Origin of the sequence: Arthrobacter sp. zg-Y916, from assembly GCF_020907385.1 — a bacterium.
In the GTDB taxonomy this organism is placed as follows: domain Bacteria; phylum Actinomycetota; class Actinomycetes; order Actinomycetales; family Micrococcaceae; genus Arthrobacter_B; species Arthrobacter_B caoxuetaonis.
In genome coordinates this window covers 1,018,196-1,075,339 of sequence record NZ_JAJJOD010000001.1, presented here as the reverse complement: position 1 = coordinate 1,075,339, position 57,144 = coordinate 1,018,196, and the positions used below count along the sequence as shown (strand labels likewise).

The following is a 57,144-nucleotide window of genomic DNA, read 5'->3' as shown; positions in this document are numbered from 1 at the left end:
GCGAAGGACTTCATCCCGAAATACTTGGCGATCAGCGCCGGGCCCAGGGCCGACTCCACGCCCGCGATGATGCCGAGCAGTCCCATAGAGAGATAGACAAGCACCAGGGAACCACCGTTACCGAGTGCGAGCAGGAGACCTACCGGTGCGCCGAGGAGAAGCAGGGCTACGACCCAGGGGCGACGTGTGCGGTCAAGAGTGGTGCCCCCGGCAAGCAGTCCAATGATTGACGTGCTGGCGAGTACTGAAAGCGAGACCGAGACGGCGGCGGGATTGACACCGGACTGGCCGAAGAAATCCACTGCGTTCTGACGCATCGCGATCGGCCCGGTCCCAGCGAGGACAAGGAAGAGGATGAGCAGAATCCACGGTCGCGTCAAAATCGCCTTCCGGAACGGCACCCCCGGAAGAGAAGCGTCGACTGCCTTGGGCAGAGGAACGTGGGCAGTGACCTTGGGCTCGGAGATGAGCCAGAGCACGGTGGGGATTCCGATGACGGCGACCGCGATGGCGGTAACGAGGTAGGTGCCGTCCCAGCCAAGCCCCGCGAAGACCCCGGGGTCGACGGTGGGAAGAGGCGCACCGCCCGCTTCACCGGGTGGAATCAGACCAGCACTCCCGGCATCGGCAGGGGGTTCGGCACCCGCGGGCATCTCCCCTGCCGCCGGCGGAGCGGAGGTCGCCGCGTTTCCGTTAATAAGCCATTGAAACAGAGGCGACGAAATTGCCGCGATCATACCGGATGTCACGCCAATGAGGCCGAAACCAATGCCGCGATGCGCCGGGAACCACCCGGAGATGACTTTGAACACCACACCCAGGCTCGCACTGAAGCCACAGATTGCCGTGAGGGTAAGCAGCACACCGAGCAGCCATGTGGTGGTGCCGGCGACCGGAACCAGGGCCATAAAAACCGCATAGAGAATGATGGACGGCAAAGCGACCGTCCGGGCGCCGTGGCGGTCGACCCAGCGTCCGAGGAAGGGAAGGAACAATGGTCCGACGAGCAGCGGAATGCTGACGAACAGAAGGATCCCGTCCTGCGGCCGCGTACCTGTGCTCATCGCGTAGGCCGGAACAATAAAGGGGGTCATCGCAGCCAGGGCCGCAGGACTCACGGCGACCAGCAGGAGACTGCCGATAAGCGCCGCCTTAGCCCGGCCAGGGGCCTTCATGAACTCGAGTGCGTATTGTCTAAAGCTGATTTTTGCTGCACCGTCGAGCAACGGTGCAGGAGGCGGAAAGCTCGCCGCCGGCACAACAGGATTGTCTTTTTGCATCGGAGCTCCTTGTGGTCGGTACTCGCCTACGTCGACGTTGACGTTGGCGCCTTTCGGTTCTGGGGGGCCCGGCGGGCGAACACGCGGGCACGGCCTTACGGGTGCGGCGGGGCTGCCGGAGGACGCACGTTCTCCGGAGCAGTGACGGGCGAACTGATAGCCGCCATCATCGGAAACGGGGAAAGGCCGAACATCGCCCGGCCATTGATCTCAGCCATCGGATCGATGCGGAATGCCCCATGAGTCGCCAGGACGTGGATGTCCCGGACCGCGCGCTGGATCGGATTGGAGAGGGAAACCGCCGACGATCCCAGAGCGAGGAGGAGCCCGTCCACTGTGTGGAGGCACTGGTGGATCAGGTGGACGAGATCCATCGTGATTTCGGGTTCTTCAGACGGGAGATAGTCCTCGCCTGCGAGCGCCCGCCGATCGGCCTCGTCCATGTGCCGGGCGAGGACCGCCTCCGCTGCATTGATGACCGCACGCGCTTTACCGGCGACCACCTGGATCGAGGCCATCTCCGACATCGCCGGGTAGGGCAGGTTGAAGGGCGGACGCTTGGCAGCCTGAGCCAGGAACGAGTCAAGTGCCCCCTGTGCGATTCCGATGGCCAACGCCGCGAATGCGCCGCTGCTGCCGATCATCATGCCGAACGCGCCGTGTTTGAAGCCCAGCCCCGAGTAGGCGCCTCGAAGAGAATCGCTCAGACGCGGAAGGTCCGCGGTGTGGACGACGCGGTAGTCGGGGACGAAGGTCTCCTCGTCCGCCCGGATACTGTTCGAGTTTGTCGCCTGGAGGCCCATGACATGCCAGTCGTCTACGATCGCGTACTGGTCCCTGGACAGGACCCCCATTGCACGTCGCCGCTCGCCGCTCGCCGGGTCTTCATACTCGAAACCGACCGAGCCCCAGGCAGCGTGCTTGCTGCCGCTGCCGAACGACCACTTCCCCTTCACCTGGTAGCCTCCCGCCACCTTGCGCCCGTCGCCGACTTTTGGAGCAAAGACCGTCGCACCGAACACGAGCGGACCGACCCAGTCATCGATTCCCGCAAATACTTCGTCACGGACCTTCACATCGAATCCAAGGATGTTCCGGGTGGCGCTGGAGACGATTACCAGCCAGGCGGCTGCTGCATCGCCTTGGCCGAGTGTTCGCACGACCTCCGCAGTATCGCGGGCCCCGAGTGCGTAGCCGCCCAACTCCGTGGGGATTGTGATCTTGAAGGCACCGACGCCATTCACCGCCTCCAGAGTCGCGGGAGTGAGTGCGCCGAGCGCTTCCCCCTCGGCGGCCTGTTCGCGCAGCGACGGGAGGAGCTGGACGATCTCGTCCCGCATTCGGCGTCCCTCATCACTGAGGTACGGCGATTCGGGAAACTTCGCCCGGGCGGCAGGAAGACCGTCCCGCAGGATCGGTTCTCCGTTGGGGATGCCTGCGGGCGGGATTGTGTGTGATGTCATTGCGGGATCCAGTTTCTTCTGTGAGGTTTCCGTGATCAGGAGCGAGGCGCCGGGGGTCCCGGAGGCAGCGTGGGCGGCGGCGGACCTTCGGCACGCAGCGGGCCCAGCACCTGCGTCCACCGCAGCAGTTCCGCGAGCATCGGTGCGACGGCCCTCTGAGCGGAAGGCGGCGGCACGAACTCGCCGGCCTCAAAGTTCTGCATAACGAGCGGCAGCGCGACGCCGTCCGGCAGGGGCATCATCCGAACAGTCGTGACAATCTGTTTCATGACCTGGACTGCCCGGAGGCCTCCTGCGATGCCGCCGTAGCTGACGAACGCCACTGGGGCATACATCCATTCGCGCCCGAGATAGTCGAACGCATTCAGCAGGGCAGCGGATGGCCCGTAGTTGTATTCCGGTGAGACGAAGATGAACGCGTCCGCTTCCTGGATCTTGGCGGCCCAGCGCTGAGTGTGCTCATTCTCGTAGCGTCCGAGGACGGGGTGGTGCCGTTCGTCGAGGACGGGCAGACCGTACTCCGCGATGTCGACGAGCTCGACGTCGAACCGCCCATCCGCGGCTGTCTTCTCGAAGACCCACTTGGCAATGGGCCCGGCGAGGCGGCCGGGGCGGGTGCTGCCGACAATGATCTGCAGTTTCGGCACGGTCAGTCCCCCAGCGGATCCCGGCCGGGGACCGCTTTGCGGAACGTGCTCCAGTGCTCCGCCAGCTTTCCGTTGTGCACCCGGAAAACGGTGAGGATGTTCCACTCGTAGGTCGTGTCCGGCACGACTGGATCCGGGACAGGTTTTCGCATCATGAGGCACGCGACCTCGCCGTCAAGGATGACGCTCACTACCGGCGGCGAAACCTCGCCGACGACCGGCACATTCCGGAAGTGTTCAATGAGCTTCTCAAGGCCGTTACCGGCTGCGTTCGGATCGTGCTGAACGTAATCCCAGGCAGCGTACTTCGTCATCACCTCAACCACCTGTTCCTGCACCCGGTCGTCACGGACCATGCGGGCCAGGTCGGCTTCGAAGTCTATGAGCAGGCGCTTGACCGCGTTGCGTTCCGGCGAGGAATCAGCAGCTACCGCCGCTTTGAACTCCTCATTGTCGAGCCAGTTCTCATAGATCGCAGGATCGGTAATTTCTGCGATCCCGTTGACGATCGAAAATCCACTCATGCGCTGTCTCCTTGTTCGAGGTGAGCTGAGGACGCGGACATCGCGGACGAAGCAATGAAGGGCCGCCCATTATCGAAACGACATCGTTTCGTTCACCTAGAAGTGAGACTAACGCCACATTCAGCCATGCACAACCCTTTTCCGCGCGTCGAATTTTCGTGGCACATACGCGGGCCCTGCGCGGACACCGGGACGAGTTCTCCGCGAACACCGGGGCCAACCCATCAACCCCAAAAAAGAGGGACCAGCTCAGTTTGAACTGGTCCCTCTTCACTTCGCGGCTTTTCAGATTGCCTGCAGGAAATGCCTTCTCTCCGGACAGCTAGCGGAGCCCTCCGCGGGGCGCAAGCACAGGAAGCAGGATCGTCTCCACAAATCCCTTCAAATACGCGGGATCAGGGAACGAGCCCTCGACCAGATGCCGGGCGAGCGGGATTGAAAGGAAGACGTGGTGGCAATACCGGCGCGTCACCTCGTCAACGGTGATCTCGCCTCGAACAACGGCGCGGTCGATCGCCCGGTCCAGCGGCGATCCTGCAGGAGCGGAGAGCTGTTTGCGCATCGTCTCAGCGAGCATCGGGTCCTTCATGGACGCGTGAGCGAGGGCTGCCAGGAGCGCCATCTCCGACTCCGCGACCTGCCCGAGGTCGTCCATGATGGCAGCAAGATCACCAGAGAGTGTACCCGTGTCCTTGTCGGCAGGCTGGGCGATCGAGGAATAAGACCGAAGCGCGGCCATAACCAGGCCGGGTTTGCCCTGCCACTGGCGATATATGGTCGCCGTGCTGCATCTGGCGCGCTTGGCCACCGCGGCCATCGTCAGATTCTCGTATCCAACCTCTTCAAGCAGCTCAACGGCCGCGGCCAGGATCTCTGTCTGCCGCGCAGCCGAGAGTCTGGTGCGCCGCCCGGGCTCATCCTGCGCCTTGACCACCGCAGTCCTCCTAAATCGGGAATCGACACAACCCTATCCTTCCAGGCCGTGCCTTTCGCACCTCGGAAGTCAGGCCAATGCAGGGCCCCAGGGATAGTCGTACCCTGGAGGCAAAGCCACGGCAGGCTCGCTGGCCGTCGGCCGGAGGCCTCGCAGGAACACTCGCGTGATGTATTCCACGTGCGACTCAAGCAGCTCGTCCGAAAGCTGAAAATCCGAGATCAGCTGATCGAACTCAATGCCGGATGCTGTCATGCGCAGGAGCATGGCGGCGTGGGCATCTGGCCGATCGAGAGTGAAGCCGCACTCCGAACCGTAATCAACGAGCAGGTCCGCGATGATGCTGACGATGTCCGATACCTCCGGCATCTCCGCCGCAAAAGTACCGAATGCGTCTAGGATTTCCCGACGCCGGTTTGCTTCGGCGATCATCACCCGGAAATAGGCGATGGCCTGGGACCCTGACCCGGCCTGGCTGGCGGCGATCAACGCGGACACCAGACGGTCCTCCGCCGACCCCTCAGATAAAGCATCGCGCTCTTTCAGCTCAGACAGGTGCTGCCCCAACTCCCTGGCACCGTAATGCAATACAGCTTTGAACAGCTCGAGTTTGTCTGCAAAGTGCGCGTAAACGGTCGTCTTGGACACCCCCGCGAGCGCGGCAACCGCATCCATGGACGTACCGTCATATCCGTTGACCAACAGCAGCTCAACGGCTGCATCCAGGACTATGTCGCGCTTGCTGCGACCACTTCGTTTTTTCCGGGGCATTCACGCTTCCTTTGCTCGAACTTCAACTGCCGCCAATGCGCACTGTTGAAGGCATTGAGGAATCTACCCACCTTATCGCCTGGATCGAGAAGTCCAGTGTACCGGCCTTACCCGTCTGGTACTGTGCGGTACAGTACAGCAACTTACCAGAACATCGACGGAGATGACCATGACTGACACGATCAACCCTGCTGGTACTGGCCTCCACGAGGGGCGTATGCCTGGTCCCCCCGTCGACCGGATGACACCGTTGGATGCGGCGGCCTCCAGGTACCTCAGCCCGGAAGGGAGGCGGATCGCGGCCGGCGTACAGGGTCTGCAGCAGCGTATTCGCGATCTGGCCCCGGAAGCAGAGAAGCGTGGCCGGCTGGACAGCGGGATCATCGAAGCGTTTACGGATCTCGGTCTATACCGCGCGTGCGCCCCGCTTGAGTACGGCGGCTATGCGCTGGGTGCCCGCGACATCGCGGAGATCGCGGGCGCGCTCGGCAAGGGTGACGCCTCCGCAAGCTGGACATTCTTTGTTGGCACCAGCCTTCGTATGGTGAGCACACTCCCCGAGCGTTTAGTCAATGAACTGTACAGCCGGCTGGACGGTCACTCCGGACCACTCGCAGCCGGCGGTTCCACCTTCGCGGCGGTAACCGGCACTGCCACTCGGGCTGAGGGAGGGTGGATGGTCGAAGGCAAGTGGACCTATGTATCAGGGAACCATGACGCCGCCTGGCTGTTCGGCGGTGCTGCCTGGGTTGACGGTGACAAGAGCGGGCATGCCCTGATCATGATGGATCCGGCCGACATAAAGCGGCTTGATGATTGGCAGGTGGCGGGAATGGCGGCCTCTGATTCGAATTCGATTGTGACAATTGAGCCGGTGTTCGTGCCTGACCACCGGTTCGTTGACATGGCCGAGCTCCCGATGCACATGGATAGCGCCGCTGCCCGGTTCAGCGGCCTTGCGTACCAGGCGAAGACCCGCGCCTCCATGATGACAGCCACGGTTGTGAACATGGCCGCTCTCGTTGGTATGGCGGAGGGCGCGTTGGATGTGTTTCGCCAGCTAGCCCCCGCGCGGAAGCCGTTCAGCCCGCCCTACGCCAGCATTGCCGAGATGGCCTCGAGCCAGGTTGCCGCCGGCAAGGCCAGAGCACTCATTGACGCGGCAAAGGCGACGGTGCTGCAGTACGCGGACGAAATCGACCACCTCGCGGTACGCGGCGAGGACTATACCGGTGATGAGGAAGCACAAGGATGCACCAGCCTGGCTTTCGCGGGCCAGCTCGCGAAGGACGCAATAGACCTCATCCTGCGCATTACGGGCTCCTCCGGAATGGCACTCTCCAGCCCGCTTCAGCGATACTCCCGTGACGCCGCCGTGATCCTCTCCCACGGCGCAATGCGCCTGGAGTCCCTCGCCGAGATCAGCGGCCGGCGCCTCCTCGGCCAGCCACCGTTCAGCATGTTCGCCGGCGGACTGCAGGACAAGGCTGCTCAAAAGTAGCGAAAACAAACCTTGACGGTCCGGGACTGATCAATCCCGGACCGTCAAGGTGCAGTCCTGCTGGAAAAACGGAAGGCGGGGCCGGGCCAAGTGGCCCTGCCCCACCTTCTGCGGCTGGCGGTGTTCAGTGTTGGAGCACACCCGCTTGAACGCTGGCGCCGGTGATCCACCCCACCACGGTGTCCTTATCGGTCTCCCCCGTCGGCACATCCGCTACTTTCCGACCGCGGTTCAGGACGACGATACGGTCTGAGACTGCGGAAGCGAGCGGAAGGTTGTGGGTGACGACCACGATCGAGACGCCCCGTGCGGCGAGGGTTCGGATGAGCGACTCAACGAGCTCAGTCTGCTCGTGGCCGAGCGCCGCAGTGGGCTCGTCCATAAGCAGAACCCCATGTTCCGGCAACCGGGCACTCGAACGAGCAATCGCGATGACCTGCCGCTGGCCACCGGAGAGCATCTCCACTGACCTTGTCACCGGCGCTGTTCGCACTCCCAGCGCATCGAGCTCACGCTGTGATTCTCTGCGCATGGCCTTTCGGTCCAAGAAGCCGAGCCAGCCCAGCGGTCCATGCATCAGACGCTCGCGCCCCAACATCAGATTTCCGGCAATGTCCATCGCTTCTACCAACGCCAGGTCCTGGTACACCATCTGGACACCGGAGGCGGAGGCATCGCGCGGGGATTTGAAATGCACCCGCTCACCGGACACAAACAGTTCCCCCGCGGTGGGCACGTGTGCTCCGGACATGACCTTGAGCAACGTTGATTTACCTGCCCCATTGTCCCCCAGGAGCGCGACGACCTCTCCGGGGCGGACCACAAGTGAGACCTGCTCAAGCGCCCGTGCGTAGCCGTAGTGGACATTAATATTCTTCAGTTCAAACGCCGCACCGCTCATCTGAGCCCACCTTTCATGCCTTCGCCGTTGTTGGCTACAAGGAGCTTTGACGTGGTGTTTGTTGTCCACATGTTGAGCCCGAGTCCCCCGACGAGCAATATGCCCGTGGCGACAGAGGACCAGTCGGCGGGAACCTTCGCGAGCAGGAGCCCAGCCGATATCGTGGCTACCACGACGGCACCGAGCCCCACCCGGGGCAGGCTTCCCCGCCCACCGACAAAGGGAACCCCGGCGAGAGCGACAGCGGTCATCGCTGTGAAGACCGTGCCGACGCTCGCGCTCGGAACCGCCGTCGTGATGTATGCAGCGGTCACGATTCCTCCAAGCGCTGCGCACACTCCCGAGATGACAAACCCCAGAATGCGGTACTGGTTTACTGCGATTCCGACGCGACGGGCCGCTTCGGCGCCGCCGCCCACTGCCAACAGCCGAACGCCGCCCCGGGTGTACTTGAGAAAGACAGTGAGCACCACAAAGACGCCGACCGAAATGTACACCGGGGCAGGAATGCCGAAGTAGGTCTGCGTCCCCATGAACACGAGCTGGGTCAGCCCGGAGATATTGGAGCCGTTCGCCAGGAGCAGCGCAGCACCACTTAGGACGCTGAGCATGGCGATCGTTACGATCAGTGGATTAAACCCACGCAGTACGACCAGCGCGTTGACTACACCGACGACGAGCCCCGCCAACAGCCCGGCCGCAACCGCCAGCCAGGTCGGTGATCCCTGCGTCAAGAGGGTACCGGTGACGACGCCGGCAAATGCGGCCGTACCCGGAACGGAAAGGTCCAGCACTCCGGTCATCACTCCCACGGCAACACCCGCAGCATAAATCCCGGCGATTGCAGCAGCGTTGAGTACCGAAACGGCTGTTGGAAGCGACAGGAAGTGAGGGGCACCCCAGAAACTGAAGATGACTATAATCCCGACCCAGAGTGCAATGAGCCCTTGGTCACGGACCAAAAGCAGCCCGCGGACCTTCCACGGCAAGCTCGTACTGGGGGAAACCTGATGAACGGTTTCCGTGCCGATAACGCGCGCCATTCTCAGTTGCCGCCCGAAGCCTTGACAGGAGTCTCGATGATCCCGCCTACAGAGGTGGGGTCGGACATCAGCCTGATGAGGTCCTCTGCTGCCTCGGCGATGGCGGAGGTGTAGTCCCAACTGATGATTGCAGTGATGTCACCAGCCTCATATGCAGCCATGCCGCCTTCGCCGCCTCCACCGGCGACGATGCACGCGGGCGTCTTGTTCGCGGCCTTAAAGGCACCAACCGCGCCGAGTGCAGTCTCGTCACTCGCCGCGATAATGACGTCCGCGTCGGGATGAGCGATGAGAAGCTGTGAGACCGCGGTCTGCGCACTGGCAAGGTCCGCTCCCTCCGCAGTTCCGACGATCTCCACGTCGGGGGCACCAGCGGCAAATGAAGCATAGATTGCCTCGTTCACGGCAGCAGACCCGCCAGCGGAATCAGGCGGCGACAGGAACAAGGCTTCGTGTCCATCCTGGACTGCGCAGCTCGCCGCTGCCTCACCGATCGCAGTACCGTACTTAACGAAGCTAGGGGTGTCAAAGGCTATGCCTGGCTGCGGACCTTCGAAGCCGAGTGACATCGGCGGCCCTTCGATGACCGCGGGGATGCCGGCGCTTTGAAGCGCCTCCACGCTTTGAGCCGCAGCTTCAGGGGCTACTGGAAAAACCCACGCACCGACTATGCTTCGAGTGTCGAGCGCCTGCTGGATTTGCTGCGCCTGCTTAACGGGGTCGAAGTTCGCGTCATGAACAACTACCGTGTACCCCTGCGCCTCCATTTCCTCAGTTACTCCTGCGGCGAGCGCGCTAACCACGTCGATCTGAGCCGACGGCGAAAAGAACGCAATCTCCCCCTTCGCGTCCGCGGACTCAGAGGGCGCATCGGCCGTCGAGGCAGCTCCGGCGCAACCAGAAAGGGCGAACAGTCCGACGGTGAACACCGCGCCAGCGAAAACGATACTACGAGGCTTCTTCATTGAAACTCCTTGTACGAGGGCTGCTCCGCCCAGGGAAGGCACTTTATCGATGCTGTACTGGACTGTACAGGCCAGTTCTATCGATTCGCAATGATTAGGCGCAGATGATCTGAATTCGCTTCGGCCGCGTCACAAGTGACCCGCAGGCCTCCCGCCCATGGAACATGTAAGAGGCATCCGGGCAGCTGCAAGGTACTAACGGGATGCGAGGCCATTTTGTCAGGCGCCTTACGCGGCGCTTTCCGGAGCTCATACATAGCGGCGGCTCGCCCCAGCGCGCAGCCGCGGGCACTGGATGCCCGTCACCATCGATTGGGTGTGGGCCATGGTCAGACTTTGCGGCACTCGGTTTCCTGGGGACCGCCGTATACAGCGGGAGCATTCTGCCACCCGGGCAGCCGGAGATGGCCGTGCCGAACGACTGCTCTCGCCGTGCGCAGGCCTTCCTGCCGCAAAGGCCCAGGAAAGCAAAAAGGTCCGGAATCCCTGTATCATCAGGGCTTTCCGGACCTCGCTGGTGCACCCCCCGGGACTTGAACCCGGAACCCATTGATTAAGAGTCAATTGCTCTGCCAATTGAGCTAGAGGTGCTTGGCGGTGTGCATCCCTGCCTGGGTCATGTTTCCCCCGGCCGATCAGCAACGACAAGTTACTCTACCAGCTTTTTCGCCCCGCCACGAACAGCCCGCAAGGGATGCAAAAAAGGCCCGCTGCTCCCGGACGGTAGCAGCGGACCTTGTCTGTGCACCCCCCGGGACTTGAACCCGGAACCCATTGATTAAGAGTCAATTGCTCTGCCAATTGAGCTAGAGGTGCTGGCAGTCTTGGAGGTTTCGACGGCCGGAATTTCGGCGTTTGAAGCGTCCGCAACGACATGAAACTCTACCAGCTGTTTTCGGCAAAAGCGAAATCCGGGCCGCTTTGAGAGGCGTCTCACACTGCGTCAGGTCCGGGCCTGCGGCGCGGGTCATCGGCAGGTACCACCAGCTCCCCCGGCAGGCCCCGCCATTCAGGCCCGTCATGCACTACCCACGTTCTTGGCGAACTACTCACACCCGCGTCCAGTGTGATCACCTCGACCGTTTCCCTGCCTCCGCCTGCGGGCCCGTCCTTCCACCCTGGAAGCGCTTCTCCTTCCGCCTCCTTGACAGCAGTGACGGCTTCCGCAGAACTGCTGGATCCTTTTGCCGGATCTGCGGGGCGCCGGACCCTGCTGATCACCGGGTGGCGGAGCATCCTTCGGACCAATGCACCTGCTCCGGCTGCAGCTGCGCCCAGGATCGCTCCCGCAGCCAGCGCGAGGGCAGGCGCGGTTCCCGCCGGGCGGTGTGCAAATGGAGACGGACTCACCTTTCGAAGCTACGGCGGCCGTGCCCCCTATGTCCATCGATTCACTTCGGAGTGCCCGGCCGCGCACGTAACCGAATTGTGACCGGGCCCAGCATGCTTAGCGTCCCAAAGCATGCGCGGTGTGCCAGTAGGCTCTGACCATGGTTTTGTGTTGCACGACACAAACGTGCGCTGCGGTCCGACCGGCCGCAGCGATACTCACCGCCCCAGAGGAGATAGAACAATGACCCTTGCTGGCAGATTCACTCTCAGCCGGTCTGCCCGGCGACGGGCAGCCGCCCTGACTGCCGGCCTGGCCATGAGCGCTCTTGTGCTCTCCGGCTGCGCCGAAAGCAACCGCGATGCCGCAGACGACGGCGCCACTGCCTCTGAGGTGGACGGCACGTTCGTCTTCGCCGCATCCTCGGACCCCAAGACCCTGGATCCGGCCTTCGCCTCCGACGGCGAATCCTTCCGCGTCAGCCGCCAGATCTTCGAAGGCCTTGTCGGCGTCGAACCCGGAACCGCCGATCCGGCGCCGCTGCTCGCCAAGTCCTGGGAGACCTCCGAGGACGCCCTGACCTACACCTTCGCCCTCGAAGAAGGCGTCACCTTCCACGACGGCACTCCGTTCAACGGCGAGGCCGTCTGCGCGAACTTCGACCGCTGGTACAACTTCACGGGCATCCAGCAGGCCGAAAGCCAGGCCTACTACTACAGCAAGCTGTTCAAGGGCTTCGCTGACACCCCTGAAAACGCCACGTACGAGTCCTGCGAAGCTACCGGCGAGAACGAAGCCGTCGTGACCCTGGCGAAGCCGTTCGCCGGCTTCATAGCGGCACTGTCCCTTCCGGCCTTCTCCATGCAGAGCCCCGCCGCCATGGAAGAGTTCGCCGCTAACGATGCCTCCGGCACCGCTGAGGCACCGGAACTGACCGAATACGCCAAGTCGCACCCGACCGGCACCGGCCCCTTCAAGTTCGAGGGCTGGGAAGTCGGCAACCAGATCAAGCTTTCCGCCAACGAGGATTACTGGGGCGAGCAGGGACAGGTCACGGACATCATCTTCCGCGTCATCGATGATCCCAACTCCCGCCGCCAGTCCCTGCAGTCCGGTGACATTGACGGTTATGACCTGGTGGCCCCGGCAGATACCCAGGCGCTGGCCGACGCCGGCTTCAAGGTCATTCCGCGTGATCCCTTCACCATCCTCTACCTGGGCATGAACCAGAAGGTCGAGCAGCTTGCCGACCCGCTGGTCCGGCAGGCGATCGCCCACGCGATCGACAAGGAAGCGCTGGTCAACCAGACCCTTCCCGAAGGCACCAAGGTTGCAACGCAGTTCATTCCCGACGTCGTCAACGGCTACAACGAAGACGTCACCACGTACGAGTACGACCCCGAGAAGGCCAAGGAACTGCTCGCCGAAGCCGGTTACCCGGACGGCTTCACGGTGGACTTCAACTACCCCACCGGTGTCTCCCGCCCGTACATGCCGACTCCCGAGCAGGTGTTCTCCAACATTTCCGCACAGCTGGAGGAAGTGGGCATCACCGTCAACCCGCAGCCGAGCAAGTGGTCCCCGGACTACCTTGACCGTGTGCAGGCCACTGAAGATCACGGCATCCACCTGCTGGGCTGGACCGGCGACTACAACGACACCGACAACTTCGTGGGAGTGTTCTTCGGCCAGGAGAAGCCCGAATTCGGCTTCTCCAACCCGGAGATCTTCGAACAGCTCGAGGCAGCACGCCAGGTGAGCAGCCTCGAGGAGCAGACCCCGATGTACGAGAAGATCAACGACGACATCGCCAAGTTCGTCCCGGCGGTACCGCTGGCACACCCGGCGCCGTCGCTCGCCTTCTCGGACCGCGTGGATTCCTACCCCGCCTCCCCCGTCAACGACGAAGTGTTCAACCAGATCAAGCTCAACAAGTAGCGGGCGAACCGGGCCGGGATCCAGCGCCGCTGGGTCCCGGCCCGTTCTGTCCTTACCTTTTCAGCAGCCGCACAACCGGCTGAGAAAGGACACTCGTGCTGCGAGTTATAGGCAAGCGCCTGTTAATGCTGATCCCGACCCTGATCGGCTTGTCCATCCTTTTGTTCATCTGGGTCCGCAGCCTTCCCGGCGGCCCGGCCACCGCCCTCCTGGGCGACAAGGCCACACCTGAGGCCATCGCCAGGATCAATGAGGCCTACGGCTTCGACCGGCCCCTCATTGAGCAGTACTTCACCTACGTCGGCAAACTCCTGCAGGGCGACTTCGGCACCTCCACCGTGACCGGCCGTCCCGTCCTGGAAGAGTTCGCCACCCGTTTCCCGGCCACCTTGGAACTCGCCGCCGTGGCCCTGATCTTCGCGATCGGCATCGGGATTCCGCTGGGCTACCTGGCTGCCAGGCACTACGGCAGGTTCTGGGACCACTCCTCCGTGGTGCTCTCCCTGATCGGCATCACGGTGCCGGTCTTCTTCCTCGCCTTCATCCTCAAGTGGCTCCTGGCCATCCAAATCCCGCTGTTCCCCACGGATGGCCGGCAGGATCCGCGCATCAACGCCACGCATGTCACGGACTTCTATGTCCTGGACGGGCTCTTAACAAGGGAGTGGGACGCCTCCTGGGATGCGCTGATGCACCTGGTGCTGCCAGGCATTGCGCTCGGAACGATTCCGCTGGCGATCATCGTGCGCATTACCCGCGCGTCCGTCCTTGAAGTGCAGGGCGCGGACTATGTCCGCACGGCCCGGGCCAAGGGGCTGATGGAAAAGACCATCCGCAGCCGGTTCGTGCTGCGCAACGCGATGCTCCCTGTCACCACGACCATTGGCCTGCAGACAGGGTTGCTCATCTCCGGTGCCGTCCTGACCGAAACGGTCTTCGCCTTCAGCGGAGTGGGAAGGTTCCTGCGGGACGCCATCTTCAACCTGGACTATCCCGTGCTGCAGGGCTTCATCATCTTTATCGCCGTGGCGTATTCCCTGATCAACCTGCTGGTTGATGTCTCCTACGGCTTCATCGACCCGAGGGTGAGGGTGCAATGAGTACAGTTCTTCCGCCGCCGGCAGGCGGCGCTGTCCGCCCCGACGAACCGGCCGCCCCTGATGTACGCGGCAGCGGAATGTGGAGTGACGCCTTCCGCAGGCTGCGCCGCAACCCCGCGGCGATCGCGGGCGCCGTGATCGTGGGCCTGTTTATCCTGGTCGCCGTCTTCGCACCCATCCTTGCGCCATACGGCGGCGAGGAACTGCCGGGCCGCACCGAAATCACGCCGACGTCGATCCCCGGCCCCGGTGACATCGAAGGCTTTCCGCTCGGGCTGGACCGCTTTGGCGGCGACGTCCTGTCCAAGCTCATCTGGGGAGCCCGCGCGTCCCTGCTGATCGGCGTTATCTCCACCGCGCTTGGACTGGCCGGAGGCATGCTGCTCGGCGTCATTGCCGGCGGCGTAGGCGGCTGGGTGGACAACGTCATCATGCGGTTCGTGGACATCCTGCTCTCCGTCCCGAACCTGCTGCTGGCCGTGAGCATCGCGGCCGTGCTGGGACAGACGCCGTCGGCGGTGATGATCGCCATCGGGGTATCCCAGGTGCCGATCTTCGCCAGGCTCCTGCGGTCGTCCATGATCAGCCAGCGGGGCGCGGACTATATCCTGTCCGCGCAGGCCCTGGGACTAAGCACCCGGACCATCACCATGAGCCATCTGCTGCCGAACAGTGTTGGCCCGGTGATCGTCCAGGCGACCCTGACCCTGGCCACCGCCGTGATCGACGCCGCGGCCCTGTCCTTCCTGGGACTCGGCGGCGGACGGCCTGAGAGCGCGGAATGGGGGCGGATGCTGACCTACGCACAGAACGAACTTGCCGTGGCACCGCAGCTCGCGTTCCTGCCCGGCATCTGCATTGCCATCACGGCCCTCGGCTTCACCCTGCTGGGTGAGTCGCTGCGTGAATCACTGGATCCCAAGACGCGGCGCAAGTAACTCCGTCAGCGGACACAAAAACAGGGCCTGCTCCCATGGAGCAGGCCCTGTCTTTTTCTGCCGGTGTGCCGTGAGGTTGCTGCAGGCTATGAAGCCAGCTCGCCTTCGATGTTGAGTTCGTTGCCGGGAATGGAGGCAAGCAGCTTACGGGTGTACGGGTGCCGCGGATTCTGGAAGACCTCTTCGGAGGTCGCCGCTTCCACCAGCTCACCGTCCTTCATGACGCAGACGTAGTCCGAGATCAGCCGGACCACGGCCAGGTCGTGGGAAATGAAGAGGTAGCTCAACCCGAGCTCGCGCTGCAGGTCCCCCAGCAGTCTCAGGATCTGCGCCTGCACCAGGACATCCAGTGCCGAGACAGGCTCATCGCAGACGATCAGCTCGGGCTTGAGTGCCAGGGCACGGGCAATGGCCACACGCTGGCGCTGCCCGCCCGAGAGCTCCGCCGGATAGCGGCGCAGCATGGACACAGGCAGGGCAACCTGTTCCATGAGTTCGCGTACCCGGGCAGCACGCTCTGCACGATCGCCCCGCTTGTAGGTCTTGAGCGGTTCGTCCAGGATCCGTTCAATGGTGAACATCGGGTCCAGTGAGGAGTAAGGGTCCTGGAAGATCGGCTGCACCCGCTGGCGGAAACTGCTCAGCTCGCGCTTCTGCAGCGAAGCAACGTCAACGCCGTCGAACGTCATGGTGCCCGACGTCGGCTCGATCAGCTTGAGCAGCATCCTCGCGGTCGTCGTTTTGCCCGATCCGGACTCCCCCACGATGGCTACTGTCTTGCCGCGCGGGATCTCAAGGCTCACGTTCCGCACTGCATGGAAGTCTCCGGCCTTGCCGCGGATGGAGAAGACTTTGTTCAGGTCCCGGATTTCCACGATGTTATCCACCGCAGCCGGAGTTCCAGCTGTGTCAGTGCCGGTGCCGGCGCTTTCTCCGCCGCCGACTGCATGCAGCCGTTCAGAGGCCGGCGCGGCAAACGCGCCGGGTGCAAGGCGCACGGCCGCCACGCTGGGCGCAGCACGCACCAGGGACTGCGTATAGGGATGCTGGGGGTCCTCCAGCAGTTGGCGTGCAGGCCCGGTCTCGACGACCTCGCCCCGGTGCATCACCACCAAATCGGAGGCACGTTCGGCGGCCAGACCAAGGTCGTGGGTGATCAGCAGGACGCTGGTGCCCAGTTCTTCGGTCATCCTCTCGATCTGGTCCAGGATGGTCCGCTGCACCGTGACGTCCAGCGCGCTGGTGGGCTCGTCGGCAATGAGCAGGCGGGGCCTGCAGGCAAGCCCAATGGCGATCAGCGCGCGCTGGCGCATACCGCCGGAGAATTCGTGCGGATACTGCTTGGCCCGTTCGGCGGCATCGGGAAGGCCGGCTGCGGTGAGCACCTCCACGACCTTGCGGTCCACGTCCTTGCCGGTGGCCATGCCGTGGACCAGGAGCGTCTCTGCTACCTGGGTGCCGATCTTGGTCACCGGGTTCAGGTTGGACATCGGATCCTGCGGAACGAGTCCAATGGACCGCCCCCGGACGGCGCGCATCTTGGATTCCGGGAGCCCGACCAGCTCCCGCCCGTCAAAGCGGATACTGCCCGAAGTGACTTTGCCGTTCCCTGGAAGCAGCCCAATGACCGCCATGGCGGTGGTGGATTTGCCGGATCCGGATTCGCCCACAATGGCCAGGGTTTTCCCGGCACCGAGGCTGAATCCGGCCTTGCGGACCGCCTGCACGGGGCCTTCCATGGTCCGGAAGCCGACGGCGAGATCGGTCACTTCTAGCAGCGGAGATTCAGGGCTGGTTTCAGTCATTTCCATATCCTGCCTTACCAACGGGCACTTGTGAGGCAACTCTCACCCGCCTTTACCGGTTTTTTATCATTTAGACTAAGAAATCGACCGATCAGGCAGGGATGGTGCGTCCCGGAGGAGAACCCAGAAGCTGTGACAACATCCGCCACCAGGCGCTCCATTATTAAGGCTTCTGCCGCTGCCGCCGCACTCGTCCTCACCGGCTGCACTGCCGCCCGCCCCGACGACGACGCGCCCAGCACCTCGGCCTCGCCGTCGGCGTCCGGCGGGCCTTCGGCTTCGTTCACCTTCGCCACAGCCGCCCGTCCGGCCGGCCTTGATGCTTTCCTGGCAGTGGACACCGAGTCTCACCGGGTGACCCGCCAGGTCCTGGAAACGCTGGTGGGCGTTGACCCGCTGACCTCAGCTCCCGTGCCCCTGCTGGCCCAGGAATGGTCGGTATCTGAGGACGGACGCATCTATGACTTCACCCTTCAGCGCGGCATCACCTTCCACGATGGGGAGCCGCTGACAGCTGAAGCGGTCTGCGCGAACTTTGACCGCTGGTACAACCTCCCCGTCTCAGCGCGGGGCACCGAGGTCCTGGCCTTCCGGTCAGTCTTCAAGGGCTTCTCCGACACCCCCGACCTGTCCGCCTACAAGTCCTGTACGGCCACGGGCGAAAACACCTTCCGGCTGGAACTCAATACCCGGCTGACCGGCCTCATCCCTGCACTGGCCTCGCCCGAGTTCGGCATCGCTTCGCCGCGTGCCCTGGCTGAAGGACGTGCGGACGAGCTGACCGAAGACCGGAACGGCACCCGGCTCTCGGTCTACGCGCAGCATCCGGTCGGAACCGGACCGTTCGTCTTTTCCAGCTGGGCTGAGGACGAGGTCCAGCTGGTGTCCAATCCGGACTACTGGGGCGACCGCGGACAGATCCAGAACGTCACCTTCCGGACCATCACCAGCCCGGAAAGCCGGCTGCGCGCCTTGCAGAACGGCGAAGTGGACGGCTACGACCTGGTGACTGTCTCCGACGTCGGCGAACTGGCCCGCGCCGGCATGCAGATCCTGCAGCGTGATCCCTACTCCATCCTCTATTTGGGGATCAACCAGAACTTCCCAGGCCTGGATGAGCCCAAAATGCGCCAGGCCATTGCCCACGCCGTGGACAAGCCTGCCCTGCTGGAGGGACTGTTCCTGAACGGCAGCAAGTCGGCGAACCAGTTCCTGCCCGAAAAGCTGGGACTGCGCTCGGACAACGTCACCAATTACGGACACAACCCGGACCGCGCCAAGGAACTGCTCGAAGAAGCCGGGTATGCCGGGGAGGAACTCCCCTTCTACTACCCCCGCCGGGTCACCCGGGCCTATCTTCCCAATCCGGAAAAGGTCTATGCGGAGCTAAGCCGCCAGCTCACCGCTGCCGGCCTGAATATCCGGCCCGTTCCCGTGGAATGGTCTGACGGTTACCTGGAGCAGGTCTCGAAGAACGGGGACCGCGCCCTGCATCTCTCCGGACTCAGCGGAAGCTACATGGATGCGGACAACTTCGTCGGCACGTTGTTCGGCGCCTACAGCGAAGAGTTCGGTTATGAGGATGCGCAGCTTTTCACGAAGATCGACCGTGCCCGGACGCTGCCGGCGGACGATGATCGGGCCGACGCCTACCGCTCCATTTCGGACCGGATCTCCACCCGGGTTCCCGCCGTTCCGCTGGCTTTCCCGATTTCCACGCTGACCGTCTCGCCCCGCGTGTCCCAGTACCCGACGTCGCCGCTCCTCAACGAGGTCTTCAACAAGATCCGCCTCACCGACTAGCGTGGAAGCATCTGCCGATCCGCCGTCCTCCTGCACGCGGGCTGCGGCGGACCACGCACACAATTTTAGTAAGCGCGGCACTGAGGGATACGCTTCTTAGGCTAGCGTCCACGTGACTGGAGATATGAAGTTGACTGCTGAGAGCCCGGCGGAGAAGTCCGCAAACAGAACTGATGTACTGCTGATCGGCGGCGGCATCATGAGCGCGACCCTCGGGGCGTTCCTGAAGCAGCTGGCACCGGACTGGGACATTTCCCTCTATGAGCGGATGGACCGCGCCGGGACCGAAAGCTCCGATCCCTGGAACAACGCAGGCACCGGCCACGCGGCGCTGTGCGAGCTGAACTACAGCCCCGCCGGCCCGGACGGCACCGTCGACCCGGCCAAGGCCATCGGCATCAACGAACAGTTCCAGGTTTCACGCCAGTTCTGGTCCCACCTTGTGGACCAGGGCCACATCTCCGGCGGCTTCATCAACCCGCTGCCCCATATGAGCTTCGTCTGGGGAGATGCCCACTCGGACTACCTGCGCAAGCGCTATGAATCCCTGAGCGCCCAGCCGCTGTTCAAAACCATGGAGTTCTCCGAGGATCACGGCAAGATCGCCGAATGGGCCCCGCTGCTGATGCAGGGCCGCGACTCCGGCCAGCGCGTTGCCGCGTCCCGCGTCGCAGGCGGCACCGACGTCGACTTCGGTGCCCTCACCCGCGAACTGGTCAACTACCTCGGAGCCAACGGCGCCGAGCTCAACTTCGGCCACGAAGTCACCAACCTCACCCGGAACTCCGGCGGCGGCTGGGATGTCACTGTCCGCAACCGCGCTACGAAGGCTTCCCGTACCGTTTCAGCCCGTTTCGTCTTCATCGGCGGCGGCGGAGGCGCCCTGCACCTGCTGCAGCGTTCGGGCATTCCGGAAGGCAAGGGCTTTGGCGGCTTCCCCGTCTCCGGCCAGTTCCTGCGCTCCACTGATGAGTCGATCATCTCTGCCCACAACGCCAAGGTCTACGGCCAGGCTTCGGTAGGCGCACCGCCAATGTCCGTTCCGCATCTGGACACCCGGTTCGTCGACGGCAAGAAGTCCCTGCTGTTCGGCCCGTATGGCGGGTTCTCCCCCAAGTTCCTGAAGAACGGTGCCCTGACGGACCTGCCGTTCTCCGTCCGCCCGCACAACCTGGTGCCGATGCTGGCCGTCGCCAAGGACAACATGTCCCTGGTGAAGTACCTCGTCACGGAGGTCCTGAAGTCCCGCGAAGGCAAGACCAAGGCGCTGCGCGAGTTCTATCCCGAAGCGGCCACCGAAGGTTGGGACCTGATCACCGCCGGACAGCGTGTCCAGGTCATCAAGAAGGATCCCAAGAGCGGCGGCGTGCTGCAGTTCGGCACCGAGCTCATCACCTCCGCGGACGGTACGGTCGGCGCCCTGCTGGGCGCTTCCCCCGGAGCCTCCACTGCCCCGCCCATCATGATCAACCTGATGAAGCGCTGCTTCCCGGCCGAGTTCGCCGGATGGGAAGCCAAGATCAAGGAAATGATCCCCGGCTACGGTGTAAAACTGAACGAAAACGAATCCCTGGCCGATGAAATCACGGCAGAGACCAACCGCGTCCTGAAGCTGGGCTAAGTCCAGGACGCTGCACGCTGGTGCCCCGGTTCCGTCATGGGACCGGGGCACCGCTGCGTTAACCTGCCCCGTTCGCGCCGGCCCCGGTGCCGGGCAACGCTGCGCACGTATGATGATTTCGTCTACGTAAAAAGGCAGGTAAATGGACCGTCTGGCCAAGCTTTCGCTCTCCAACCGGGCACTCATCGCCCTCATCACAGTTTTTGTAGCGGTTTTCGGCGTGATTTCGCTGAACTCCCTCAAGCAGGAACTCATACCCGCACTGGAATTCCCACAGATCAGCGTTATCACCGCTCTTCCGGGTGCATCTCCCGAAGTCGTGGACAAGCAGATCAGCGAACCGCTCGAAGCTGCCCTCACCGCGGTCGAAGGCCTGGAGTCTTCCTCGGCTACGTCGCGCTCCTCGATTTCCGCCATTACCCTGACCTTCGCCTACGGGACCGATCTGGACCGGGCACGGGGTCAGGTGGACCGGGCGATCTCCAACGCCCGCCAGTCGCTGCCGGAGGACACGAATCCGCAGTCCCTGGCCGGCAGTATCAGCGATTTCCCGATCGTCTACCTTGCTGTCTCCAGTGATGAGGAGCTGAGCGAACTCAGCTCCGACCTGCAGCGGCTGACCGTCCCGCGGCTGCAGAAGATCGAGGGCGTGCGCACCGCAGAGGTGACCGGCGGTTCCGAGCGGCACATCGCGATCCAGCCCGACCAGGCAGCACTGGCCGCCCTGGGCGCGACGCCGTCGGACATTTCCGCTGCCCTTGAGAACAGCGGCGCGCTAATCCCCGCCGGCACTGTCGACGAGGACAGCCGCACGCTTTCCATCCAGGTGGGCAGCCCGCTCGATTCGCTGGAGAAGATTTCCGCACTGCCCATCCAGGCCGAGGCAGCGGCGACGGGCTCCGCACCGCCGACCATAGGCGACGTCGCCACCGTGGAAATCACGGAGGATGAACAGACGTCGATCACCCGCACCAACGGCGAGGCAACCCTGGCCATCTCCATCACCAAGACACCGGCCGGGGACACCGTGGGCATTTCCCACGAGGTACTGGATCTGCTGCCCTCGCTGCAGGACGAACTGGGGAACGGCGCAAAGTTCACGGTGATCTTCGACCAGGCACCGTTTATTGAGAAGTCCATCTCCGACCTCACCACCGAGGGCCTGCTTGGCCTGGGCTTCGCCGTGCTGGTGATCCTGGTCTTCCTGCTCTCGGTCCGGTCCACGCTGGTGACGGCCGTTTCCATTCCGCTGTCCCTGCTGGTGACCTTCATCGGCCTGCTGGCGTTTGGCTACTCGCTGAACATCCTGACCCTGGGCGCCCTGACCATCGCGATCGGCCGGGTGGTGGACGACTCCATTGTGGTCATCGAGAACATCAAACGGCACCTGGGCTACGGGGAAGCGAAACGGACGGCGATCCTCACTGCCGTCCGCGAAGTTGCCGGCGCCATCACGGCCTCCACCCTGACCACCGTGGCGGTCTTCGCTCCGATCGCCTTGGTTGGCGGCCTGGCCGGGGAACTGTTCCGGCCTTTCGCGGTGACCACGTCGCTGGCACTGCTGGCCTCGCTGCTGGTCTCCCTGACCATCGTGCCGGTGCTGGCGTACTGGTTCCTGAAGTCACCCAAGCCGGTCAGCGATCCCGCTGCCTACCGTGCGGAAGCGGAACAGCGTGAACAGTCCACGTTCCTGCAGCGCGGGTACCTGCCCATCCTCCGCGGCACCCAGCGCCATCCTGTCTACACCCTGCTGGCCGGTGTGCTGATCCTCGGCGGAACGGCGGCGCTCACCCCGCTGCTGCAGACCAACCTTCTCGGGGACACCGGACAGAACACGTTCAGCGTCCGCCAGGAGCTTCCACCGGGCAGTTCGCTTCAGACCACCTCCGAAGCCGCTGCCGGCGTCGAAGAGATCCTCTCCGGCACCGAGGGCGTGAAGGACGTCCAGGTGACCATGGGCACCTCCACCTCCGGCATCGCTGCGTTCAGTGCCGGCGGCGCCTCGGTAGCGAACTTCACCGTAATCACCGAACAGGGCGCGGACCAGGTAGAACTGCGCGAGACGGTCCGAAAGGAGCTCGAAGACCTCGGGGACGACGCCGGTACGGTGACCCTGGGCACCCAGGGCGGCGGCTTCGGCACGTCCAACACTGTGGACATCGAAATCTCGGCCGGAGATCCGGCAGAGCTGCAGCCGGCAACCGACGCACTGGTCAAGGCCATGTCCGATCTCCCGGGGGTATCCGAGGCAACGTCGAACCTGGCGTCTTCGGAACCTGTCGTACAGGTTTCCATTGACCGGGCCAAGGCTGTGTCCGCCGGGCTGGATGAGCAGCAGGTCGCCGGGATCCTGGCCTCTACCCTGAGCCCGCTCCCGGCAGGCACCGTCCGCCTGGGCACTGACGATTTCCCGGTCCTGATCGGCGAAGGCACCGAAGTCGCCACCGTCGAACAGCTGGCGGCTATCCCGGTTCCGACGGCGGCCGGTCCCGTGCCGCTCAGCGAACTCGCGGTCGTGGAAGAAGTCGCCGTCCCCACCTCGGTGTCCTCTTCCGGCGGAGAACGCACCGCCGTCGTCTCGGTGACTCCTGCCGGGGACAACCTCGGCGGAGCGATTACCGAAGTCCAGGCAGAACTGGCCACTGTGGACCTGCCAACCTCCGTGACCGCAACCCTCAGCGGTGCAGCCACTCAGCAGAACGAATCCTTTACCCAGCTGGGCTGGGCACTGCTGGCTGCCATCGCAATCGTTTACGTGATCATGGTCGCGACGTTCAAGTCCCTGATCCAGCCGCTGATCCTCCTGGTCTCCGTTCCGTTCGCGGCAACAGGCGCGATCGTGCTGCTGCTCGTGGCCAACGTGCCGCTGGGGCTTCCGTCCCTGGTCGGGATGCTGATGCTGGTAGGCATTGTGGTCACCAACGCCATCGTGCTGGTGGACCTGATCAACCAGTACCGGCGCCCGGACGGCAGCCGCCCCGGCATGAGGGTGCAGGATGCGATTGTCCGCGGTGCCCGGCAGCGGCTGCGGCCGATCCTGATGACGGCACTGGCCACGATCTTCGCGCTGACGCCTATGGCATTGGGCGTCACCGGCGAAGGCGGGTTCATCTCGCGGCCGCTGGCGATCGTGGTGGTTGGCGGGCTGGTCAGTTCCACCCTGCTCACCCTGGTGCTGGTACCTGTGCTGTACCAGCTCGTTGAGGGCCCGCGGGAACGCCGTGCATTGGCCAGGGAGGAAGCCGCCGGGCAGGCCACGGCCTGATCCGAGCCTGCAGAAGACCCGCGCGCCTTCCCGGCGGGCGGGTCTTTTGCTGTGCGGAATGAAATGTCAGGACCGCCTGTTGTATCCTGACATTAGATGCAAATGCATATACCCCCAGGGAGGCACACCATGCAGATCGGCGTATTCAGCGTCAGCGACATCACCCGTGATCCGGTAACCGGCCGGATGCCCACGGAGGGTGAGCGCATCAAGGCCGCCGTCGCCATCGCCCGGAAGGTCGAAGAGATCGGCATGGATGTCTACGCGACCGGCGAGCACCACAACCCGCCGTTCTACGCGTCATCCCCCACCACACTCCTGGGCTACATTGCGGCGCAGACGGAACGGATCATCCTCTCCACGGCAACCACCCTGATCACCACCAATGACCCGGTGAAGATCGCCGAGGACTTCGCCATGCTCCAGCACCTCTCCGACGGCCGCACGGACCTGGTCCTCGGCCGGGGAAACACGGCCCCGGTCTATCCGTGGTTTGGCAAGAACGCGCAGGACTCGGTCGACCTGACGGTGGAGAACTACAACCTGCTGCGCCAGCTCTGGGACAAGGAGAGCGTGAACTGGGAGGGCAAGTTCCGCACGCCGCTGCACAACTTCACCGCCACGCCGCGCCCGCTCGACGGCGTCGCACCGTTTGTCTGGCACGGTTCGATCCGTACGCCCCAGGTGGCGGAAATCGCCGCCTACTTCGGTGACGGATTCTTCGCCAACAATATTTTCTGGCCGAAGGAACATTACATGCAGCTCATCGGCCTCTACCGTGAGCGCTACGAGCACTACGGCCACGGCTCGGCGGACCAGGCGATTGTTGGCCTGGGCGGACAGTTCTTCATGCGCAGGAACTCGCAGGACGCCGTGAACGAGTTCCGGCCGTACTTCGACAACGCGCCGGTCTACGGCCACGGCCCGTCCATGGAGGATTTCACCGCGCAGACACCCCTCACTGTGGGCAGCCCCCAGGAGGTATTGGAGAAGACACTGACTTTCCAGGAGTACTTCGGCGATTACCAGCGCCAGCTCTTCCTCATAGACCATGCCGGCCTGCCGCTGAAGACCGTCCTGGAACAGCTGGACCTCTTCGGTGAGCATGTCCTGCCCGAGCTGCGCCGGGAACTGGATTCCAGGCGCCCGGCGCACGTACCCGACGGACCCACCCACGCTGCGCGGGCGGCGGCACGCGCGCAGGCCGCGTCCGGCACCACGCCGGCTGCATCTTCAGTAGGCTAATGGAATGAGTTCCGAGACCAGCGGGGTGTCCCCCCTCAAACAGACAGCCGAAACCTGGGAATCCCTCTTCCGTGCCCAGGTGAGTGTCATGCGCCGGCTGCAGCGGGACCCCGAGTTCAAGGAACTCACCATGCGGGAATACGACGTGCTGTTCAACCTCAGCCGCTGCCCCACCGGCTGGACCAGGCTGAACGAGCTGAACGAGCACCTGCTCATCAGCCAGCCGAGCCTGAGCAGGATGATGGACCGGCTGGAGGGCAAGGGCCTGGTGCAGCGGCGCCCGGCCCTGAACGACCAGCGCGGCGTGGAACTTTCCCTGACGGATGAGGGCCGGGCAGTGCAGAAACGGCTCGGCAGGATCCACGTCCGCGGAATCCATGAACTGCTCGCTCCTTCGCTGAGCCCGGAGGAACTCGTACAGCTGAAGGCGCTGACGGACAAACTGCTGGCGGGCCTGCAGCCGGAGGCGAAGTCGAACCAGGCCTGAGACGGCCCTGGACGGCGGGGCTTGCCTTCGGAGGCCCAGCCGACCGCTCCGCGGCTAGCGCGGATTCTCTCCCGGGGCAGGCAGAGTGCCTTCGGCCAGTCCCGGAACCAGCGGCGCGTCGGCAAAGGCGAGCCGGGGCACCAGCAACAGGGCTGCGGCAGCAGCGAATGCCGTCACGGAACAGACCGTCCATACCGTCAGATAGCCCGACAAGGGAGCTGCCGTCGCGACACCCGTGACCCCGCCCAGCGACTCCCCCGCCGCACTGAGCAGCGCGATGCCGAAGACGGCGGAGGCGAAGGACCCGCCGATCGTCTTGGTGGTGTTCGTCAACCCAGTGGCCATACCCGTGCGGTTCAGCGGTGCTGCGGCTGCAGCGGCAGACGGCAGCGCCGCAACCAGTGCGCCGGAGCCAAGTCCGGCGATGACCATGTTGGCCAGGGTCTGGGGAAGGGAATCGTGGAAGGGCACTTGCAACCCGTAGCCGACGCCGACCACCGCAGCAGCACCGCTGAGTGTGATCCGCGGCGTCGTCAGCCGTGCCGCCAGCGGAAAGAGCAGGGCCCCGCTCAGCACAGCGAGCACGTAGGCCCCGATGATCAGGGACACCGAGCCTGCCTCGAGCCCCAGCCCGTAGCCGTGCACTTCCCGGTCGGTCCGGGCGAAGGTTGACATGGGTGCCTGTGCCCCCAGCACCGAGATGCCGAAGAGTCCTGCGGTGAGCTGCACCGGCCACATGGACGGGGAACGGAGCATCCGGATATCCACCAGCGGTTCGTCGATCCGCAGCTGGTAGCGCACAAACGGCACAAAGGCTGCCAGGCCCGCCAGCAGCACCAGCCAGACCCACCAGGTGCCTGCTCCGTTGATGCGGAGGAAAGTCAGTCCGGAGGTGAGCAGCAGCAGGCCCACAGCCAGCAGGGCGAAGCCCTTGATGTCCACCGCGCCGCCGGCACGGAGCGCAGATTCCGGCACCCCGAACCACACCGCGAAGATGCACAGCGTTGCGGCAACTGCCGGGACCATCAGGGTCAGCTGGAGGTTCCCTGCGAAGACGCCGATCAGGGCACCCGCCGCAAGGGCGCCGGCAATCACGCCGAACTGGAGGCCACCCACCAGCAGGCCGGCGGCTTTGCGGGTCAGCGCCGCACGGTCAGGCTTCGCAGCGACCCGGGCAAAAATGAGCGCGATCTCCAGGGGCAGCCACACCACGTAGAAGCCCTGCAGCGACCAGGCCACGAGGAACGTCCAGAAGTCCGGCGCGAACGCCACACCCCAGGAGGCCGCAGCCGTCAGCACGGTGGAAACCAGCAGGATCCGTTTGTGCCCGTAGATGTCGCCCAGCCTGGCCAGGACGGGGACGGCCAGCGCGCTGAACATCAGCTGCGCTGCCTCGAACCAGTTCACATCGCCGTCGGCGATTCCGAGGTTCCGGGCGACGTCGGTCAGGATGGGCGTGTAGTACCCCTGCAGGATGCCGCTGGTGATTTCGACCAGGAACAGGAACAGGACGATCGGCCCCAGGGCGCGCATCAGGAGGCCGCTTCCAGGTTCTGCAGCAGGTGCCGGTAGAACGCGATGCCTTCACCAAAGGCCCGGACCGCCAGTTTCTCGTTATCCGCATGGATCGATGCCCTGGCCGCCTTGTCCATCCGGAAGGGGGCAAACCGGTAGACGGCCTTGCTGATGCCGGTGAACCGGCGCGAGTCGGTGCCGCCCATCATGATGTACGGTGCCGCGATCGCATCCGGAAACACCTCGCCGATGGCCTGTTCCAGGGCGGCGAACTGGGCGTTGCCAGTGGAGGATACCGGCGAAGGCCCGGTTCCCTCCACGACCCGCAGCACCACTTTCGGGTCCCGGATGATCTTCCGCATCCGCTCCAGGACGGACTCGATGCTCTCCCCCGGCGCGATCCGGACGTTGGCGACGGCGCTGGCCCGGGTGGCGAGCACATTGGTTGCCTTGGAGCCCTGCAGCATGGTCACGGCAACAGTGGTGCGGGTCATAGCATTCGGTTCGCCGCCCAGGGCACCGAAAGCCCGGGTCAGCGGCAGGGCGAGGGCGCCGGCGCGGGCAAAGAGGAACGCCGGGAGGCGGGAAGCCCCGGCGGCCAATCGACCCAGCATTTCGACGGTGACCGGATGCAGCGAGGCGGGGAATGGCTTGTTGTCCAGCCGAACGACGGCGCGGGCTATGCGGGCTGTCGCGCCGCCCCTGTTAGGTGTGGAGGCATGGCCTCCCGGATCGTTCACGGAGAGCTCGACGTCGAGGATCCCTTTTTCGGAGACTCCGATCACGGCAACCGGCCGGCTGACGAACGGGAACGCCTGTCCAGCGACGGCGCCGCCTTCGTCCAGCACAAGCCAGGGGCGTATGCCGCGTTCCTCCAGCACCCGGGCCACTTCGGCCGCGGTGTCCCCCGCGGTCTCTTCGTTGTCACCGAAGGACAGGTAGACGGTCCGCTCGGGAACAAATCCTTCCGTGAGCAGCGTTTCCACGGCCTCCATGATCGCCGCCAGCGATCCTTTGTCATCCAGCCCCCCTCGGCCGTGGATGAACCCGTCTGCGATGACGCCGCCAAACGGCGGGTGGTCCCAGGTGCTGGCGTCCTCCACCGGGACGACGTCATAGTGCGCCATCAGCACCACGGGCTCTTCGTTCCGGCGCCCCTGCCACCGGAAGAGCAGGCCGCCGCGGATATGTTCCAGGGACAGGCCTGCGTGCACGGCGGGGAACAGTGCGGCCAGTTCGCTGCGGAACCGTTCGAACTCGGCTGTCTCCACCTCTCCGGGTTCCCGGGAGGAGACGGTGCGGCAGGTGATCAGCCGGGCCAGCTTGGGTGCCGCCGCTTCGCCCAGCGCCTGGTGCGGCACGGCAGCGGAAGGAGTGCTCGTATGCATGGCATGAGTGTAGGGGCGGCAGAGTCCCGGTCCGGTTTGCTACGCGATGCTACGACGGCGTGTTCGGCTGCAGCTCCCTGACCCGGCGGACTGCGGTGACCAGCGCGCGGGCAGCCATGGTGATTTCGTTCTCCCGGACCGAGGGACCGAAAGTAAGGCGCACCGCAGACTGGGCTGTTGCACGGTCCACACCCATCGCCGTGAGGACCGGGGACGGCTCGTCGGATCCGGCCGCGCAGGCCGACCCTGAGGAGCAGAGCACTCCGGCCCGTTCGGCTTCCAGCAGGACTGCTTCCCCGCTGGTCCCGGGGAAGCAGAAGGATGCATGGCCGGGAAGCCGTTCGGTGCGGTGGCCGGTCAGGACCGCTCCGGGCACCTGGTCCAGGACGGCGCCGATCAGGTAATCACGCAATCCGCGGGCACGTTCGGCAACGGCGTCACGCTCCCGGTCCGCGAGCGCCAGCGCTGTAGCCACGGCGACGGCGCCGGCCACGTTTTCGGTGCCCGAACGGCGTCCGCGTTCCTGTCCCCCGCCGTGGAGCAGCGGCTCAAGCGGCAGCACTCCCCTGACATACAGCAGCCCGCAGCCTTTGGGTGCTCCCAGCTTGTGTCCGGAGATGCTCATGGCGTCAATTCCGGTTCCGTCCACGGACAGCGGCAGCCAGCCGGCCGCCTGCACCGCGTCGGTGTGGAAGGGGATGCCGCGGTCCCGGCAGGCTTGGGCAATCTGTGCAACGGGCTGCACGGTACCGACCTCGTTGTTGGCAGTCATGACCGTGCACAGCGTGGTCTCATGCGTCAGGGCAGCCGCGGCCTCAGCCGGGTCCACGCGGCCATCCGAGTCCACGGGCAGCAGGGTAATCCGGAACCCGTGGTGCCGGGCAAGGTAGGCGAGGGATTCCAGCACAGCGGGATGCTCGACGGCGCTGGAGACGATGTGCCGCCCCTGCGGTGCAGCAAGAGCCAGCCCTTTCACAGCGAGGTTGTCGGCCTCCGTGCCGCCCGAGGTGAAGACGATGTCCCCGGGACGGCAGCCGAGTACCTCCGCGGCAGTGCGCCGGGCGTAGTCCAGGGCACGGGCTGCGGTCTCCCCCGCCGAGTGGGTGCTGGAGGGGTTGCCGAAGTCGGTTGTGTACAGCGGCGCCAGCGCGGCCAGGACCTCCGGGCGGACCGGTGTGGTGGCAGCGGCATCAAAGTAGATCATTCGCGGTACTCCTGCTGCGCTGCCAGCGCGGCGCGGATGTCCAGGCCAAGGTCCAGTGCGCGGACGCTGTGGGTTAGGGCGCCGGCGGAAATGATGTCCACGCCGGTGGCGGCAATGGCAGCAACGGTATCCAGCCGGACGTTGCCGCTGGCCTCCGTCAATGCCCGCCCGTTGACGGCTTCCACTCCGCGGCGCAGGTCCTCGACGCTGAAATTGTCCAGCAGTACGGTGTCCGCTCCGCCGGCAAGCACAGGTTCGATCTGGTCCAGGGAGTCCACTTCCACCTCGAAATGCACGGTGTGGGAGAGCTTGTCCCTTGCCTCGCGGAGCGCTGCGGCGAGGTCCAGTCCGGCGGCGGCCAGGACGGCCAGGTGATTGTCCTTTGCCATGACCGCGTCGGAGAGGGAATAGCGGTGGTTGAACCCGCCGCCGCAGCGCACCGCGTAGCGTTCAAGTGCCCGCAGCCCGGGGGTTGTCTTGCGGGTGTCCGCGATGCGGGCCCTGGTTCCCTCGGTTTCAGCCACGAACCTGGCTGTCAGCGTGGCAATCCCGGACAACCGCTGAGCAAGGTTCAGCGCCACCCGTTCGGCGGTGAGCACGGTCCGGGCAGGTCCGGTGATCTCGGCCAGGATGGCGCCGGCGTCGAAGCGCTCCCCGTCGCGGACCAGCTGGATCACGGCGGTGCCGGTGCCGGCCAGCCGGAAGGCTGCCTCAAGGACCTGTTCGCCGCAGAAGATTCCCTCTTCGCGGGCGGTCAGGAACGCGGTGGCAATGGCGTTTTCCGGAATCAGTGCGTGTGAGGTGAGGTCGCCCCACGGGGCATCCTCTGCGAGCGCAGCGGAGACGAGGTCATCCACCGCCCGGGCCGGGAGCGGCAGGGGTGCTGCTCCGCCCGTCCGGGGCAGCGGGGTGGGTGTGCCACCGGTCCCGGTGCGTGCGGGAAGCTGCGTCTTGGTCATCTGTTGGTTCCGTTCATCGGTCAGGCAGGTTCGGGTAGGCGGGCTCCGCGGGACGCGGCCCGGCGCATCGGAGGATGGAGTGCAGGCAGGGCATCGGATCGGAAGTGCGCGTCCCCGGGCACGCCGGCGATTCCGCTGCCGACGACGGCGATGCTCACGGCCGGACCGCCAGCATCCGTTCCAGGGCAGTACGGGCCGCCGAGGCTGTGGCGGCGGGAACGGTGATCCGGTTGTGAACCTGGCCGGCGGCGAGTCCCTCCAGCACCCAGGCGAGGTAGCCCGGGTGGATCCGGTACATGGTCGAGCAGGGGCAGATCACCGGGTCGAGGCAGAAGATGGTGTACTGCGGGTACTGCGCGGCCAGCCGGTTCACCATGTTGATCTCGGTGCCGACGGCGAAGGTGCTTCCCGCAGGTGCTGCGGCGATCGCCTTCTGGATGTAGTCGGTGGAACCGGACTCGTCCGCTGCGTCCACCACCGGCATGGGGCATTCGGGATGCACGATCACCCGGACTCCTGGGTGTTCGGCGCGGGCCTGCTCGATCTGGGCGACGGTGAAGCGCTTGTGGACTGAACAGAACCCGTTCCAGAGCAGGACTTTGGCGTCCTGCAGGGTTTGCGGCGTGTTCCCGCCCAGCGGCAGCCGCGGGTTCCACATGGGCATGGCAGCAAGCGGAATACCCATGGCCTTGGCGGTATTGCGGCCCAGGTGCTGGTCCGGGAAAAACAGCACCCGCTGCCCGCGTTCAAAGGCCCACTCCAGGACTGCGGCAGCGTTGGAAGACGTGCAGACAATCCCGCCGTTCTCCCCGCAGAACGCTTTCAGCGCCGCGGAGGAGTTCATATAGGTCACCGGGATAACCGGCTGCCGGCCCAGGGCGTCCGGTGCCTCGCCGTACAGCGCGGAAAGCTGCTCCCAGCATTCGGCGACGGAGTCGGCGTCGGCCATATCTGCCATGGAGCACCCGGCCGCCAGGTTCGGCAGCACAACGGCCTGATCGGGCCCGGAGAGCAGGTCCGCGGTCTCTGCCATAAAGTGCACGCCGCAGAACACGATGGCTTCGGCGTCCGGACGGCTCTTGGCAGCACGGGCCAGCTGGAAGGAATCCCCGACGAAGTCTGCGTGCCGCACCACCTCATCCCGCTGGTAAAAATGCCCCAGAATCACCACGCGGTCTCCCAAAAACTCCTTGGCCCTGGTAATCCGCTCTTCCAGTTCGGCATCCGATGCCCGGCGGTATTCTTCCGGCAGCTCGGCCTGACGGGGAATACCTGCCGGAGCGGCATCCGTCAGGGAGGCACCGGGACCGTATCCTGGGGCGGCGTCGAAATACCACGGCCCGGAGGCAAGCCCGGGAGCGCAGGTGGCGGTTGATGCCTGTGCCTGGTTCAGCGCCTCTTCGGGTCCGGAAAGCAGGGCAATCCTGGTGGCTACGCTGCCGCCCGGGACCGGAATCGTTGCAGTCATTTCAGTGCTCCGTTGCTTGTCATCGCTGGCTGGGGAAGGAATTCTCCCGGGGATCCGGGCCGGTGTAGCGGTACAGCCGCGGGGGCCGGTGCCGCCCGCCCTGCAGGTACTCGTCGGTGGGCTCGATGTGCACTGATGACTGGAGCTGGCGGCGGAAGTTCGCCGGATCCAGTGCCCGGCCGAGGACGGCTTCATAGACTTCCCGGACCTGGGCCAGGGTGAAGGTAGAGCCAAGGAACGCGTAGGCCACGGTTCCGTACTCGAGCTTGTTGCGCAGGCGCCAGAGCGCGTACTCGACGATCTGATTGTGGTCGAAGGCCAGGGTGCCCACCCCGTCTGCCCGGAACCATGCCACGTTCTCGTCCTGCCGGGCAAGCGCTGCCTCGTCCGGCTGCACCAGCGCCCAGTACACAATCGACACCACGCGGGGCGACGGGGACCTGTCCGGGCCGCCAAAGGCGTACAGCTGTTCAAGATACCGGGGTGCCAGGGCTGTAGTCTCCTGCAGGTTCCTGGCGGCGGCGTCCTGGAGCGACTCGGTGGGCCGCAGCGGACCGCCCGGCAGAGCCCACAGATCCAGGTAGGGCTGCCGGATCCGGCGGACCAGGGGAAGCCACAGCGTCAGGTTTCCGGTATCCGGATCCGGGCGCAGCGCAAAGATCACCGTGGAAATGGCCAGCGACGGCGGCTCCTGCTCCCGCTCCGAAACGTTGGCGTATCTGGGGCTCATGCCTGCGTGCCTTCCTTGCCGGCACCCTAAGGCCGCCGCTTGTCCAGTAAGGGTCAGGTTGACTCTAACTCAGTCTGCGGGAAATGCAGAGGACTGCTAACTGAAAGTTACGCGCTCTTTTCCGGCTCCGCGGCGTCTGCGCCTGCGGCGGCATGCAGCAGCGGCAGCATCCGCCCTTCGAAGTGGGTGTTCAGCACGATCACCGAAGAGGATCTCAGTACGGCACCGGTGGCAACCATTGAGTCGATCACACGCTGCAGATCCGAGTTTGACCGCGCGGCCACCCGGGCAATGAGATCACTTTCCCCGGAGACAGTGTGCGCTTCCTGGACCTCAGGAATCTCTGCCAGGGCGGCTACGACGGCGTCATGCCCCATGTCCTGGCGGATAGTGAGAGAGCAGTACGCCGTGACGACGTAGCCCAGTGCGGCAGGATCAAGCCGGGGCCCCCAGCCGGCAATGACGCCGTTGCGCTGCATCCGGTCAAGCCGGGCCTGCACTGTGGCACGGGCAACCTTGAGCATGCGGGACGCTTCCAGGACCGACATCCGGGGGTCATCGGTAAAGAGGGACACGATCCGGGCGTCGAGCTGATCTGTTGCCATGGCAGCCTTTCCGTGCAGGAAATCCGGGCGGGACCGGGCAGCCGCCCGGAACGGGACTGCTGATGCCGCCCCTGAAGGAACTTTAGCGGCAGAGCCGCTTTGGCTGCACCGCGCCACGCACGGGAAATATGGCGGGCTGCCCCGAACCCAGGGCACCACAAAGGCATAATGTGAATTGCAAACACACTGGAAGCTGATTCAAGCAAAAACTATCAGGCAGCAATGTTTAGTGGTTTTTCAAAATTTGCAGCCAATAATTTCCTGCCCGGGAACCGGACGGACCGCACCAAGCAATCCCGGGAGGCCGCACAGGCTCGAATCCGCAACAGGCCGGGCTGCCGTCCAGGCGGGAGCTCGAAAGCTCCCGGCCTAAACGGTTTCCCTTTGCACCGGGCGGTTTACAGGCCCTTGCGCTTGCGGGGTGCCGGCTCCGCTGAAGCGGACTTGGCCCGCTTCTCCGCGCGCTTCTCCTTGATGGACTTACCTGGCTTTTTGGCGTTTCCGGACATTTGCACTCCTCAGCGACTGGCTGGCGGCACTGGCCATTTCTCAGGCCGCCTGACTTTTATCAACTTTGGGAAAACCGGTTTCCGCAATTTATCTGAAATACCGGCTATTTACGACCATACCCGGAAATAAATTAAATGCCAGTCCTGCATCCGGCCCGCGCAGCTGCTGGACGCTCGTGCACATCCGGCCCGGGCGGACACTTATGGAGCGCCTCACCTAGAACACTGCAAGCCAATCCGCTAGTCAGCAGAAGAGTAGACATTTTGTACAGGTAATGTCGCGGACCAATGAACTATCTGTGCAGTGTGTTCAGGCTCGCAATAGCTGTTTGCAGAGTGGCGTGATGGCGGTTACGTTTTGCCTCATGGACCTAGACATAACGAGCATCCCCGAGCTCACACATGAGGAACTGCGCCGGCTGTACCAGCTGGTGGATGCCACGCGGGAGCTGGACCTGGCCGCGGTCGCCTGGCAGCGCCAGGGCATCATCCCGGGCTACGCCCCCGAGCTGGGCCAGGAAGCTGCCCAGGTGGGCAGTGCCTTCGCCATGGACACCGCCCGGGATTTCCTGTTCCCCACCTACCGCGAAATGGGTGTGGCTCTGGCACTGGGCGTGGACATGGTCGAGTACATGTCCACTCACAAGGCAAGCTGGCACGGCGGCCTGTACAACCCGGTCAGTACCGGCCTGGCGCCGATCCAGGCAGTTGTTGGGGGTTCCGTGCTCCACGCAGTGGGATGGGCCCACGGACAGCGCCTGTCCGCTGCGCCCGGTTCCGAACTGCCCGCCGCCATGGCCTATTTCGGCGACGGCGCCAGTTCCCAGGGCGATGTGCACGAGGCCATGAACTTTGCCGGCGTCTTGAAGGCCCCGGTCATCTTCTTCGTCCAGAACAACGGCTGGGCTATCTCGCTGCCCACGCAGGACCAGGTTGCCGGCGGCACCGTTGCAGCCCGCGCCGCAGGCTACGGGATGCCCTCCGTGACCGTCGACGGAAATGATGCACCCGCCGTCGTACGCGCCACCCGGGCTGCCCTGGCCCACGCGAGGGCGGGCAACGGCCCGGTGCTGATCGAAGCCATGACCTACCGCCGGGGACCCCACTCCACCAGCGACGACCCGGGACGCTACCGGAGCCTCGACGAGGAACGCCGTGACGCCGGAGCAGATCCCGTAGCCCGGCTTGCCGCACTCCTGCTGGAGGACGGCGCCGCTGACCAGGCTTTCCTGGACGCGTCCCGGAGTGAGGCGAAGGCGCATGCCGAGAAGGTCCGCGAAGGGGTCCAGGCCCTGGAACCGCGTCCCGGCCGGGAAATGTTCGACTTTGTTTTCGCTGAACCCACCGACACCCTGAAAGCCCAGGCCCGTGCCTGGCGGGAGGAATCCGAGCATGTCTAGCCAACTGACTGAAGGAATCCGGCCCATGGAAGGTTCCATCCCCGGCTCCCCCGCTGCCGAAACAATCTCGATGCAGGCCGCCCTCAACCGGGCTCTTGCGGAGATCCTTGCCGAGGACGAAAAAACTGTTGTCCTCGGAGAAGACGTGGGACGCCTCGGCGGGGTCTTCCGCATCACCGACGGTCTGCAGAAGCGGTTCGGAGCCGAACGCGTCTTCGATACACCGCTGGCGGAGTCGGGAATCCTGGGCATGTCGGTGGGACTGGCCATGGCCGGCTACCACCCGATCCCCGAGGTCCAGTTCGACGGCTTCGCCTATCCTGCGGTCAACCAGATCATTACCCAGCTGGCCCGGATGAACTACCGCAGCCGCGGAACCATGCCCATGCCCGTAACACTCCGGGTGCCCAGCTTTGGCGGGATCCGCGCACCTGAACATCACGGCGAGTCGCTTGAGGCGCTCTTCGCGCATGTGCCGGGGCTGAAGGTTGTCTCGCCGTCCAATCCGCACGACGCCTACCACCTGCTCAAGCACTCGGCCCGCCAGCCGGACCCGGTGATCTTCATGGAACCGAAGTCCCGGTACTGGCAGAAGGACACGGTCGACTTCGCCGACGCGGGTTCCCCGCTGGGTTCCAAGGTTGTGCGCCCCGGGCGCCACCTGACCCTTGTTGCCTGGGGTGCCATGGTGGCGCGCTGCCTGCAGGTCGCCGAACTCGCCGCCGAGGACGGCATCGAGATCGAGGTGCTGGACCTGCGCTGGCTCAAGCCGATCGATGCCGCCGGACTGGCCGCATCAGTGTCCCGCACCCGGCGGGCAGTAGTGGTCCACGAGGCCCCGCTCACCGCCGGGCTGGGCGCTGAAGTCGCCGCGCTCATCACCCAGCACTGCTTTGACACACTGCGGGCGCCGGTGGAACGGGTCACGGGATTCGACGTACCGTATCCCTCAGGTGATCTCGAAGACGAATACATCCCGAACGTTGACCGGATCCTTTTCGGGATCCAGCGAGTATTGGAGTACCGGCGTGGCTGAACTTTCCTTTCCCCTGCCCGACCTGGGTGAAGGCCTGATCGAGGCAACCATCCTGGAGTGGCTCGTCGCCCCGGGAGACCAGGTGGAGCGCAACCAGCCCCTGGTCGAGGTGGAGACCTCCAAGTCTGCTGTGGAGCTTCCCTCCCCGCAGGCCGGAATCGTCGCCCGGATCTACGGAGATGCGGGCGAAAAGATCAATGTCGGTGAACCCCTCGTCGTTTTCGAGGTTCCCGATGACACAGCCGGGATTGTTGGAACGGTGCCGCAGGAGGCTCCGGCCCGCCGCCGGGTCCGCCTGTCCGCTGTCCTGGACGAAGACTAGGGTCCATGGAGATCCTTGAGGGCACCGAGCCCGTGCTGTCCAGCGAAATCTACGAACCCGCAGACGACGCCGGGCTGCGTCCCGTACTGCTCCTCCACGGTTTCGCTTCCTCAGCGGAAATGAACTGGGTTTCCACCGGATGGATCCGAACGCTCACCGAAGCCGGCCGCCGGGTAATCGCCGTCGACCTCCCGGGCCACGGACGCAGCACCTCGCCGGCCGGACGCGAGCACTACTATCCCAGCCGGATCCGCAGCCGGATCCTGGATATGCTCACGGCTGCCGGGGTCCGGCCGCTGGAGCCGGACGACCGCTCCTCGGGCGTGGACATCGTGGGCTACTCGCTGGGCTCCCGCCTCGCGTGGGAGTTTGGTGCAGCGGCACCGGAGCTGGTGCACCGGATGGTCCTGGGCGGTCCGGGTTCCGGTGATCCGCTGGCGGAGTTCGACCTTGACGGCGCCCGGCAGGCGCTGGCCGGCGGCTCACCTCTCACGGACCCCGTCAGTGCCGACCTGCTCAGGATGGCAACCGTTGTCCCCTCCAATGACCTGGAGGCTTTGTTCACGTTGATCGAGGCGATCAAGGAAGAGCCGTTCCGCCCCGCCGCCGCAGTTCCGGCGATGCCCCTGCTGCTCGTAGCGGGTGAGAACGATGAGCTCGCTGCTTCCGCCCCGGAATTGGCTGAACTGAACGGACGCTCGGATCTGCTGCTTCTTCCTGGCCGGCATCACGCCAACGCAGTGACCTCGCGCGCTTTCAAGAGCTCAGCCGTGGATTTCCTCTCCCAGGACGCCGCGCCGCTTCCCTGAGGGTTCGGTCAGGACTTGGTTGAGGCGGCTCAAAACGCCGCTGGCAGGTGCAGGTAACCGGTAGGATGAGATGGTCAGTACACTGATACTAATAATAAGTGTGCTTGGCAATATTTCCGGTGGCAGTTCTGGTGACTGAAATCGCTTTCCGGGGATATTTGTGTGTAAACATCCGCCCGGCCATTTCCTGCAGCTCAACCTATAAGTGAGGATGCCCTTGGACCTATTCCTGGGCCAGCGCTACCGCACCACCGATCTCATCGGAACGGGCGGCGCTGCTTCTGTGCTCCGGGCGACCGACGAGAACCTGGGCCGCGAAGTTGCGGTCAAGATTTTCCGTCCGTCTGTCCAGGAGGACGACGCTTACCGCCGCCAGCACACAGAGACGCTGCTGCTGGCGACGCTGAACCACCCGGGGCTGGTCACTCTGCTCGACGTAGGCCTGCACCACGATGAGGACGGCAACGTCCTGAACTACATCGTGATGGAACTTGTCGACGGCCCCGACCTGCGCCGTACTTTGAAGTCCGGGCCGCTGCCGGCAGTCTCGGTTGCTTCCCTGGGCGCAGACCTGGCCGATGCGCTGGCCTACATTCATTCCCAGGGAGTCATCCACCGGGACGTGAAACCGGCCAATATCCTGCTCTATCCGCAGGGTGAGCTTGATTCGCGGCTCTATCCCAAACTGACCGACTTCGGCATCGCCAGGTTCGTCGAAGCCACGGTCGCCACAGCCCACGGAGCCACCATAGGCACCGCAAACTACCTCAGCCCGGAGCAGGCACAGGGCGGGACTGTCCAGCCTTCAACCGACATCTATTCGCTCGGCCTGGTGCTGCTTGAATCGCTCACCGGCGAAAAGGCCTTCCCCGGACCGATTGTGGAGGCCGCCGTCGCGCGGCTGCTCCGCGATCCGCACATCCCCGATGCGCTTGGCGATGACTGGGTGCAGCTGCTCCGCTCGATGACATCCCGCCTGCCCGATACCAGGCCGGCCGCCCACGAGGCAGCTGCGGCGCTGCGCCTGCTGGCCTTGGAGCCGGAGGCGGCTCCGGCGGTCGGCGAGGATTCAGCAGCAGAGGAAGAGGAAGTCACCACCGGCGGCGTGACGACCGGCAATATCTATATTCCGCTGCCGCCGACTCACGCACCCAGCCTGCCCTAGCTGCGCCGGGGTCCGGGGACGGTCAGGATTCCCCGGCCGCGTCCGGGTCTTCTTCGGGCTCGAAGTTTGATGCCTCGTCACCGCTGCCGGCGGCGATGCCGTCTTCGGACGCCGGAATGGTCCCTTCCGGACCGGCTCCGCCGTCCTTTTTCTGCTCGTCCGGATTTTCCTTGCCCTTATCCGTCATGGCTGTCCCTTCCTTCGCTTCCCGTGGCTTGCTTTGCGAACCTGCGCCGCGGGGCGGTCGGCCGCCCCCCGGATTCGGCTCCTCACCCGATACTAGGTCAACCTGCCTGAACTAAACAGGGACGCGGCGTTCTCCGCTGGGCGAAGAATGCCGCGTCCCTGTCTGCCTGACGGCTGGTGAGCCGGCCGCTAGGAGAAGTCGCTTCCCCCGCCGCCGGGCGGGTCTCCGCCGTCGACCAATGCTGCGCCATGGGGCACCGAGGTCCTGGACTCGGTGGCCTGGACGGATTCGACGCCCTTGTTGCGCTTGGCGATCTGGATCTGCTCGTACACGTGGTTGCGGAGCTCCACGAAGCGCGGAAGCGACCGCGTGGTCAGCTGGTCCCGCTTCTCCGGAAGGTCGATCACAATGTCTTCCTGGACCACGGTCGGCGAGCTTGAGAGCACTACCACCCGTTCCCCGAGGTAGACAGACTCATCGATGTCATGGGTGACGAAGAGGATCGTGACTCCCAGCTTCTCCCACACGCTTCGGACCAGGTCCTCCAGGTCGGCCCGTGTCTGGGCGTCGACGGCGGCGAACGGCTCGTCCATGAGCAGGACCTTGGGCTGGTACGCGACGGCGCGGGCAATGGCCACGCGCTGCTGCATGCCGCCGGAGAGCTGCCAGGGGTAGCTCGTGGGCACATCGTGCAGCCCAACAGCCTCGAGTGCATTGTCCACCAGCTGGGTACGCTCACCCTTGGGGATGCGCGCATTCTTCAGCGGAAGCTCAACGTTGGCCCGCACCGTCATCCAGGGAAAGAGGCTCCGCCCGTACTCCTGGAAGACAACGGCCATGTCCTTGGGCGGCTCAGTGACCTTCTTGCCTTCCAGGACCACTTCGCCCGACGTCGGGGCCATGAGCCCGGCAATGATCTTCAGCAGCGTCGTCTTGCCGCTGCCGGACGGACCAACAAGGCAGACCAGCTCCCCCGGGCGCAGGTCAAACGTCAGGTTCCGGACAGCTTCAATCTCTCCGGCGTCGACCTTGTAGATCTTCTGGACGCCCCGGACCGAAAGCAGCGGCTGGCCCTGGCCATCCGTGGGGTTACTCTGCATGTTCAACCTCTCTCAAACCGTGGTACCAGCCGAGAATGCGGCGTTCAGCCCACTGGAACAAAAATGACATGGCCACGCCGATCAGACCCAGGACCACAATGCCGCTCCACATTTCAGGAATGGCGAAGGACCGCTGGAACTGGACGATGGTGAAGCCGAGGCCCTCCGAGGATGCGAACATCTCCGAAATCACCATCAGGATCAGGCCGATGGACAGGCACTGGCGAATGCCGGCCATAATCTGCGGGCTGGCACTGGGAAGAACCAGGTACCGCAGGCGGGCAAGTCCCCCGATCCGGAAGGTGCGGGCAGAATCGCTGAGCACGCCGTCGACGGCGCGGACGCCCTCGATCGTGTTGAGCAGCACCGGCCAGATGCAGCCCGAGACGATGACCGCAATCTTCATCTGGTCATTGACGCCGATCAGCAGCATCAGGACCGGAATCAGCACTGGCGGCGGGATCGCCCGGAAGAACTCCAGTACGGGTTCCAGCAGGCTCCGAAGCCACCGCGTGGTGCCGATGAGGATTCCCAGCCCGGCCCCAAGGACGATGGCCAGGAGGATACCGATCACCAGGCGGGTGACGCTGGGCAGGACGTCCTGCACCAGCCGGTCCCCGATCCACACGGTGAAAAACTTGTCCACCAGGGTTCCCGGCTTGGGAACGAAGAAGTTGGTGCTGCCCTGCGTGCTGATCCACCAGATGAAGATGAGCAGTGCGGGCAGTCCGATGATGTAGCCGGACTTCTTGAGAATGTTCATACGACGACCTCCCCGCGCACCGAACTGTGCCAGGACAGCGTGCGGCGTTCAATGATCCGCATGCCCATGTTGATGAGGATTCCCAGGACGCCGGTGGTGAGTACCAGCGCATACATCTGCGCGATGGCACCGCCGGACTGGGCATTGGCGATTTCCTTGCCAAGGCCCGGGGAACCGATGATCAGGCTGGCGGTGATCGCCAGGATCAGCGCCACGGCTGCAGCCAGCCGGATGCCGGTCATCAGGTACGGCAGGGTGGTGGGCCACACCACGTACCGGATGCGGGCAAAGGTGCCCAGGCCGAAGCTCTTGGCCGTATTGCTCGCCACCGGATCTACGTCGGCCACACCGTACAGGACCTGGATCAGGACCTGCCAGAAGGAAGCGTAAATCACCAGGAGCAGGGTCGATTCCAGGCTCAGGCCGAACAGCAGCACGGCGAGCGGAATCAGCGCCACCGAGGGGATCGGGCGCAGGAACTCGATGGTGGAGTTGGTTGCCTTCCGCAGGAAATCGCTGGAACCGATGATAAGCCCAAGCACGACGGCGGCTACGGTCGCGATCAGCAGGCCCAGGAACCAGCCGGTCATTGTGTCAAGAACGGCGGTCCAGAAAGCGCCGAGCCCAAAATTGCTGACGAACACGACGAGTACTTCGCTGGCAGGAGGGAGGAAGCGGGGATTGACCACACCCAGCCGGGGAATGAGTTCCCAGGTCAGCAGGAATCCAAGGATTCCTGCCAACCCGAGCAACGGCCCCGTGGGGAGGCGTTTGGAGATGTTCATAACGTCTCGTTCTGTAAAGCCGGACTCACAGTCCGGTGTTAGTCCTGTGCGGGCAGCATAGCGTCCAGATCCGGAGCCTTGGAGAGCGTGCCGTAGCTGGCAGCAGCCTCACCCAGCACGGTCAGGCCCTCGCGGTCGAACTCGGCACGGAAGGTCGGCAGGATCATTTTGGCGCGCATTTCGTCATCGATCTTGGTGTAGGTACCGACGATGTCGCGGACGGCGTCCGGATTCTCCTGGGCGTATTCGAGCGACTTATTCATCGCCGCAGTGAACTTCTCGACGAGTTCCGGGTTTTCCCCGACATACTTCGCGGAGGTGAAGTAGCCGGAAATGTCCAGGTTCTCGTGGGTTTCGGCGAAGTTGTAGGCGATGACCCGGGCACCGTTATCCACGGACTGCGTCAGGAACGGATCCAGGATCCAGGCGGCGTCAACCTGTCCGCTTTCAAGCGCAGCGGGAGCATCCGGGAAGGGAATCTCGACGAACTTGATGCTTTCGTGGTCCCCGCCGGCATCCTCCACGACCTTGCGGATGGTGGTGTCACCGATGTTGGCAAGGTTGTTCACGGACACGGTCTTGCCGGCGAGGTCCGCCGCGGTCTGGATCTCCGAGTCTGCGGCTACAACAACGGCGCCGAAGTCGGAGCTGGTGTCGCCCGTGGTCGAGTTGCCGTTGGACACGAACTGAAGGTCCAGGCCCTTGTCATTGGCCACCATCACCGAGACGACGTTGCCGAAAGCGAACTGGAAATCACCGCTGACCACGCCGGGAACGGCGGCCGCGCCACCCGTGGTCGTCTGGATATCGAGGTCGATTCCTTCTTCTTCGAAGAAACCCTGCTCCTTGCCGAGCCAGATGGGTGCAGTGTCAACGATCGGGATCACGCCGACGGACAGCTCGGTCAGGCCCGCGGACCCTTCGGACGCCGCTGTGCCTTCGTCACCGGAAAGTGAGCCGCCGCCGCAGGCACTGAGGGCGAGGGCCGCAGTGGCGGCGAGGATAACGGGGACAGTACGTTTCACTTTGGAGCGCTCCTTATACATGGGAAACCCCGCATGAACGGACGCGGGGACTCAGAACTCCCTGCTGCAGCGAGTGTTCGCATGCTGAACAGTAGTTCTACAGATAGACGCTATGAAATGCGTCACTCCCAGTCAAGGAAAAGATGTGATTGGAAGCACATTCGATATATGGCGGTAATGTGCCTGTCTCAACTGCCACGAATGCGGCTCCATCACGCTGGTTCGGCTATGCTGGATCTTTTTTTGCGCGGCGGACTGCGGCGGAGGACGCCAACCCCAGGACGAGGAGCGCAGCGGCTGCTCCTGCGCTGACCCAGAAGGCGGCGCCGTGCCCGTACTCCTCTGCCAGCGGACCGGCCAGCGCGGAACCGATGGCTGTTCCGGTAACCGTACCGCTGGCCAGCAGCGTCATGACGGTCCCCATGAGATGGCGGGGTGCCAGCTGGGCACCGATGCCGAAAATGCTGACCATGGTGGGTCCCACGGGAATGCCGAGAATGAACAGCACCACGAGCATTTCGGGTACGCCGCCGGGCAGCAGCAGGAGCAGTGCGGCACCGGTCATGGCAAATGCAGACATCACCCACCGTGCCGACTGGCTGAATTTCTCCGGCCAGAACGCCACGGACAAAGCCGCAGCAGCAGAACTGATACCCATCACGGAGTAGAGGAGGCCAGCCGCGTCTGCGATGCCGAAACTCCCGCCGAAAGCTGTCAGGGATGCCTGCGTCGCTCCGAAGAAGGTGCCCATGGCCACCATGCCCAGGACGGGAAGCGCCAGCAGCGCCCAGGACACGCCTTCGGTGCGGTCCTTGGAGGCACGGACCTTACCGTTGGCAGGGCGCCGGCGGCGGGGTGAGGGCTGGACAGCGTCGACCGTCCGGTGCAGGGCAAAGGCCGTCACCATGGTCGCCGAAAGTGCAGCGGCCAGGGCCAGCGGAAGCCAGGGCGCTACCGTGGCAGCCAGCAGCCCCACCAGGGCAGGGCCCAGGACAAAGCTGAGTTCGTCGGCCATGCTCTCATAGGACAGCGCAGTCCCAAGTTCCTGCCCGGTGCGGTCCCGTGCAGTCAGGGACATCCACCGGACCCGGGCCAGCGGACCCACCTGGGCGCTGCTGGCCCCCATGGCGAATGCTGCTGCCAGCACGGCAGCCAGCGGTCCCCCGCCGGGAAGCTGCGATGCCGTCCACAGGACGGCCAGGATCATGAGCGGATTGGCGACGGCGGTACCCAGCAGCAGCGGCCGCTGGCCAATGCGGTCCGCCAGGTAGCCCAGCAGCGGCGCACCAAGGGCAGACCCGAGTCCCACCGCGCCGGCGGCGAAGCCTCCCTGCGCGTAGGAACCGGTGATGCTCGTAACCAGGGTCAGTGCCCCGATGGTCAGCATGGCGAGCGGGAGGCGGGCCAGGAAACCGACCGAGAAGAAGGCGGAGCCGGCAATCTCGAAGATCCGCGCGTAGCGGCCGGTGGCGGGTTTCGACGCCGCAGGCGGGACGCTGGTGTCCGGGGACGGTTGGGCGGGGGGATGCATGTCAGCGTGCTCGTGGGTAAACGGTTCAGGGCTCATGGTGTGCTCAGTTCAGGCGAAAACGCGCATCGTCCCTCCACCCGATGCGCCCAACCCGGCTACATACCGATCTTACCCCTGCTCCCTGCGCGCCGGCGTGCGGCTTCGCTCTGGGCAAACGCCGGAGCAGGCTCTCAGGCCGGGAGGGTTTCAGCTGCCCGGAACCGCACCGTGGAGCCGTTGCGTCCCCGGGTGATCTGAAGCTGGGCGCCGATGCGCTGCTTCATTTCCGCCACGTGGCTGACCAGCCCGACCACCCTGCCGCCGTCGCGCAGCCCTTCCAAGGCATCCATCACCTGTTCCAGGGCTTCCTCATCGAGGCTGCCGAAGCCTTCATCCACGAACAATGTCTCCATGCTCGTTCCGCCCGCCTCCTGCTGGACGACGTCGGCGAGGCCAAGCGCGAGTGCCAGCGAAGCCATGAAGGACTCACCGCCCGAGAGCGTGGACGTGTCCCTGCGGATCCCCGTCCAATCGTCGATGACGTGCAGTCCGAGTCCCGCCCGGCGGTTTCCGGAACGCGAATCATCGTGGACCAGCGAGTACCTGCCTGCCGTCATCGCAGCCAGCCGCTCTGTCGCCGCCGCAGCCACCTGTTCAAGGCGGGCGGCGAGCACATACGTACTCAGCGCCATACGGTAGCTGTTCTCACCGTTGCCGCGGGCCGTGTCGCTGACGGAGGAGAGCAGGTCATGCCGCTCCTGCAGCGGCCGCATCTCTTCTTCGGCAGCTGCCAGCCTGCCGGCGAGGTCTATCAAGGCGGCGGCGGATCCTTCCAGAAGCCCAATCTGCAGGGCCTTGCCCGTAACGGCCTGCCGCGCTGCCTCGGCGCTTTCCGAGGCTTCGGCAACATCCTCTTCGTTCGGCATGGTCTCCGGCTCGCCGTCGCCGTCCAGCGCTGCTGCGTCCTGGCTTTCGCGCCGCATGGCCAGCCGTGCGCTTTCCAGGTCGAGCTCCTCCAGTCCCCTGCGGAGTTCACCGGCCTCCGCCTCCGGCAGCAGTGCTGCCCTCACGGCTGCCTCGTCTGTGAACCCTGTTCCGTCCAGCGCTTCGGAAAGGGCCCGGATCGAATCTTCCTGGACGGACGCGGCATGGCCGGCAGCCTGCAGCGCAGACCTGGCGGCCCCGGAGAGGCGGCGCACGCGTTTCAGTTCCTGCACCCGACCCATGAGGGCAGCCGGCTCTGCATCGGTCCCGCGGCCCAGAAGGCCGGCGGCCTCGTCCTCAGCTGCTGCGGCCCGTGCCTGGGCCTGGGCAGCGTCCTGGAGCAGGAGCGATACCCGGCGGTCGAGCTGCCCGATTTCGTCCTCAAGGCTGCGCAGGCGTTCTTCGTCCGCAGCGAGCCGCTGCGCGGCCGCCTGGGCGACCCGGTAATCCCGTTCCGCTTCTTCGCCCGCACGGCGGGCTTCGCCGGCGTCGGCTTCGCCGCCCTGCCCCCGGAGGCTGGAGACGGCGGCGGCATCGGTCTCTGCCGCGAGGCGCGCCGCGTCCCATTCCTTTTCCGCAGCCTCGGTGGACTGCCGTGCCGCTGCTTCTTCCTCGCGGGTGACGAAGCCTCCGTCTTCCGGCAACGGAGCCGGGTCCGGATGGCTGGTGCTTCCGCAGACCGGGCAGCCTTCGCCGTCCTGAAGCGCCGAGGCGAGCTCGGCGGCAGCCTGGTCCAGACGGAGCTGGAGCAGGCCCTGCCACTTCTCACGCTGGTCCTGGTAGCGCTGCCGCGCATCGGCGGCGGATTCGCCGGACGCTGCCGAAGCGGCAAGGGCCCGCTTGTAGGCTGCGATCACCTCTTGGGTCCTGGCTGCCTCCTCCATCCGGGCACGGGAAGCCTGAACAGCTGCAGCCGCCGTCCGCAGCGCGGGAAGTCCGGAACGGAGCTCGTCCTGCTCTTCGCGCAGCGTCCCGGCTGTCTTCTGAACGCCGTCCGCTTCCGCCCGAAGCGTTTCCTCCCGGGTACGGTCTGCGGCAGCCTGCCGGTGCAGCGCCGCAGCACGCTCCGCTTCGGCCAGGAGTACTTCGGCAGCGGATATTTCCGCCGCCGTGTGTTCATCCAATCCGTCGAGTTCGGCCGGAACCGGCAGTGCCTCCGCGGCGGATTCGCCACCGTCGCCGGCCGGAACCAGCTCGGCAAAACCGGCGCGGCCTGCAGCGTGCCGCAGTTCCCCGAGGGAGTCTGCGGCCGCAGCGGAGGCATTCCGGAAGCTCCGTGCAGCGGAGGCGCAGGCCGCCAGGTAGCCCGCGAGGCCGGCTGCACGGTCATGATCCTTGAGCGCCCGCCGACGAGGAACCATGGCGGCTTCACGCCGGGCATGCTCCCGTTCGTCTGCCTCCAGCTGGAGCAGGGCCATGCCGCGAGCGCGTCGGGCCTGCAGCTGGTGGAGGGCTTCCTCTGCGCGCTCCAGCTCCGAGCTGCTTTCCTCCTGCTCTGCACGCAGGGCGTCCAGGCGTTCCGCGAGAGAGTCCTGCACGGACTGCAGCCAGGCCGAGTCCTGCTCGGCCTCCTGGTGCTGCTCCGGATTGTCTTCATCCTCCGCAGGTTCTCCCAGCAGCTTGGCGCAGCGCATGATTTCGTTCCGGGCCTGGGCCCGCAGGAGTTCACTGGCGGACCGTGCCTCGGCGAGGCGGGCACGTGCGGCGTCCGTCTGTTCCTTGAGCTGCCGCTCGATTTCCTCGAAACGCCATGTGCCAAAAAGCCGCTGCAGCAGGTCCGCGCGGGACGTTGCATCGGCCCGCAGGAAAGCGGCGAAGTCCCCCTGGGGAAGCATGACCACACGGGTGAACTGCTCCCGGCTCATCCCGAGCAGGCTTTGGATCTCCGCGGCGGCCTCATCATTGCGGGCCGTCTTCTGCGTCCATTCACCGTTGACGAACTCGCTGAGCAGGGTCCGCGCCTGTTCCGTGACGGTTCCGGTCGCACTGCCGGCCCGTTTGGCCGGGCGCTCCCACTGAGGATTGCGTACCACCTTGAAACGGCGCGGCCCGGCACTGAAGTCCAGGACAACTTCCGGCGGCGTCCCCGGGGACGCGTGGTCGCTGCGCAGCTTGCGGGCTTCCTGCCTGGCTCCGGGAACCGAACCGTACAGGGCGAAACAAATGGCATCGAGGACACTGGTCTTGCCGGCGCCGGTGGGCCCGTTGAGCAGAAACAGACCCTGGGCGCCCAGTTCGTCGAAGTCAATGGACTGGCGGTCCGCAAAGGGTCCGAACGCCTGCATCTCCAACCGGTGGATCCTCATTTGGAAACCTCTGCCGCGTTGACCTTGCCCAGGACTTCAGCGAAGAGGTCCCGTTCCTCGGGTGCTGCCTCGCGGGACCGGACATGGTCCAGGAATCCGCAGCAGACGTCCAGGTCATCTGTCGCCCGGGCCAGCCGCGTGCTGTAGCTCTCGTTGACTCCGCGGGAGCCGGACGGCGGCTCGAAGGCGAGGACCAGTGTGCCGGGGAAGCGGGACCGGATGCGTTCCATGGCTTTGGGCGGCCGCTGCTCATCGGTCAGGGTCACCTGGCACCAGGCATCTTCGGCAGTGCCCAGGTGAGGATCTTCCAGGAGTCCTTCCAGGGTCCCCCGCAGGACCTGCAGGTTCCGCGGCGCCTTCCAGGGCACGGGAGTAACTGCAGTAAGGCCGCCGTCGTCGATCTCGACCAGCAGTCCGCCCTTGGACTGGCGCGCTTCAGAAAAGGAGTACGGAAGGGGCGAGCCGCTGTACCAGACGTTGGGGGCCAGTTCCTGGCGCCCGTGCAGATGCCCCAGGGCTGCGTAGGTGAAGCCGCTGAACAGATCCAGGGGTACCGCACCGACACCGCCTACCGAGAGGTCGCGTTCGCTGTCGGAGGTGATCCCTCCGCTGGCAAAGGTGTGGGCCATGACGAGCGGCAGGACCGGTGCACCGGCTGCCTCCCTGCGGGCCACGTCTTCGCGGATGCGGCGGACCGCTTCGCCCAGGACGCCGGTGTGTGTCGGTGACACGTCCGGACCAAGTTCCGGTGCAGCCAGCCGCGGTTCCAGGTAGGGAATGCCGTACACGGCAACCGGGGTGCCCTCCCCCAGCAGGACCGGTGCCGTGATCGCTTCGATCCCGGTGCGCAGATGCACCCCGCCCTGCTCGAAGATCCTGCCGCCGAAGCCCAGCCTTGCGGCGGAATCGTGGTTGCCGCTGGTAAGGATGACGCGGGCGCCGGCTGCCGTGATGTCGGCAAGGGCCTGGTCCAGGAGACGGACGACGTCGACGCCGGGAAGCGCGCGGTCGTACACGTCACCGGAAATGAGGACGGCATCCACTGCCGAGGTGCGGACCGTGTCGAGCAGCTGGGCCAGGAACGCCCGCTGGGCGTCCAGCATGCCGACTCCGTGGAAAGACCGGCCCAGGTGCCAGTCTGAGGTGTGCAGGATTCGCATACCAACCAAACTACCGCCCGCGGGTGACACTTCCGTTCCGGCGCCTGCCGGACCGGAAGTGTCACCCGCCGGTGCAGCCGATCCTAGGAGCGCCGGGGATCCGCCGTGCCGTTGTCCGGGTCGCCGTCGCTGTCCCGGGCATCGTCTTTGTCAAAGAAGCCGCGTGCTTCGTTATCTCGCTGCGGGTCAGCCTGCACGGCGGGAGCCGTGCCGGTCTCCGGTGACAACCGGGAGGCAGCAGCCGTGCCGCCGTCGGCGTCGTCCGGCTCGCCTTCCGTGACCTGCACTGCCGGGGAAGCGGAGAGATCGAGGCTGCGGTAGATCAGGCCGGTGATTGCGGCGCCAAGCAGCGGAGCCACCCAGAAGAGCCAAAGCTCGCCCAGGGCCCAGCTTTCAGCGAAGACCGCGGTGGCCGTGGAACGGGCCGGGTTGATGGATCCGCCGGTGATGGGGACCAGGAACGTCAGCAGGGCTGCGTAGGTCACGCCGGTGGCAAAGGCGGCTGCAGCGGACGTCATGCGCGTGCCGCCGCCCAGGAAGACGGCAGTCAGGAGCGCCGCGGCGATGACCTCGGTCAGGAGTGCCCCGGCAAGCGGGAACTGTGTTGCCGAGTGCTCGGCGAAGCCGTTGGCGACGGCGGAGAAGAACGGCTGTGTCTCCGGAATCTGCGGGTGACCGGTCATGGAGACCCAGAGGATGACGGCCGCGAGCAGCGCGCCGACCACCTGGGCCACGATGTAGGGCACCACGGACTTCCAGCTGGTCCTGCCCGCCAGCGCACTTGCCACCGTGATGGTCGGGAGGAAGTGGCCCCCGGAGATGTAGCCGAAAGCAATGATGGCCGCGGCCAGGACAAGTCCGAAGGCCAGGGGGGCGGAGAGTCCGCCGGAGGGGTTGAAGAAGGAAACGCCCAGGCCTGCCAGCACCAGGAGGAAGGAACCGGCCGCTTCAGCGATGCTGCGGCCGACGAGCCCATACGAACGCAGGGGGGTGATCCGGGCGGACCCGGTCTCTGCAGCCGAGGCTCCGGCTGGGAAATGTGGCTCAGCAGTCATTGAGGAGAAGTTCCTATCAGTGGGAGACATATTGTTGCCGCAAGCGGCGCTCACGCGCCCGGGGAGAACCCGGAACGGTGCAAACCACCCAGACTTCCACTGGTTCCTGTGAGTCCGCTGGGTGCGCACTGAGCATACACTCGCACCGTCTGAACGGAAGGGCGCAGGCAGGAGACCTATGCTGGAAGGGTGAAACCATCTTCCGATGCCGGTTCCGGGACACCGGACCCCGCCGCTGCGCAACCCTCCGACTCCGCACAGTTCAAGGACAAGGTCCGGGGCTGCCTGCTGGGAGGAGCGGTTGGCGACGCCCTCGGCTATGCCGTGGAGTTCGATTCGATGGACGGTATCCGCTCCCGTTTTGGCACGGCAGGACTCTCCGGCTTTGAGCAGCTTGGACTTCCCGCCCCCATCTCGGACGACACCCAAATGACCCTCTACACCGTGGACGGGCTCGTGGAGGTGCTGGAATGGGCCAACGACGGCGTTGGCGCCGACGAGACGGCCTGCCTGTGGCTGGCTTACCTGCGCTGGCTCAAGACCCAGGGCGAGGCCTTGCCTGCGAATGCACCGGACCAGCCCGGACGCTGGATCGATGCGCAGGAGGTACTCCATCACCGCCGCGCTCCGGGCAATGCCTGCCTGTCCGGGCTGATGACCGGAGAAATGGGTACGCGCACACGCCCGGTCAACCCGGATTCCAAGGGCTGCGGCACCGTTATGCGTTCCGCCCCCTTTGGCCTGCTTCCCTGGATCGAGGCGGAAACGGTCTACAAGTTCAGCTCCGACGGCGCTGCCCTGACGCATGGGCATCCGTCCGCGATCCACAGCGCCGCTGTCTTCAGCACGCTGATCCATGACCTGCTCCCTGACGGGGCTGCACTGGACGGGGCCGCTGCGGCTGCCGTACGGCGCGCCGCTGCCAGCGGCGTTCCTGAACTCGCCGCCCGCCTGGAGGCCGCCGTCGCGCTTGCTGCGCAAGAGCTGGCCGGAGAGGCCGATGCATCCCCGGAGCGCATGACGCAGGCGCTGGGGGAAGGCTGGGTCGCTGAAGAAGCTCTGGCCATTGGCCTTTACTGCGCCCTGGCATCCGCGGACGCAGGCTCACCGGAAGCCCAGTTCCGCAAGGCAGTCAGCCTGGCGGCCAACCACGACGGCGACAGCGATTCGACCGCCTCGGTGGCCGGCAACATCATGGGCACGCTGTACGGCCGCACTGCGGTACCGGCCGACTGGATCCAGGCCATCGATGCACGGGACACCGTGGAAAAGATGGCCGACGCGCTGATCCGGGTTACGGCAGGCTAAATCCGGGCCCGGCAGCCTATTGGCTGGCCGCCGGCCAGGTCCCGCCGAGCATCTGCAGGAACTCGGCCTCGGAAAGCACCTCGATGCGCTGGCCGCGTTCATGCAGGTCCAGGACCCTCCGGGCCTTACCCGTGACGCGGCCGTTTCGCAGGTCCCCTGCTTCGAAGCCGTCACCCACCACCAGGACAGTAGTGGAACGGGTCACGTTGCTGGCCGGCCGTGCACCCAGCTCAGCGGCACGGTCCTTGGCGTCCTGCCGTGGCATGCCCAGGTTGCCCGTGAACACCACGGTCTGCCCAAAGAGCGGATGGCCCGGAAACGCATCCAGGTTGGGCGGAGGATTCACTCCCTCGGAAGGCCAGCCGCTGAAGGACCCCGCGGCCGAGGGTGCACCGGTTCCGCGCTCCAGCGCGTCGCGGGTGGCCTTGGACACCGGATCGATGCCGGGGCGGTAGGCCGGGGCATGGTTGGGCCCTTTGCCCTGGAGTGCGAAGTACTCAGCGGTCCCCGGAGCACCAGAGCGCCGGATAATGTCGATGAGGATTCCGGCGCAGGCGCGGGCATCCGCGGCCGCGTCGTGGTGGTTCTCCAGCGGCACCCCTGCCGCTTCCGCCACGAACGGCAGGGAATGCGAGGGCAGGGAATAGGTGCGCCGAGACAGCATGACGGTGCAGGCATAGTCATAGGCAGGCCCCGCCAGCCCGGAGACTTCCAGGGCGGAGCGGATGACACCGAGGTCGAAGGCGGCGTTGTGTGCCACGAGCAGGTCCTCGCCGATGAAAGCGCCGATCTCGGGAAAGAGCTCGCCGAACCGGGGTTTGCCCGCCACCATCGACGCCTCGATGCCGTGGATGCCGGTGTTGCGCCGGTCAAAGAAATCGTGTCCCTCGGGCGGGCGCATCAGCCAGGACGTTTCCTCGACGATCCGGCCGTCCCGGACTTTGCTCAGGCCGACCGAGCAGGGAGATCCGCGGAAACCGTTTGCAGTCTCAAAATCTATGGAGGTGAAATCTACGCCCACGTCAGGAATCTTCGGCCGTGCGCTGGGCCTTCTTCCGGCGGTAGGAGCGGATCTTGGACGTGAGATACCAGATGCCGCCGATCAGGACGGCCGCGATCACGATCTTCTGGAAGATCCCGGCGTATTCCTCAACGATGTGCCAGCTTTCGCCCAGGAAGAAACCGGAGAACACGAAGATGCTGTTCCAGATAAGGCTGCCGGCAGTGGTCAGCCCCAGGAACTTGAGCATGGGCATCTTCTCGATGCCGGCCGGGATGGAGATCAGGGAGCGGAAGATGGGGATCATCCGCCCGAAGAACACAGCCTTGTAGCCGTGCTTCAAGAACCAGGCCTCCACCTTGTCCACGTCCTCGAGGTCCACCAGCGGAACCTTTTCCACGATGGCACGCATCCGGTCGCGGCCCAGCCAGGCGCCGAGTCCATACAGCGCCCACGCGCCCAGGACGGATCCAAGCGTCGTCCAGATCAGGGCTTCGACAATGGAGAAGTTGCCCTGGCTCGCGGCGAAACCGGCCAGCGGGAGGATTACTTCGCTCGGCAGCGGAGGAAACAGGTTCTCCAAAGCAATGGCAAGCCCCGCGCCGGGGGCGCCGATGGCTTCCATGATGCTTACGGCCCACTCGGCAACCCCTCCCAAAGCCGAATCGGAGCTGGAGGGGTCTGTGGCGGCGCTGATCAGGATACTCATATCGGAACCAATTGTGCCCTACTGGTCCGCAGGCCAAGAATGCCGGGGCCCGTCCGCGGTGTGCCGCAGCACAGATCACCTGCCCGAAGCAGTGGCGCAAATCACCCCTGCGCCGGCTCCTGGGATCCGCCGAGGACCCGGACAATGGCAGGCAGCAGCGCACGGAACGCCTGGCCCCGGTGGCTGATTGCATTCTTCTCGTCGGAGCTCAGTTCGGCACAGCTCCGGGTCTCCCCCAGCGGCTTCAGGATCGGATCGTAGCCGAATCCGCCGCTGCCGCGCGGCTCGCCCAGCAGCGTTCCGCGCAGCTCACCGCGCTCCACGACTTCGGCTCCGCCGGGGACGGCGAGGGCCGCAGCACACACGAAGGCCGCGCTCCGGTGCTCCTGCCCGATGTCCGCCAGCTGCGCCAGCAGCAGCTCCAGGTTCGCGGCATCATTGCCGTGGACACCGGACCAGCGGGCGGAGAAGATGCCCGGTGCGCCGCCGAGGACGTCGACGGCGAGCCCGGAATCGTCGGCGATGGCCGGCAGGCCGGTTGCGGCGGCAACGGCACGTGCCTTCAGGAGCGAGTTTTCTTCAAAGGTGACACCGGTTTCGGGGACGTCCGGAACACCGGCTGCAGCGGCGTCGATCACCTGGGTATCCACGTCGAGTCCGGGAATCCGTCCGCGCAGCAGCTCACGCAGTTCCCGGAGCTTGCCGGCGTTGCGTGTCGCCAGGACCAGGCGGGGTTCGACGGCGTTCACTGGCCCGCGAGGGTGCGCCGCTGGATCTCTGCCAGCTCGGAGGTCCCGAGCAGGGCAAGGTCCAGGAGTGCGTCGAGTTCGGCGCGGTCAAAGGGTGCGCCTTCGGCAGTACCCTGGACTTCCACGAACTTTCCGCTGCCCGTGACGACGACGTTCATGTCGGTTTCCGCGCGGACATCCTCGACATACGGCAGGTCCAGCATGGGCACGCCGTCGATGATGCCGACCGAAACGGCGGCAACAGTGTCCACCAGCGGCTCGGCGGTGCGGGCAATGAGCTTGTTCTCCCTGGCCCAGGCCAGTGCGTCCGCCAGCGCCACGTAGGCGCCGGTGATGGCAGCGGTGCGGGTGCCGCCGTCGGCCTGGAGGACATCGCAGTCCAGGACCACGGTGTTTTCGCCGAGGGCGCGGGTGTCGATTACCGACCGCAGCGACCGGCCGATCAGCCGGGAGATCTCATGCGTCCGGCCGCCGATCTTGCCCTTGACGGACTCACGGTCGTTGCGGGTATTGGTGGCGCGGGGAAGCATGGCGTACTCGGCGGTGACCCAGCCCTTGCCTTCGCCCTTGAGCCAGCGCGGGACACCGGCCGTGAGGGAAGCCGTGCAGAGCACGCGGGTGTTGCCGAACTCGATCAGCGCCGACCCTTCGGCCTGCTTGGACCATCCGCGGGTGATGCTGATGCTGCGGAGCTGGTCGGGTGTGCGGCCGTCGGCGCGCAGGACAGGCGAAGAATTCGGAGCTGTAGTCATAGGCCCCAGTCTATCGGCCGCTTAGCGGGCGCCCTTCCGAGGGGTGCCCCAGCGGCGGGGTCAGCCGCTCCACGGCCAGCGGGGGCACAAAGGGTGTGCCGACGTCGTAGGAGACACCCGCTACTGCAACGGCGAGGTCGCCGTCGTAGGTTTCCCGGGCTTCCAGCACCGCCGTGTTCGCATCGTTCCAGACCGGAAGATGGGTCAGCAGCAACCGGCGCGCACCCGCAGCGGTGGCCGCCGCTCCGGCCCGTTTCCCGGTGAGGTGGACTCCGCTGATCGCGTCGTCACGACCCTCGTGGAAGGCTGCCTCGCACAGGAACACGTCCGTGTTCCTTGCCGCTTCCTCCAGGCCGGGACAGGAATCCGTATCCCCCGAATACGCCAGGGTCCGCAGGGTCTCCGAGCCGTCCTCTGCCGTCCCGGAAGCTTCCACCCGAAGTGCATAGGCTTCCTCGGCCGGGTGGGCGACAGGAAACGGGGTCACCTTGAACGGGCCGATTTCCACCGGTTCCCCGGCCTGCCAGGACAGGAACTCGAAATCCTCATGCATCCCCGGCTCCGGATCGAGCCCGTAGGCCACAGCTATCCGGTCAGCCGTGGCTGAGGGTCCGTAAACCTTGACCCGGTCCCGGTTCCAGCCGTTGGGGTCCCAGTGCACGGCTACGTGCAGGCCGCACAGGTCCATGAAGTGGTCCGGATGCAGGTGGGTAATAAGGACCGCGTCGATGTCCCGGATGTCCATGTAGCGCTGCAGGGTTCCCAGGGAGCCGTTGCCCATGTCCAGCAGGATGCGCCAGTCGCGGGTTCCGTCGCTGGCCGTCACCAGGTAGCACGACGCCGGCGAGGCAGGGCCGGGGAAAGAGCCGGAACATCCAACGATCGTCAGTTTCACAGCACGCCGTCCCGGAGGGCGCCGGCAGTCCTGCGCTGTTCGGCCACAGCACGGGCCTCGGCGATCATCTCCGGAGTAATCCGTGCCAGCACCCCGGTGGGATAACGTGCGGCAACGGAGTCGGCGTGCTCTACCCGGAGTACCTCCGGGCCAAGGAACCGGCGGGCCAGGAGCTCGAAAGATTCAGCATCGCCGGTGGCGACGAAACGGTGGCTGGGCGGCTCCGGCGATTCGCGCTGCAGGCCGTGGGTCAGCAGCGCCCGGTACACGTCCTTGGCCGTTTCCTCCGCACTGGAAACCAGTGTGACGCCGTCGCCCATCACATAGGAGATGACGCCGGTGAGCAGCGGATAGTGCGTGCAGCCCAGCACCAGGGTGTCCACGTCCCGGTCCCTGAGCGGATCCAGATATCCCTCGGCCGCCCGGAGGAGTTCCTCGCCGCTGGTGACGCCGGCCTCGACGAACTCCACGAAGGCCGGGCAGGCCACCGACGAAACCTCCAGATGCGGTGCCGCGGCGAAGGTGTCGTCGTAGGCACGCGAGCCCACTGTCGCTGCCGTGCCAATGACTCCGACCCTGCCGGAGCGGGTGGCCGCCACCGCGCGGCGCACTGCCGGCTGGATGACTTCGATCACCGGAATGCCATAGCGGCCGGTGTAGCGTTCGCGGGCGTCGCGCAGGACGGCTGCCGAGGCGGAGTTGCAGGCGATCACCAGCAGCTTCACGCCGGCATCCACCAGTTCGTCCATCACGCCCAGCGCGTAGGCGCGGACATCGGCGATCGGCAGGGGGCCGTAGGGCCCGTGGGCGGTGTCCCCCACGTAAAGAATGGACTCATTGGGCAGCTGGTCGATCACAGCCCGGGCAACGGTGAGACCACCAACACCCGAATCGAAAATGCCTATCGGCGCGTCGGTGGTCTTCGGCAGGGCGTCCTTCAGCGGCGAAGTAACCGGATGGTCAGAGCTCATGATGTTTCGACAATAGTCCCCGGTTTCTCACCGGGGCACCCGAAATGCAGTGGCCTTGGTCACACTCATCTGGCGGGCAGGGTGTCCAGGAGTGCCTTCATCAGCGTTTCCTGCAGCCAGGTCACAAAGTTGTAGACAAGGGCCAGGTACTGCTCCACGTCCTCGGCGTCCCCGGGTTCCGTGATGGAGTGCAGCGCCTCCGCATCCTCGTCGGTGCGCAGGTCCAGCCGGCTTCCCAGCACCAGCCGCACGTCATTCAGTGCCTGCGCAAAGTGCCGTGCCTGTTCTGGATCCAGGTGCATCTGGTTAGATTCCAGGGCCAGGGACGCCGCCTGCAGGGAACCGATTTTCCCTTCCCGCAGCGACCGTTCGGTCAGCCGCCGGAACTCCAGGGCGTCGTCGTCATTGCCGTGGACCGCGTCGGGCAGCAGCCGCAGCAGGGCCGGGTCCTGGGGCACCTCGGCACTGGTGTCCATGCCAACCATGGCCGCCAGCGGATCGGTGTGGGCCGGTGTGTCCGGGGTCAGCATGGTGATGACGTCGGAAAACAGGCCCTGCAGCAGGGTCCGCTCCCCCGGTTCCAGGTGGGCAGTAATCCCCTTGCGGGTGAGCTTGAATCCGGTAGCCAAGAAATGACCTTTCCGCTAGTTCGCCGGCCCTAGGGCTGGTCGGCCTTCTGGAACGTGGCCCAGAGTCCGTAGGAGTGCATGGCAAGGGTGTGTCGCTCAGCTTCTTCGCGCGAACCGGTGGCCACCACCGATTTCCCGTCGTTGTGCACCTGGAGCATCAGCTGGTTCGCTTTTTCCTCGGAGTACCCGAAGTAGCTCTGGAAGACGTAGCTCACGTAGCTCATGAGGTTCACCGGATCGTTCCAGACAATAACCACCCACGGAACGTCCTCGATGGTTTGTTCTGCCGTCCAGGCATCCGTTTGGGTCCCGGTTCCCGGGAGGGTGGCAACGCTCATGGAGCCAATTGTAGTTTGGCTGCCGTGCCCGGCTGCTCCGCGCACAGGGTGCGGCGCTTGGCCGACCCCACGGGTTAGAGTTTTGGTGTGAACAGTCCCACTGCGTGGCAGCGTCCCAACGCCGCCCTGTACACCGACCACTACGAACTCACGATGCTGCAGGCCGCGCTGCACGCAGGCACCGCCGAACGGCGGTCGGTCTTCGAGGCCTTTGCCCGCAAGCTCCCGGATGGCCGGCGCTACGGGA

Annotated in this window: 50 protein-coding genes and 2 tRNA genes (2 of these 52 only partly in view); 16 read left to right on the top strand and 36 right to left on the bottom strand. The window is 65.2% G+C overall.

Features of this window, described 5'->3' with window-relative positions; translation table 11 throughout:
- From LOC59_RS05095 to LOC59_RS05070, 6 genes are all read right to left on the bottom strand, one after another.
- Positions 1 to 1,280, bottom strand: partial view of an MFS transporter gene (locus LOC59_RS05095; RefSeq protein ID WP_229970809.1) — the 5' portion only. It extends 235 nt beyond the left edge of the window; 1,280 of the gene's 1,515 nt are visible here — the first part of the coding sequence; its start codon is at positions 1,278 to 1,280; its stop codon lies off the left edge, out of view.
- Positions 1,281 to 1,375: 95 nt separating this feature from the next.
- On the bottom strand, positions 1,376 to 2,743 hold the full coding sequence (locus tag LOC59_RS05090; RefSeq protein WP_227894711.1) for a hypothetical protein: 1,368 nt from the start codon (positions 2,741 to 2,743) through the stop codon (positions 1,376 to 1,378).
- 35 nt (positions 2,744 to 2,778) lie between these two features.
- Positions 2,779 to 3,390, bottom strand: a complete 612-nt coding sequence (locus LOC59_RS05085; protein WP_227894710.1) for an NADPH-dependent FMN reductase — start codon at positions 3,388 to 3,390, stop codon at positions 2,779 to 2,781.
- Positions 3,391 to 3,392: 2 nt separating this feature from the next.
- The gene (locus tag LOC59_RS05080) at positions 3,393 to 3,914 is read right to left on the bottom strand and encodes a nuclear transport factor 2 family protein (RefSeq protein WP_227894709.1); all 522 of its coding nucleotides are present in this window, start codon (positions 3,912 to 3,914) and stop codon (positions 3,393 to 3,395) included.
- Positions 3,915 to 4,236: 322 nt separating this feature from the next.
- Positions 4,237 to 4,848: a TetR/AcrR family transcriptional regulator gene (locus LOC59_RS05075; protein WP_227894708.1), complete on the bottom strand. Its 612-nt coding sequence runs from the start codon at positions 4,846 to 4,848 to the stop codon at positions 4,237 to 4,239.
- A 69-nt stretch (positions 4,849 to 4,917) separates the two neighbouring features.
- Positions 4,918 to 5,619, bottom strand: a complete 702-nt coding sequence (locus LOC59_RS05070; RefSeq protein WP_227894707.1) for a TetR/AcrR family transcriptional regulator — start codon at positions 5,617 to 5,619, stop codon at positions 4,918 to 4,920.
- A gap of 217 nt (positions 5,620 to 5,836) precedes the next feature.
- Between LOC59_RS05070 and LOC59_RS05065 the strand changes: the two genes are divergently transcribed.
- Entirely contained in the window at positions 5,837 to 7,120 is a 1,284-nt protein-coding gene (locus LOC59_RS05065; protein WP_229970807.1) for an acyl-CoA dehydrogenase family protein, read from the top strand.
- Positions 7,121 to 7,244: 124 nt separating this feature from the next.
- On the opposite strand, the gene LOC59_RS05060 is transcribed toward LOC59_RS05065, so the two are convergent.
- The 5 genes from LOC59_RS05060 to LOC59_RS05040 form a co-directional block, all read right to left on the bottom strand.
- Positions 7,245 to 8,021, bottom strand: a complete 777-nt coding sequence (locus LOC59_RS05060) for an ATP-binding cassette domain-containing protein (RefSeq protein WP_227894705.1) — start codon at positions 8,019 to 8,021, stop codon at positions 7,245 to 7,247.
- A complete protein-coding gene (locus tag LOC59_RS05055; RefSeq protein ID WP_227915329.1) occupies positions 8,018 to 9,010 on the bottom strand; it encodes an ABC transporter permease in 993 nt (330 codons plus the stop codon). Before LOC59_RS05055 ends, LOC59_RS05060 begins: the two co-directional genes overlap by 4 nt.
- A 56-nt stretch (positions 9,011 to 9,066) precedes the next feature.
- Positions 9,067 to 10,029 carry a sugar ABC transporter substrate-binding protein gene (locus LOC59_RS05050; protein WP_227894703.1) on the bottom strand — a complete coding sequence of 321 codons (963 nt, stop codon included), beginning with the start codon at positions 10,027 to 10,029 and terminating at the stop codon, positions 9,067 to 9,069.
- A gap of 515 nt (positions 10,030 to 10,544) precedes the next feature.
- A tRNA-Lys gene (locus LOC59_RS05045) sits at positions 10,545 to 10,620 on the bottom strand.
- Positions 10,621 to 10,772: 152 nt separating this feature from the next.
- Positions 10,773 to 10,845: transfer RNA gene (locus LOC59_RS05040), tRNA-Lys, on the bottom strand.
- A gap of 757 nt (positions 10,846 to 11,602) precedes the next feature.
- Here LOC59_RS05040 and LOC59_RS05035 point away from each other — a divergent pair.
- From LOC59_RS05035 to LOC59_RS05025, 3 genes are all read left to right on the top strand, one after another.
- Positions 11,603 to 13,297 carry an ABC transporter substrate-binding protein gene (locus LOC59_RS05035; protein WP_423721309.1) on the top strand — a complete coding sequence of 565 codons (1,695 nt, stop codon included), beginning with the start codon at positions 11,603 to 11,605 and terminating at the stop codon, positions 13,295 to 13,297.
- A 95-nt stretch (positions 13,298 to 13,392) separates the two neighbouring features.
- Positions 13,393 to 14,397, top strand: coding sequence for an ABC transporter permease (locus LOC59_RS05030; RefSeq protein WP_227894702.1), 1,005 nt, complete (start codon positions 13,393 to 13,395; stop codon positions 14,395 to 14,397).
- Positions 14,394 to 15,335 carry an ABC transporter permease gene (locus tag LOC59_RS05025; protein WP_227894701.1) on the top strand — a complete coding sequence of 314 codons (942 nt, stop codon included), beginning with the start codon at positions 14,394 to 14,396 and terminating at the stop codon, positions 15,333 to 15,335. Before LOC59_RS05030 ends, LOC59_RS05025 begins: the two co-directional genes overlap by 4 nt.
- 86 nt (positions 15,336 to 15,421) lie before the next feature.
- Here LOC59_RS05025 and LOC59_RS05020 read toward each other — a convergent pair whose 3' ends face one another.
- Positions 15,422 to 17,140, bottom strand: a complete 1,719-nt coding sequence (locus LOC59_RS05020) for an ABC transporter ATP-binding protein (protein ID WP_227894700.1) — start codon at positions 17,138 to 17,140, stop codon at positions 15,422 to 15,424.
- Between the two features lie 132 nt (positions 17,141 to 17,272).
- On the opposite strand from LOC59_RS05020, the gene LOC59_RS05015 reads away from it, so the two are divergent.
- From LOC59_RS05015 to LOC59_RS04995, 5 genes are all read left to right on the top strand, one after another.
- Entirely contained in the window at positions 17,273 to 18,943 is a 1,671-nt protein-coding gene (locus LOC59_RS05015; RefSeq protein ID WP_227894699.1) for an ABC transporter substrate-binding protein, read from the top strand.
- 124 nt (positions 18,944 to 19,067) lie between these two features.
- Positions 19,068 to 20,564, top strand: a complete 1,497-nt coding sequence (locus tag LOC59_RS05010; RefSeq protein ID WP_227894698.1) for a malate:quinone oxidoreductase — start codon at positions 19,068 to 19,070, stop codon at positions 20,562 to 20,564.
- 142 nt (positions 20,565 to 20,706) lie between these two features.
- Positions 20,707 to 23,829, top strand: a complete 3,123-nt coding sequence (locus LOC59_RS05005) for an efflux RND transporter permease subunit (RefSeq protein WP_229970805.1) — start codon at positions 20,707 to 20,709, stop codon at positions 23,827 to 23,829.
- 129 nt (positions 23,830 to 23,958) lie between these two features.
- On the top strand, positions 23,959 to 25,074 hold the full coding sequence (locus tag LOC59_RS05000) for an LLM class flavin-dependent oxidoreductase (protein ID WP_227915333.1): 1,116 nt from the start codon (positions 23,959 to 23,961) through the stop codon (positions 25,072 to 25,074).
- Between the two features lie 4 nt (positions 25,075 to 25,078).
- Positions 25,079 to 25,561: a MarR family winged helix-turn-helix transcriptional regulator gene (locus tag LOC59_RS04995; RefSeq protein WP_227915334.1), complete on the top strand. Its 483-nt coding sequence runs from the start codon at positions 25,079 to 25,081 to the stop codon at positions 25,559 to 25,561.
- A gap of 54 nt (positions 25,562 to 25,615) precedes the next feature.
- Here the strand turns inward: LOC59_RS04995 and LOC59_RS04990 are convergent, their stop codons facing one another.
- From LOC59_RS04990 to LOC59_RS04960, 7 genes are all read right to left on the bottom strand, one after another.
- Positions 25,616 to 27,094 (bottom strand): MFS transporter, encoded by a 1,479-nt coding sequence (locus LOC59_RS04990; RefSeq protein WP_227915335.1) that lies wholly within the window; start codon positions 27,092 to 27,094, stop codon positions 25,616 to 25,618.
- Complete coding sequence (locus LOC59_RS04985; RefSeq protein ID WP_227915336.1) at positions 27,094 to 28,464, bottom strand: M20/M25/M40 family metallo-hydrolase; 1,371 nt, start codon at positions 28,462 to 28,464, stop codon at positions 27,094 to 27,096. The genes LOC59_RS04990 and LOC59_RS04985 overlap by 1 nt, the downstream gene beginning before the upstream one ends.
- A gap of 49 nt (positions 28,465 to 28,513) precedes the next feature.
- Positions 28,514 to 29,668 (bottom strand): cysteine desulfurase family protein, encoded by a 1,155-nt coding sequence (locus LOC59_RS04980; RefSeq protein ID WP_227915337.1) that lies wholly within the window; start codon positions 29,666 to 29,668, stop codon positions 28,514 to 28,516.
- Positions 29,665 to 30,627, bottom strand: coding sequence for a carboxylating nicotinate-nucleotide diphosphorylase (nadC, locus tag LOC59_RS04975; RefSeq protein ID WP_227915338.1), 963 nt, complete (start codon positions 30,625 to 30,627; stop codon positions 29,665 to 29,667). Before nadC ends, LOC59_RS04980 begins: the two co-directional genes overlap by 4 nt.
- Before the next feature lie 154 nt (positions 30,628 to 30,781).
- A complete protein-coding gene (gene nadA, locus LOC59_RS04970; RefSeq protein ID WP_229970803.1) occupies positions 30,782 to 32,095 on the bottom strand; it encodes a quinolinate synthase NadA in 1,314 nt (437 codons plus the stop codon).
- Positions 32,096 to 32,114: 19 nt separating this feature from the next.
- Positions 32,115 to 32,825, bottom strand: a complete 711-nt coding sequence (locus LOC59_RS04965) for an NUDIX hydrolase (protein WP_229970801.1) — start codon at positions 32,823 to 32,825, stop codon at positions 32,115 to 32,117.
- Positions 32,826 to 32,932: 107 nt separating this feature from the next.
- A complete protein-coding gene (locus LOC59_RS04960) occupies positions 32,933 to 33,430 on the bottom strand; it encodes an Lrp/AsnC family transcriptional regulator (RefSeq protein ID WP_227894688.1) in 498 nt (165 codons plus the stop codon).
- 874 nt (positions 33,431 to 34,304) lie between these two features.
- Here LOC59_RS04960 and LOC59_RS04955 point away from each other — a divergent pair.
- The 5 genes from LOC59_RS04955 to LOC59_RS04935 all read left to right on the top strand — a co-directional run bounded on the left by LOC59_RS04955 (position 34,305) and on the right by LOC59_RS04935 (position 38,671).
- Positions 34,305 to 35,339 (top strand): thiamine pyrophosphate-dependent enzyme, encoded by a 1,035-nt coding sequence (locus LOC59_RS04955; protein WP_227894687.1) that lies wholly within the window; start codon positions 34,305 to 34,307, stop codon positions 35,337 to 35,339.
- A 25-nt stretch (positions 35,340 to 35,364) separates the two neighbouring features.
- Entirely contained in the window at positions 35,365 to 36,375 is a 1,011-nt protein-coding gene (locus tag LOC59_RS04950; protein ID WP_227894743.1) for an alpha-ketoacid dehydrogenase subunit beta, read from the top strand.
- On the top strand, positions 36,368 to 36,697 hold the full coding sequence (locus LOC59_RS04945; RefSeq protein WP_227894686.1) for a biotin/lipoyl-containing protein: 330 nt from the start codon (positions 36,368 to 36,370) through the stop codon (positions 36,695 to 36,697). Before LOC59_RS04950 ends, LOC59_RS04945 begins: the two co-directional genes overlap by 8 nt.
- Positions 36,698 to 36,702: 5 nt before the next feature.
- On the top strand, positions 36,703 to 37,506 hold the full coding sequence (locus LOC59_RS04940; RefSeq protein WP_229970799.1) for an alpha/beta fold hydrolase: 804 nt from the start codon (positions 36,703 to 36,705) through the stop codon (positions 37,504 to 37,506).
- Positions 37,507 to 37,723: 217 nt separating this feature from the next.
- Positions 37,724 to 38,671, top strand: coding sequence for a serine/threonine-protein kinase (locus LOC59_RS04935; protein WP_229970797.1), 948 nt, complete (start codon positions 37,724 to 37,726; stop codon positions 38,669 to 38,671).
- 22 nt (positions 38,672 to 38,693) lie between these two features.
- Here LOC59_RS04935 and LOC59_RS04930 read toward each other — a convergent pair whose 3' ends face one another.
- From LOC59_RS04930 to LOC59_RS04890, 9 genes are all read right to left on the bottom strand, one after another.
- Complete coding sequence (locus tag LOC59_RS04930) at positions 38,694 to 38,858, bottom strand: hypothetical protein (protein WP_229970795.1); 165 nt, start codon at positions 38,856 to 38,858, stop codon at positions 38,694 to 38,696.
- 188 nt (positions 38,859 to 39,046) lie between these two features.
- Complete coding sequence (locus LOC59_RS04925) at positions 39,047 to 39,958, bottom strand: ABC transporter ATP-binding protein (RefSeq protein WP_229970794.1); 912 nt, start codon at positions 39,956 to 39,958, stop codon at positions 39,047 to 39,049.
- A complete protein-coding gene (locus LOC59_RS04920) occupies positions 39,948 to 40,721 on the bottom strand; it encodes an ABC transporter permease (RefSeq protein WP_227894681.1) in 774 nt (257 codons plus the stop codon). Before LOC59_RS04920 ends, LOC59_RS04925 begins: the two co-directional genes overlap by 11 nt.
- The gene (locus LOC59_RS04915) at positions 40,718 to 41,506 is read right to left on the bottom strand and encodes an ABC transporter permease (protein ID WP_229970792.1); all 789 of its coding nucleotides are present in this window, start codon (positions 41,504 to 41,506) and stop codon (positions 40,718 to 40,720) included. The genes LOC59_RS04920 and LOC59_RS04915 overlap by 4 nt, the downstream gene beginning before the upstream one ends.
- Positions 41,507 to 41,544: 38 nt before the next feature.
- Positions 41,545 to 42,531: an ABC transporter substrate-binding protein gene (locus tag LOC59_RS04910; protein ID WP_229970790.1), complete on the bottom strand. Its 987-nt coding sequence runs from the start codon at positions 42,529 to 42,531 to the stop codon at positions 41,545 to 41,547.
- Positions 42,532 to 42,757: 226 nt separating this feature from the next.
- Positions 42,758 to 44,098 (bottom strand): MFS transporter, encoded by a 1,341-nt coding sequence (locus LOC59_RS04905; RefSeq protein ID WP_229970789.1) that lies wholly within the window; start codon positions 44,096 to 44,098, stop codon positions 42,758 to 42,760.
- A 134-nt stretch (positions 44,099 to 44,232) separates the two neighbouring features.
- Complete coding sequence (locus tag LOC59_RS04900) at positions 44,233 to 47,331, bottom strand: AAA family ATPase (RefSeq protein ID WP_229970787.1); 3,099 nt, start codon at positions 47,329 to 47,331, stop codon at positions 44,233 to 44,235.
- Positions 47,328 to 48,491 (bottom strand): exonuclease SbcCD subunit D, encoded by a 1,164-nt coding sequence (locus tag LOC59_RS04895; RefSeq protein WP_227894676.1) that lies wholly within the window; start codon positions 48,489 to 48,491, stop codon positions 47,328 to 47,330. Before LOC59_RS04895 ends, LOC59_RS04900 begins: the two co-directional genes overlap by 4 nt.
- An 83-nt stretch (positions 48,492 to 48,574) precedes the next feature.
- The gene (locus LOC59_RS04890; RefSeq protein ID WP_229970785.1) at positions 48,575 to 49,546 is read right to left on the bottom strand and encodes an MIP/aquaporin family protein; all 972 of its coding nucleotides are present in this window, start codon (positions 49,544 to 49,546) and stop codon (positions 48,575 to 48,577) included.
- Positions 49,547 to 49,831: 285 nt separating this feature from the next.
- On the opposite strand from LOC59_RS04890, the gene LOC59_RS04885 reads away from it, so the two are divergent.
- Positions 49,832 to 50,854, top strand: a complete 1,023-nt coding sequence (locus LOC59_RS04885) for an ADP-ribosylglycohydrolase family protein (RefSeq protein ID WP_229970880.1) — start codon at positions 49,832 to 49,834, stop codon at positions 50,852 to 50,854.
- A gap of 16 nt (positions 50,855 to 50,870) precedes the next feature.
- On the opposite strand, the gene LOC59_RS04880 is transcribed toward LOC59_RS04885, so the two are convergent.
- The 8 genes from LOC59_RS04880 to clpS form a co-directional block, all read right to left on the bottom strand.
- Positions 50,871 to 51,875 carry an exonuclease domain-containing protein gene (locus tag LOC59_RS04880; protein WP_229970783.1) on the bottom strand — a complete coding sequence of 335 codons (1,005 nt, stop codon included), beginning with the start codon at positions 51,873 to 51,875 and terminating at the stop codon, positions 50,871 to 50,873.
- 1 nt (position 51,876) lies between these two features.
- The gene (locus LOC59_RS04875; RefSeq protein ID WP_229970781.1) at positions 51,877 to 52,563 is read right to left on the bottom strand and encodes a DedA family protein; all 687 of its coding nucleotides are present in this window, start codon (positions 52,561 to 52,563) and stop codon (positions 51,877 to 51,879) included.
- Positions 52,564 to 52,664: 101 nt separating this feature from the next.
- The gene (gene rdgB / locus LOC59_RS04870; RefSeq protein ID WP_227894668.1) at positions 52,665 to 53,312 is read right to left on the bottom strand and encodes an RdgB/HAM1 family non-canonical purine NTP pyrophosphatase; all 648 of its coding nucleotides are present in this window, start codon (positions 53,310 to 53,312) and stop codon (positions 52,665 to 52,667) included.
- Positions 53,309 to 54,064 (bottom strand): ribonuclease PH, encoded by a 756-nt coding sequence (rph, locus tag LOC59_RS04865; RefSeq protein WP_269440040.1) that lies wholly within the window; start codon positions 54,062 to 54,064, stop codon positions 53,309 to 53,311. The genes rdgB and rph overlap by 4 nt, the downstream gene beginning before the upstream one ends.
- A gap of 10 nt (positions 54,065 to 54,074) precedes the next feature.
- Complete coding sequence (locus tag LOC59_RS04860; protein ID WP_227894667.1) at positions 54,075 to 54,959, bottom strand: MBL fold metallo-hydrolase; 885 nt, start codon at positions 54,957 to 54,959, stop codon at positions 54,075 to 54,077.
- Positions 54,956 to 55,930 carry a glutamate racemase gene (gene murI, locus LOC59_RS04855; RefSeq protein WP_227894666.1) on the bottom strand — a complete coding sequence of 325 codons (975 nt, stop codon included), beginning with the start codon at positions 55,928 to 55,930 and terminating at the stop codon, positions 54,956 to 54,958. Before murI ends, LOC59_RS04860 begins: the two co-directional genes overlap by 4 nt.
- 65 nt (positions 55,931 to 55,995) lie before the next feature.
- Positions 55,996 to 56,559 (bottom strand): DUF2017 domain-containing protein, encoded by a 564-nt coding sequence (locus tag LOC59_RS04850; protein WP_229970779.1) that lies wholly within the window; start codon positions 56,557 to 56,559, stop codon positions 55,996 to 55,998.
- A gap of 29 nt (positions 56,560 to 56,588) precedes the next feature.
- Positions 56,589 to 56,897 (bottom strand): ATP-dependent Clp protease adapter ClpS, encoded by a 309-nt coding sequence (gene clpS, locus LOC59_RS04845; RefSeq protein WP_227915348.1) that lies wholly within the window; start codon positions 56,895 to 56,897, stop codon positions 56,589 to 56,591.
- A gap of 87 nt (positions 56,898 to 56,984) precedes the next feature.
- Between clpS and LOC59_RS04840 the strand changes: the two genes are divergently transcribed.
- Positions 56,985 to 57,144 carry the 5' end (the start) of a nicotinate phosphoribosyltransferase gene (locus LOC59_RS04840; protein ID WP_331460397.1) on the top strand. 1,175 nt of this gene lie beyond the right edge of the window, so 160 of the gene's 1,335 nt are visible here — the first part of the coding sequence; the start codon lies at positions 56,985 to 56,987; its stop codon lies beyond the right edge, outside the window.

What these genes read in the sequence shown, in the direction of transcription:
- LOC59_RS05090 (WP_227894711.1), bottom strand. Translation starts at nt 2,743, where the DNA reads ATGACATCACACACAATCCCGCCCGCAGGCATCCCCAACGGAGAACCG.
- LOC59_RS05080 (WP_227894709.1), bottom strand. Translation starts at nt 3,914, where the DNA reads ATGAGTGGATTTTCGATCGTCAACGGGATCGCAGAAATTACCGATCCT.
- LOC59_RS05070 (WP_227894707.1), bottom strand. Translation starts at nt 5,619, where the DNA reads ATGCCCCGGAAAAAACGAAGTGGTCGCAGCAAGCGCGACATAGTCCTG.
- LOC59_RS05065 (WP_229970807.1), top strand. Translation starts at nt 5,837, where the DNA reads ATGCCTGGTCCCCCCGTCGACCGGATGACACCGTTGGATGCGGCGGCC.
- LOC59_RS05060 (WP_227894705.1), bottom strand. Translation starts at nt 8,021, where the DNA reads ATGAGCGGTGCGGCGTTTGAACTGAAGAATATTAATGTCCACTACGGC.
- LOC59_RS05050 (WP_227894703.1), bottom strand. Translation starts at nt 10,029, where the DNA reads ATGAAGAAGCCTCGTAGTATCGTTTTCGCTGGCGCGGTGTTCACCGTC.
- LOC59_RS05035 (WP_423721309.1), top strand. Translation starts at nt 11,603, where the DNA reads ATGACCCTTGCTGGCAGATTCACTCTCAGCCGGTCTGCCCGGCGACGG.
- LOC59_RS05025 (WP_227894701.1), top strand. Translation starts at nt 14,394, where the DNA reads ATGAGTACAGTTCTTCCGCCGCCGGCAGGCGGCGCTGTCCGCCCCGAC.
- LOC59_RS05020 (WP_227894700.1), bottom strand. Translation starts at nt 17,140, where the DNA reads ATGACTGAAACCAGCCCTGAATCTCCGCTGCTAGAAGTGACCGATCTC.
- LOC59_RS05010 (WP_227894698.1), top strand. Translation starts at nt 19,068, where the DNA reads ATGAAGTTGACTGCTGAGAGCCCGGCGGAGAAGTCCGCAAACAGAACT.
- LOC59_RS05005 (WP_229970805.1), top strand. Translation starts at nt 20,707, where the DNA reads ATGGACCGTCTGGCCAAGCTTTCGCTCTCCAACCGGGCACTCATCGCC.
- LOC59_RS05000 (WP_227915333.1), top strand. Translation starts at nt 23,959, where the DNA reads ATGCAGATCGGCGTATTCAGCGTCAGCGACATCACCCGTGATCCGGTA.
- LOC59_RS04995 (WP_227915334.1), top strand. Translation starts at nt 25,079, where the DNA reads ATGAGTTCCGAGACCAGCGGGGTGTCCCCCCTCAAACAGACAGCCGAA.
- LOC59_RS04990 (WP_227915335.1), bottom strand. Translation starts at nt 27,094, where the DNA reads ATGCGCGCCCTGGGGCCGATCGTCCTGTTCCTGTTCCTGGTCGAAATC.
- LOC59_RS04985 (WP_227915336.1), bottom strand. Translation starts at nt 28,464, where the DNA reads ATGCATACGAGCACTCCTTCCGCTGCCGTGCCGCACCAGGCGCTGGGC.
- LOC59_RS04980 (WP_227915337.1), bottom strand. Translation starts at nt 29,668, where the DNA reads ATGATCTACTTTGATGCCGCTGCCACCACACCGGTCCGCCCGGAGGTC.
- nadC (WP_227915338.1), bottom strand. Translation starts at nt 30,627, where the DNA reads ATGACCAAGACGCAGCTTCCCGCACGCACCGGGACCGGTGGCACACCC.
- nadA (WP_229970803.1), bottom strand. Translation starts at nt 32,095, where the DNA reads ATGACTGCAACGATTCCGGTCCCGGGCGGCAGCGTAGCCACCAGGATT.
- LOC59_RS04965 (WP_229970801.1), bottom strand. Translation starts at nt 32,825, where the DNA reads ATGAGCCCCAGATACGCCAACGTTTCGGAGCGGGAGCAGGAGCCGCCG.
- LOC59_RS04960 (WP_227894688.1), bottom strand. Translation starts at nt 33,430, where the DNA reads ATGGCAACAGATCAGCTCGACGCCCGGATCGTGTCCCTCTTTACCGAT.
- LOC59_RS04955 (WP_227894687.1), top strand. Translation starts at nt 34,305, where the DNA reads ATGGACCTAGACATAACGAGCATCCCCGAGCTCACACATGAGGAACTG.
- LOC59_RS04950 (WP_227894743.1), top strand. Translation starts at nt 35,365, where the DNA reads ATGGAAGGTTCCATCCCCGGCTCCCCCGCTGCCGAAACAATCTCGATG.
- LOC59_RS04940 (WP_229970799.1), top strand. Translation starts at nt 36,703, where the DNA reads ATGGAGATCCTTGAGGGCACCGAGCCCGTGCTGTCCAGCGAAATCTAC.
- LOC59_RS04930 (WP_229970795.1), bottom strand. Translation starts at nt 38,858, where the DNA reads ATGACGGATAAGGGCAAGGAAAATCCGGACGAGCAGAAAAAGGACGGC.
- LOC59_RS04925 (WP_229970794.1), bottom strand. Translation starts at nt 39,958, where the DNA reads ATGCAGAGTAACCCCACGGATGGCCAGGGCCAGCCGCTGCTTTCGGTC.
- LOC59_RS04920 (WP_227894681.1), bottom strand. Translation starts at nt 40,721, where the DNA reads ATGAACATTCTCAAGAAGTCCGGCTACATCATCGGACTGCCCGCACTG.
- LOC59_RS04915 (WP_229970792.1), bottom strand. Translation starts at nt 41,506, where the DNA reads ATGAACATCTCCAAACGCCTCCCCACGGGGCCGTTGCTCGGGTTGGCA.
- LOC59_RS04905 (WP_229970789.1), bottom strand. Translation starts at nt 44,098, where the DNA reads ATGAGCCCTGAACCGTTTACCCACGAGCACGCTGACATGCATCCCCCC.
- LOC59_RS04900 (WP_229970787.1), bottom strand. Translation starts at nt 47,331, where the DNA reads ATGAGGATCCACCGGTTGGAGATGCAGGCGTTCGGACCCTTTGCGGAC.
- LOC59_RS04895 (WP_227894676.1), bottom strand. Translation starts at nt 48,491, where the DNA reads ATGCGAATCCTGCACACCTCAGACTGGCACCTGGGCCGGTCTTTCCAC.
- LOC59_RS04890 (WP_229970785.1), bottom strand. Translation starts at nt 49,546, where the DNA reads ATGACTGCTGAGCCACATTTCCCAGCCGGAGCCTCGGCTGCAGAGACC.
- LOC59_RS04875 (WP_229970781.1), bottom strand. Translation starts at nt 52,563, where the DNA reads ATGAGTATCCTGATCAGCGCCGCCACAGACCCCTCCAGCTCCGATTCG.
- rph (WP_269440040.1), bottom strand. Translation starts at nt 54,064, where the DNA reads ATGACTACAGCTCCGAATTCTTCGCCTGTCCTGCGCGCCGACGGCCGC.
- murI (WP_227894666.1), bottom strand. Translation starts at nt 55,930, where the DNA reads ATGAGCTCTGACCATCCGGTTACTTCGCCGCTGAAGGACGCCCTGCCG.
- clpS (WP_227915348.1), bottom strand. Translation starts at nt 56,897, where the DNA reads ATGAGCGTTGCCACCCTCCCGGGAACCGGGACCCAAACGGATGCCTGG.